The following is a 57,671-nucleotide window of genomic DNA, read 5'->3' on the forward strand; positions in this document are numbered from 1 at the left end:
GAGAGACGGGATTACCGGAATATATATGAATGGTAACTCGCTCCCCATCCATAGTTCCAGGGTGAATAAGTCGACTGCCGGAAAGATTGACATAGATCTTACAGGCGGTTCGCTGAAACCGGGAACGCACCAATTTCTAATCAAAGCCGATTGGTATGAAGATGTTGGAGTAGCAATCATTATAGAATCTTGATTATAATAAGCATAGTTGTAATGATAGAGATACTTATTTCACTGGAGTTGTTCCAACTTGAAAAAAAGAGGTCGGCAAATCGGTGCGGATGGAGAAAAAAGCAGAGAACTGCTTTTGAAGATCGCAGCAAAACAATTTTCATTATTAGGATTCCATGATACGAAAATCAGCGCAATCGTAAAAGAAGCCAATGTCACACAGCCTACATTTTATCTGTATTTCAAAAGCAAAGATGCAATTTTTCAAGAATTGATCGATTTGTTCAAAGTTGAATTGTTTACTAGAGTTGCACAAAGCAGACTCCCTTCCGGAATTGATAGGTCAGGCCTGCTGCAACGAATCACCCGTAATATTGCTTTGGTGTTTCAGATATTTCAAGAAAATGAACATGTTGCCCGGATCGGTTTTTTTCTCTCGGCGGATGCTATTAAAATAAAGGAACAAATGGCGAAGCGGATTGAAGAAAATCTTGCCGTAGAGGTGGAAAATGGTTACTTTGATTCTACTATCGATATTAACCTTGTTGCCACGGCAATCGTGGGTGTTATTGAACACCTTACATTAACAAAATTATGGGCGGGCTTAAAGACGCCGGAAGAGCTCTCCAAAGAAGTAACCAGACTCTTCTTGTACGGATTAATAAGGGAGAACAAGATTAACGGAAATGAACCGGACCCTGTTCTTGAATAATCGGATGCAAAAGACGCAAAGGAGTAGGATTCCTTTGCGTCTTTATTATTGCTTTGGACTGTACAGGTACTTTTAAGCTTCTTATAAAAGTTACTTCTTTACCAGCGAGACACAGCACTCCACATGACTGGTCTGCGGAAACATATCGACCGGCTGCACCCATTCAACCTCGTAGCCGCCGTCCGTTAATACTTTGCAGTCCTTGGCCAGCGTGGAAGGGTTGCAAGACACGTAGACGAACCTCTTCGGCTTCGTGCGGAGCACCGCTTCAAGGAAGCGTGGGTCCAGACCGGTGCGCGGCGGATCGGCGACGATGACGTCCGGGGCGTAGCCGGCCTTTGCCCAGCGCGGAAGCAGCTCTTCCGCCTGGCCCTGGTAGAAGGTCGTATTCGTGCGCCCGTTGCGCGCAGCATTCTCCTTCGCATCCTCCACGGCCTCGGGGATGGACTCGATCCCGCGGATCTCGCGTGCATAAGGGGCGAGCCACAGGCCGATCGTTCCTGTACCGCAGTAGGCGTCGACCACCGTCTCCCGGCCGGTCAGCTTGGCGGCGGCGCGCACCGATTCGTAAAGCTTCACCGTCTGGATCGGATTAAGCTGGAAGAAAGCGCGCGGTGACAAGGTGAAATCCAGGTCGCCGAGCGACTCCTGGATACTGTCCTCGCCCCACAGGATGAACGTCTTATTGCCGAACACGAGCGACGTGTTCTTCGGATTGACGTTCATCGCAATGCTTGTCAGCTCGGGCATCGCGAGCCTGAGCTCCTTGACAAGCTGCTCGCGATGCGGCAGCTTGTCGCTTGATGTGACCAGCGTCACCTGCAGCTGACCGGACTGGAATCCCCAGCGGACGACGATGGTCCGCACCAGTCCCTGGTTGCTCTTCTCCCGGTACACCGGGATTTGGAGCCGCTGCAGGACATTCCTTGTCCGGTCCACCGCTTCGTTGACCTTAGGATGCTGGATCGGGCAGCCCGTAATATCGATGAGCCGGTGCGAATCCATGGCGTACAATCCGGCGATCATGCCTTCCTGCTGCATGCCCAATTGGAGCTGGGCCTTGTTGCGGTAGTCCCAAGGATGATCCATGCCGAGAATCGGCTTCATCCGGAGATCCTGAAACCCGGCATACCGGGAGAAGGCTTCGCGGACAATATCCTCTTTGGCAGCCATTTGTCCTTCATAGGAGAGATGCTGAATCTGGCATCCGCCGCAGATTCCGAATACCGGACAAGGGGCGTCAACCCGATGGGGGGAACGCTTCTCGATGTGCGTGATTTTGGCGGTGATATATTTTGGCTCCGCACGGATAACCTCGGCCTTGATGACTTCGTCCGGCAAAGCTCCCTGGATGAATACTGCTTTGCGGCGGTAGTAGCCTACCCCTTCGCCGTTAATGCCAAGCCGCTTGATCGTTACGACGATTATATCGCCGGCCCGAAGCTCCTCCGCCGTTTGCCGGTTGGAGATCCGGGAATTGGGCTTGGAATGATATGACTTTTCGTTCTTGGATTTTTTCATACTATGATAAATTCTCCATTTTGTTAGTTTTGTCCGACTTAACTATACCACGCAAACCGGACGAGCACCATGATTCCTGCGCCCGGACTGGCCGTCAGACGGATGTCAGCATCATCTCAGCCACAGAAATATAAGGAGCAGCACAAGCGCACCGGACAGATTAATCCATCCGAAGAGTGAAGAATACGTCGCTTCCTTATTCTTGTGTTCGGTTTTGTAAATCCTGCGGTCCACTGTCAGCAACAACATTCCCGACAAAAAGAACATGATGCCGTCGAACCCGATAACCCGAATCATGGATGTTCCCCCCTAATTTTTTAATCCGACGCGGCGTATTTTCATATGAAGCCGAACCTCGACAGGAATGTCGGAATAGATTTTCTCCCAATCCCGTTTTTCGTGGACATGTTGATTCCAGTAAGCCGATTGACGTGCACGGACGATTTCCCCGATGCCGAGAATATCCGAATGTTTGGTCTGGGTATCCCGGATCAGCTTATTAACGATTTTAATGCCATCTTCGGCGAAGATTTTCTCAACAAGATCAAGCTTGTCGGGCGAATCAATCTCCGAAGCCGACCCGAAATGTTCCGAGATCATACCTTCCAATTTAATATTCAGATAAGCTTTGGGAATTCCGTTTTGGATTTCAACCTTCATGTTCGTATGCCGCTCCTGGGTTTTTACCATTACGAAGCCCATCTCCGGGACTTTGACCAAAACGGAGTACCCGCCGGGGTCCATTCCTTTGGCCGCCATGAATCCGCCGATTTCGATAGGGCTGGTTGTTCCGACTAGCCGGCCTTCGCTGAAATAAGCCATTCCCTTGATCAATATATTTTCTTTGCCGCGGATTGAAATGTAGGGGAGATAGCCGTCTTGTCCCCATTTGGATTCCGCAGTCCAAAATACACCCAAATAATCCAAAGGGAATTTGCCGGTCTTCACGGACTTCTCAACCATAGACAGCAGGTAAAGGGTAGGAACGCGCTCCAGAGGCGGGGCAACGTCCATGATTTTTGAGGCTTCCACATCGGATACGAGGAGCCAGGTCCGGCGTCGGACTTCGGGATTGCGCCGGAGATAATCGTTAAGATCATCGAGTCCCTGTTTTGCGATCGCTTCGCTGATGACGATAACGCGTAAATGGATCAAATATCTGGGGTCTGCGATTTGCTGCTGCAAATTGTTCAGTGCATCGTCCAGACTGTGTCCGACCACTTGAACGACCCAAACTGAATTTTGGGTGCCTTCCCCGCTGGTAGCGCTGCTCGGGCCGAGCGGAACCCGGCCGGGAACGGCAATTTGCGCAGTAATGCGGATCATCTTGTTCGGCAGCTCCCCCTTTTCATGGGTCACATTGGTTTCCTTTTCCATGATTTCGGGTGGAGCCTCGTCGATCGCCAACCCGAGAACCAGCGCCCTGTCTTCGATCTCCAGACTGTCCCAGCATCCCGTCAAGAGGACTCCACAGCAAACGAAAAGCAGGCTAAACAGTCCTGTTTTGACAATATTATTCATGGGTCACGCCTCCTTTTCGGCGAAGGAGTGAAATGATAAGCAGCAGAAGAGGATAACAGGTCAGAAATAGTAAACCGCTAAATTCCAAGCTCTGGACGATATTTCGCTCCCGGAATACGTCTTGCGGCAGCAGGGAAATTCCCAGCAAGACAGGTAGCAAAAACGAAGAGGTAAGGCGCTGATCGGCAAATCGAAACAATTTGCTGAACGCAAAAGAAGCCAGGTAGTAGCTGGAATATAGCGTGGTGTACACGGTAACGAACCAGATGATGATAAATATGGCGTCAAATCGTTCCAGCACCCCTCCTCCTAGGGAAATGGAACGGGACAGTTCAAGCGTGGGATAGAGCAACAGCTTAGTCTCTTCGGAACCATAGATGCCGAGGACCGAGAATACCATGAGAATATAGAGTCCGCCGCTGATGAATATCCCGTAAGTCCCCGATTTCAGGGCGGATTCGGGCTTTTTCATATAAGGAATTAGGATGGTGACGATAAAAGACCCAAGAAACAAGGAAGCCGCTTGAAAGAGGCCGGGGTTAAACTTCATCGGGGCATTACCGAGCAACGGCTGCAGACTCAGTAAATCGATTCTTTGCAAAGAAATCAGCATGAGCAGCAGGTACGGAAAAAAGATAAAAGGAAAGTAGAAGATATGGATAAAACTGAACTTGACGATGTCGCGCCGGCAGGAAAATGCGGTCGTCAATAAAATCAGGATGATGCTTACCTCTATCGGTGTTTTACGGAAGACAACGGTTGAGAGGACATCTCCGAATTGACGGGAAGAGAGGGCGGATGAAACTGCAAAGAAGAGGAACAGGAGCAGGTTTGCCGCTTTGGCAGGCCATCTTCCGATGATCAATTGACCGTATTCAAAAATGCTCTGCCCTTTGAAGCGAAGCCCTAATAAAATGATCAGCCACAGCGGGACCAGTGCGGCCGCGATACCGCACAAAGTCATTAGCGGGGCGCCGCTCCCCGCGGCTTCGGCCATCGACCTGGGAAAGCTAAGCACGCCTACCCCGAATGTTGTACTAGCGACGACGATTGCGGTTTGGGTCGTTGAGATTTTCTGGTTCCTGTTCATTGGAATTCCCCTTTGACTGGAATATGCCATCGATGTAGGACTGTGTCTTCCCGTAAGGCGCCCGGGTGGCATCGATCGGGTGAAGATGGGAGGGCCGCCGGTTCATCCACCATAACGGTGCTCTGAACAGTGTGTCGGTTAGCCGCTCTCTCATGCCGGTAATCAGAGATAAGAGATACGGCCTTCCGAATGATTCCAGGTAGAGTAAATGATTTATGATAAAAACGGCACCGATCATGACGCCGTATAAGCCGAATAGCCCCGCCAAAAAGATCAGTGGAAAGCGGAGCATCCGGAGGGCGATAGCTACGTTATAAGCTGGCGTGGCGAACGAGCCGATCGTGGTCAGCGCAACGATTACGACAGTGATGGGGCTGGCGAGACCGGCAGATACGGCGGCTTGGCCGACGACGAGTACGCCGACGATAGACAAAGCCCCGCCGATCATCTGCGGAAGGCGAATCGTTGCTTCACGCAAAATCTCCATGGAAACTTCCATAATAAACACTTCAAGGACGGCCGGAAAAGGAACGCCGGCCCGGCCGCCCGATATCGCCACGGCAAAATCGGTGGGCAATAGCTCGGGGTTGTACGAAATTACGGAAACGTACAGTGAAGGAAAGAACAAGGAAAACAACAGGGCGATCAGCCTTATGAACCGGACGAGGCTTCCGATGATGAATCGTTCGGAGTAGTCGTCGATGGTCTGGAAGAATTGATCGAGCAGGGCCGGAATGATCAAAGCGAAGGAGGATCCGTCAACCATAATGACGACGCGGCCTTCCAGCAAGGCGGCGACGGTTTTATCGGGCCGCTCCGTATTCTGGATTTGCGGAAACGGCGAAATCGGCTGATCCTCGATAAACTGCTCGATGTAACCGGCATCGATGATCCCGTCGAAATTGATTTTGGAAATCCGAAGCATCACCTCCGACACGAGCTCCGGATCCGTGATGCCTTGAATATAACAGACGGCCACACGGGATTGGGTTCGCTGCCCGACCGGCCCGGTTTCGATCTTGAGGTCCGGAGTTTGCAGCCGGTACCGGATCAGCGCCAGGTTAGTGTCGAGCAGTTCGATGAATCCCTCGCGTGCGCCGCGGATTACTTGTTCGGTCTGGGGCTGTTCGATGCCCCGTTTTTCAATCTGGCGCATGGCAAAGGCTATCGACTGTTCGCATTGGTCCAGAAGCAGCACCACGTAGCCGGAAGAGACCAAATCGAAGAGCCGGGATATTTCGGAGCATTTTTGGCCATCGCTGATATAGATCGTTTCATTCCAGAGCCGGTCGAGCAGATGCTCCCTTAATGGCTCTTCATCATCTTTAACTTCGGGTTCCTGCCATTGCATAAGCGGCTTTAGTACGTTCTCCCGAATGCCGTTCTGGTCGGTCATCGAGGACAGGAAAACAAGAGCCGCCTTGAATCGGTTAGCAATGAGAAAATTACGCACGCTAAGGTCGCCATTGACGCCGATCGCTTGTTCAATCTTGGCCAGATTATCGTCAAGCGAGGGGCTCAAAGGAAGGGAGAAGCCCCGACTAGCGGCGGCTTCCCCGGAACCGGAAGAGCTCTTCTCTTGATCTTTATAAGCCCGATAGGTCTCGCTCCACTTTTTCACGGCGTATTCCTCCAATAAAATAAGGACCCTCTCTTAAGGGGTTAAAGTATATAATAGTAAGTGTGGATAAGAGGCGGGCACTTTATGTACCCGGTGTGCAATTTGGCTGTATTAAACCGCAAAAGTTGCCCATTGTTTCAGGGCCCGGTACAATAAATTGCAACACTTGAGAGTTTAGAATATCTATAAGATATAAGGAGTTTAGTTCAATGAATGCTCAAACCACCCGTCTGGAACAAGCGCAGCAGCTGCTGCAAAAATATTACGGGTATCCCGATTTCCGTGAAGGACAGCGAAAAATCGTCGCCAGCATGCTGGATGGAGCCGATACGCTTGGCATTATGCCCACAGGCGGAGGCAAGTCGATTTGTTACCAGATCCCGGCGCTGCTGCAGCCCGGGCTGACGCTGGTCGTCTCCCCGTTGATCTCGTTGATGAAAGACCAGGTGGATGCGCTCATCGCAATGGGGATTCCGGCCGCTTATATTAACAGCACCTTGTCCGGTAAAGAGGTGAACGACCGCATCCGCGCCGCTAAGCGAGGCGATTTGAAGCTGCTCTATGTCGCGCCGGAACGGCTGGAACTGGATTGGTTCCGTGAAGAGATGAGCGGGCTTGAAATTTCCTGTGTGGCCGTCGATGAGGCCCACTGCGTCTCGCAGTGGGGACATGATTTCCGGACGAGCTATCTCGCCGTCTCACCCTTTGTGAACGGACTGCCGCGCCGCCCGATTCTGGCGGCCTTTACGGCGACCGCGACGCCGGAAGTCAAAGAGGATATGATCCGCCTGCTCCGGCTAAACGATCCGTCCGTTTTTGTAACCGGCCTGGGCCGGGATAATCTGGCCATGTCGGTGCTGCGGGGCGAAAACAAGCGTGAATTCATTATGAATTACGCGGAAACGCACGGGCATCAACCCGGCATCATCTATGCCGCGACCCGAAAAGAGGTCGACGATCTGTACGGACGTTTACGGGAAAACGGCATACCGGCAGGGCGCTATCATGCCGGCATGTCCGACCGTGAACGGGAGGAGAGCCAGGAAGCGTTCCTCTATGACGATATCCGGGTGATGGTTGCGACCAACGCTTTCGGAATGGGGATCGATAAATCGAATGTGCGTTACGTGATCCATTTCAACATGCCCAAAAATATGGAGGCATATGTTCAGGAAGCGGGCCGGGCCGGGCGGGACGGCGAACCGAGCGAGTGCATTCTGCTGTTCAGCCCGCAGGACATCATGACGCAAAAATTCCTGATCGAGCAGAACCCTCAGGATGAAGACCGCAAGCGCAATGAGTACCGGAAGCTTCAGCAGATGATAGAGTACTGCTATTCCACGAGTTGCCTGCGCTGGGGAATGCTCGATTATTTTGGCGAAGCCCATAACCGGGAAGCCTGCGGCATTTGCAGCTCCTGCCGGGACGAGCGTGAACTTGTCGACATGACCGTGGATGCACAGATCGTATTCTCGTGCATTCACCGGATGAGGGAGCGCTTCGGCGTTTCCCTGGTGTCTTCGGTGCTTAAGGGCTCCCAGAACAAAAAGGTGCTCCAATACGGCTTTGACGGCCTGCCGACTTACGGCATGATGCGCCGCAGAACCGAGAAGGAAATCTCCGAGCTGATCAACGTGTTTATCGCGGAAGGATATCTTGCCCTGTCCGAAGGGCAATATCCGGTTGTCCGCCTGCAGCCGTTGGCGGGAGATGTTCTGCGAGGCCAGCATCAGGTCATGATGCGTGCGCCGGAGCCGGCCGCAGCCAATGCGGCATCCCGCACAAGAGGTTCCCGCCGGCGGGGCGCCGCTTACGACGATGGTCCTTCAGCGGTTAATGAAACGGTATTCGAGCAATTGCGGCTGATCCGGCGTGATTTGGCCGAGAAGGACCGGGTTCCCTCGTACATTATTTTCAACGATGCGACCTTGCGCGAAATGAGCATGATCTGCCCGACAAGCGAGGCCGAAATGCTGCGGATTAAAGGTGTTGGGGAAGTCAAATACCGCAAATACGGCTTGCCGTTCCTCGAGTTTTTTCAAAATATGGAATAGGGTTGTGAACGATGAAAGTTATTTTAGCTACATTAAACGCGAAATATATCCACACTTCACTGGCGATTCGACTGCTCAAAGCCTATAGCGGCGGTGAGTTCGATATCGATTTGGCAGAGTATACGATCAAGGATCCGGTGTTGAACATCGTATCCGATTTATATATGAAGCGGCCGGACGTGATCGGCTTTTCCTGTTATATCTGGAACATCGAAGAGACGATCAAGGTTATCGATATGCTGAAAAAGGTGCTGCCCGATACGGCGATCGTGTTGGGCGGGCCCGAGGTTTCCTATGACACGGCATATTGGATGGAGCGGGTGAAAAGTATTGATTATATCGTGATGGGCGACGGTGAAGAGACGTTCCATCACCTGCTGCAGGAGCTGTCAGGAGAACGCAAATTCCATTATGTATTCGGTGCGGCTTACCGGAAAGACGGAGAAGTTAGGGTTAATCCGGCCCGTCCGAAATCCGATCTAGACACATTGCCGTCGCCGCACCGGTTTCCGGAAGATATTCCGGATCTGGGCAAACGGATCGTCTACTTTGAGACAAGCCGGGGCTGTCCGTTCAATTGCCAGTTCTGCCTGTCCAGCATTGAGGTGGGCGTGCGTTATTACGATATTGAACGGGTAAAATCAGATATTCTGTATCTGATCGAACACGGTGCCAAAACGATCAAATTTCTGGATCGGACCTTCAACATCAACCGCAGCTACGCTATGGAAATGTTCGAGTTCCTGATCAACAATCACGGCGGCTGCGTATTCCAGTTTGAAATCACGGCCGATATCATGCGGCCCGAGGTATTGGATTACTTGGCGGAGAACGCTCCGCCGGGCATCTTCCGGTTCGAAATTGGGGTCCAGTCGACAAACGATAACACCAATGAACTCGTTAAGCGACGTCAAAACTTTACCAAGCTGACGAGGACCGTCATGAAAATCAAGAACAGCGGAAAAATTGATCAGCATCTCGACCTGATCGCCGGGCTGCCCGAGGAGGATTACGCTTCCTTCCGTAAAACATTCAACGACGTATTTGCCATGCGTCCTGAGGAATTGCAGCTCGGGTTCCTGAAAATGCTGCGCGGTACGGGGCTTAGGAATGACGCCGCCAAGTACAATTACACTTATATGGATCATGCCCCTTATGAAATTCTGGGCAACGATATTATGCCTTTCTCCGATATCGTCCGGCTGAAGCGTTTGGAGGATGTGCTGGAGAAATATTGGAACGACCACCGGATGGACAATACGATGGAGTATTTGATTACCCGGGAGTTCGAATCGCCATTCGATTTCTTTCAGGAATTGGGAGATTTCTGGGAAGGACAGGGATGGCAGCGAATCGGCCATCAGCTGGAGGATTTGTTTACCCGGCTCTATGAGTTTCTGGAATGGCGCGGTATGAAGCAGCCGGAGATCGTGCTCGGTCTGATGAAGCTGGACTATTTCCTGGGTCACAAGTACAAGCCACGCAAAATCTGGTGGGAAGACCGGATCGACAAACCGCGGCGGACCGCTTATTTCAAGGCTTTAACCGAGCGTCCGGCCGAAGTGTCTCCGGCGTTTGCCGCGCTTGATCTCGGCGAGCGGGAATTGCAAAAATGCGCTGTTCTGGACGAGCTTCCTTTTTCGCTTACGGATGTATTGGAAGGCAAAACGGACTTCGAAGAACGACAGGAAGGCACGCTGTTAGTTGTGTTGTACCAGCAGGATGATGCCGGTCATCAGAAGCCGGTCTACTATACGATGCCGGTTACTTCGGCTCTAGCGTAAGGAGAATAGTTTCTCTATTTTGCCGTCGTCTGATCCTGTTACATCATTCAGGTTAAAGCGGGGAATGGCTTAATATCAGGCGCAACCGGCGCAGGCATAAGCCTATGTATTGGAATGGCCCAGTCAATCGACTGGGTTTGGAATAGAATAGGGTGTACTCTAAACCAAAGGAGGAATCCCTGTGAGTGGTGTAGTTGGTGGAAACGTTGGATGCGGCGGTGGAGGTTACCCAGGCGGTATTTTTACTTCAACAGGTGCCATTCTGGTACTGTTCATTTTGCTCGTGATCATCTCCAGAGCATTCGTATTGTAAGATAAATTTCTGATTTCCCGCTTAGCCTTCGGGCTTGGCGGGACTTTCTATTTATGGAAACATAAAATTTCTCCTTGATGTGGGTAATTTTTCCTTAGATGTCCCCGGAATAATGACAGGGTACTGAATTCCATAGTAATATATTAGATGTAACGAAAATGTCATACGTTGTAAATAAATCAATATACAACAATGTCGGGAGAGGATTGAAGATGTCGGATCAGGAACAACAGCGGACCCAGTCGTCGAACGATCAAATCGATGTCGCGGAATTGCTGAACGCTTTAATGGCTATGAAAAAAGGGAATTTCTCTTTCCGCTTGCCCTACGACCGGACGGGCATCTCAGGCAAAGTGGCAGACACGTTTAATGAAATTATGGACATGCAGGAAAGCCTGGTGGGAGAAATCCGCACTGTGGCCGAAGTGGTGGGCAAGGAAGGCAAGCTTACCCGCAGATTTAATCATAAAAATACCGGCGGATCTTGGGAGCTTGTCGTTGAATCGCTCAATGGACTTGTCAGCGATTTAGTGCAGCCTACCGCCGAAGTTGCCCGTGTAATCAATGCGGTTGCACAGGGGGACTTGACGCAGAAGGTAGAGGTTGAATTCGAAGGAAGGCCTCTGACCGGGGAATACTTAAGAACCGCGAATAACATTAATATGATGGTCAACCAGCTTAGCACCTTTGCATCCGAAGTGACCAGGGTTGCCCGGGAAGTGGGTACCGAAGGCAAACTCGGCGGTCAAGCCGATGTTAAGGGCGTATCCGGGACTTGGAAGGACCTGACGGACAGCGTAAACAATATGGCTGCGAACTTGACCAACCAGGTGCGGAATATCGCCGCTGTGACGACGGCGGTCGCGACCGGCGATTTAACGAAACAAATTACCGTTAATGCGAAGGGCGAAATTCTGGAGTTGAAAGACACCATTAACACGATGGTCGACCAGTTATCGATGTTTGCCTCGGAAGTAACCCGGGTGGCCCGCGAGGTCGGCACCGAAGGCAAGCTGGGCGGTCAGGCTGATGTGAAAGGTGTATCGGGCACCTGGAAGGATTTGACGGACAGCGTTAATGATATGGCTTCCAATTTGACCGATCAGGTGCGGAATATCGCCGTCGTCACGACCGCGGTCGCGAACGGGGATCTATCGAAGAAGATCACTGCAAACGTGCAGGGCGAAATTCTCGAGCTTAAAAATACAATTAATACGATGGTGGATCAATTGTCGACCTTTGCGTCCGAGGTAACGCGGATGGCGAGAGAGGTCGGTACGGAAGGCATTCTCGGCGGACAGGCCGAGGTTACCGGTGTGGCCGGTACATGGCGCGATTTGACGGAGAGCGTAAACTACATGGCGTCCAACCTGACGAATCAGGTCCGAAATATTGCGGAGGTTACGACCGCGGTAGCCAAAGGGGATTTGTCCAAGCATATTACGGTAAATGCGAAGGGCGAAATTCTGGAGCTGAAGAATACGATCAACATCATGGTGGATCAATTGTCCATCTTTGCGTCCGAGGTTACGCGGGTGGCCCGCGAGGTAGGTACGCTGGGGATGCTCGGCGGACAAGCCCAGGTTCGCGGCGTGGCAGGTACATGGCGCGATTTGACGGAGAGCGTAAACTACATGGCGTCCAACTTGACGAACCAGGTCCGAAATATTGCCGTTGTTACAACCGCCGTTGCGAACGGGGATCTCTCCAAGAAAATTACTGCGGATGTGCAGGGCGAAATTCTGGAGCTCAAAAATACGATCAACACGATGGTCGATCAGCTGTCTACCTTTGCATCCGAGGTTACGCGGGTGGCGCTGGAAGTCGGTACCGAAGGTAAACTCGGCGGACAAGCCGAGGTGAAAGGCGTCGGAGGTACCTGGAAGGATTTGACCGAGGGCGTGAATAACATGGCCCGAAATCTGACCGATCAGGTTCGCGGTATCGCCGAAGTAACGACTGCGGTAGCCAAAGGGGATTTGTCCAAAAAAATCACCGTAGATGCCAAAGGCGAAATCCTGGAACTGAAAAATACGATGAATACGATGGTGGACCAGCTAAGCCTGTTCGCGTCCGAGGTGACGCGCGTTGCGCGCGAGGTCGGCACGGAAGGAAAGCTGGGCGCTCAGGCGGATGTGAAGGACGTATCCGGTACTTGGAAAGACCTTACCGATACGGTAAATACGATGACCAGCAATCTGACGATTCAGATGCGCAATATCGCCGGCGTTACAACGGCGGTCGCCAACGGGGATCTATCGAAGCAGATCACCGTCGATGTAAAGGGCGAACTGCTTGAACTCAAGAATACGATCAATACGATGGTGGATCAGCTTAATTCGTTTGCGTCCGAGGTTACGCGCGTTGCGCGGGAGGTCGGCACCGACGGCAAGCTTGGCGGCCAGGCTCAAGTTCGCGGAGTCGGCGGCATCTGGAAGGATCTGACCGACAACGTTAATATTATGGCGGCCAACCTGACCGACCAGGTACGGGGCATCGCGAAGGTGGTCACGGCCGTCGCAAACGGGAACCTGAAGCAGAAGCTCACGGTGGAAGCTAAGGGTGAGATTGCGGAACTGACCGATACGATTAACAATATGATCGACACGCTCGCTACTTTTGCGGATCAAGTAACTACAGTGGCCCGTGAAGTCGGCGCGGAAGGCAAGCTGGGCGGACAAGCCAATGTACCGGGAGCGGCCGGTACATGGCGCGATTTGACGTACAACGTAAACTACATGGCCAGTACGCTTACCTCTCAGGTTCGTGCGATCACGACTGTCGCTACCGCCGTAACCAAAGGGGATTTGTCGCGAAGCATTGATGTGGCGGCAGCGGGTGAAGTTGCCGAACTGAAGGATAACGTAAACGAGATGATCCGCAACCTGAAGGAAACGACCCGGATTAATACGGAGCAGGATTGGCTGAAGACGAATCTGGCCAAATTCTCCAGATTGCTGCAGGGTCAACGGGATTTGTATGCCGTATGCCGCATGATTCTGTCCGAACTTGCTCCTCTGGTTTCGATGCAGCACGGAGTTATGTATATCAACGAGCCGGTGAACGGCGAAGCTACATTAGTGTTATTCGCCAGCTATGCTTATCAGCAGCGGAAGCATTTATCGAATCAGTTCCGGACCGGGGAAGGCCTCGTAGGCCAGTGTCTGATCGAGAAGCAGCGAATCCTGCTGACCAATGTTCCCGAAGATTATGTCATGATTTCCTCCGGCCTCGGCGAATCGGCACCGCTTAATATCGTGCTGCTGCCGATTATTTTTGAAGATCAGGTGCTCGCTGTACTGGAGCTTGCTTCGTTCCGTCGCTTCACCGATATCGATCTCGATTTCCTTGATCAGTTGACGGAATCGATCGGGATCGTAATCAATACGATGCAGGCCAACCGCCGGACGGAGGAGCTGCTGATGCAGTCCCAGTCCCTGACGGAAGAACTGCAAAACCAGCAGATGGAGTTGCAGGAAACGAATGAAGAGCTGGAGGAAAAGGCGAAACTGCTCGTTCTTCAAAAAGCGGAAGTGGAGAGCAAAAACAACGAAGTCGAAATTGCCAGAAGGATCCTTGAGGAAAAAGCGGAACAGCTCGCTCTTACCTCGCGTTACAAATCCGAATTTTTGGCCAATATGTCGCATGAACTTCGGACTCCGCTGAACTCGCTGCTGCTACTTGCCGAGCAACTCTCCGAGAATCCCGATCAGAATCTGACGGACCATCAGGTGAAATTCGCGGAGACGATTCAGGATGCAGGGATAGAGCTGCTTGAACTGATCAATGACATTCTCGATTTGTCCAAAATCGAGTCCGGTACAGTAACCGCCGATTATAACGAATTCAAGATGAAGGATATCACCGAAGGGCTTGAACGAACCTTCGGCCTTATGGCCGATGACAAGAAGCTGGACTTCTTGATCAAGCTGGATCCAAGCCTTCCGGATAAAATGGTAACGGATCCGAAAAGGTTGCAGCAGGTTCTGAAAAACCTGTTGTCCAATGCCTTCAAGTTTACGGAAGAAGGACAGGTCGTCCTTCATATCCATAAGGCCGTTGATGGCTGGAGTGCCGGCAACGAGCGACTCAACCGGGCCAAAGAAGTGGTTTGCTTCTCGGTTAGCGATACGGGTATCGGAATTCCCATTGAAAAGCAGGGGATCATATTTGAAGCTTTCCAACAGGCCGACGGAAGCACGAGCCGGGAATACGGAGGCACGGGCCTGGGACTTGCTATCTCGCGCGAGATTGCGACTTTGTTAGGCGGAGAAATTACCTTGTACAGCGTGGTGAATAAAGGCAGCGTCTTTAATCTGTACCTGCCCTTGTATACCGATGTTCCCGGTCATGAGCCGGAGGAAGAATCGGGCCAGGAGACGCCGGTTCAGCCGCCGAAATACGTACCGGAAGTCATCGATGTAACTCCTCGCGAATCCAAACGGGGAAGCACGCCGAGGGAAGAGAAGGTCATCCAGGACGACCGGGATTCCATCGAGCCGGGGGACAGTGTATTTTTGATCGTGGAAGACGATGTTAAATTCAACGTGATTTTGCTTGATATTTTGCATAAAAAAGGAATCAAGGTGATCATTACGACCCGGGGCAACGGGGCATTGGAGCTTGCTCAGAAATACCGTCCGGATGCCATTACCCTTGATCTACGTCTAAAGGATATGGACGGCTGGCTGGTTATCGACCAGTTGAAGAATGATCTGAGTGTCCGGCATATTCCGATTTGCGTTATCACGGTGGAAGAGGACGAAATTCCGCTGCGTCAGAAAGGCGTGTATGAGTATTTAGGGAAGCCTGTAACCAATGAAGAGCTGGAGTCGAAACTGGATCAACTGAAACAGTTCTCGGCACGGGAGAAGCATCGTCTGCTTATCGTCATGAGCGACAACGACCGCCGCGATGAATCGGTGCAGCTTCTTGCCAACAACGATTTGGAGATCATTACTGCAGATACAGGCCGCAAAGCTTTGAATCAACTCAAAAATCACAGCTTTGACGTCATTCTGATCGACAATGATTTGAGCAATACGGACGTGCTTGGCCTGGTTCATGAAATTCATAAGAATATGCAAAATAAATCCGTTCCGATTATTCTGAACCGCAATCGGAAGTGGACTCAGGAGCAAGAGAGTCAGCTTGAGGATCTTATGAAATCGTCCGTGATCAAAGAAGTCAAAACGCCGATTCAAATGATGGACGAATCCAGCTTATTCTTGCACCGCAAGGCTGAGAACCTGCCGGCTGAGTCGCGGGAGAAGCTGGTGAAACTGCATGAATCCGACGAGATGATCACGTCCAAGCAGGTGCTCGTCGTAGATGATGATATTCGGAATATTTTTGCACTGACAACGATTCTGGAACGTCATAACATGAAGGTAATCCCTGCGGAGAACGGGCAGGAGGCGATCCAGATTCTGGAGCAAACGCCATCCATTGAAATCGTACTGATGGATATTATGATGCCGATTATGGACGGGTACGAAACGACCCGGGCGATCCGTCAGAAGCCGGAGTTTCAAAATCTGCCGATTATCGCATTAACGGCTAAAGCGATGAGCGGGGACCGTGAGGCTTGTCTGGAGGCGGGAGCTTCCGATTATATTACGAAGCCTGTGAACAGCGCACAGCTGCTTTCCTTGATCCGGAGCTGGCTTGACCATCCGATCGAAGGGGAACCTGAAGCGGATAATAAGTAGAAGTTAAAAGGGACCGCCCAAGCCAGATGGCTTTGGAGCGGTCCCTTTTCGTTATAATATTTTTGAGGGAGGCAGTTTAACCCGTATGCCGGATCAGCCAATCCGCGGTATCGCGGCTCACCTCATCCCGGTTGCTTTCGTTGAGCATTTCATGCCTTCCTCCCGGGTACAGCCGGACTTCAACATTCTGAAGCCCTAACTGTTCATAGAGAGCAACAAGTCTGCGGACGCCTTTTCCTTGAAGGCCTACGGGGTCCTGTTCGCCCCCGAAAATATAAACCGGCTTATCCTTTGGAATTTTGGCCATCCGGTCAGGACGGTGGATTTCACGCAGCAGGCCGAATAGCCCGTCGAAAAATCCGGCGCTGCAAACAAAACCGCAGAGCGGATTTTCTATGTATTTATCCACTTCCCGTTCATCCCTGGACAGCCAGTCGAATGGCGTGCGCATCGGCATGAAATTTTTGTTGAAGCTGCCGAAGGACAAAGCGTTCATGAGCAGGCTGGGATGATCAGGACCCTGAAGCTTTGACTGCAAAATCGCCAGGTTTTGGCCGAAGGAAAGGAGACCTCTCGGACCGTTGGTTCCGGTCAGAATAAACCCCTTGTATCTATCCGGTCCGGTATACATCGTTTTCTGCGTCAAAAAAGATCCCATGCTGTGTCCCAGCAGAAAAAGAGGAAGGCTGGCATGCCTTTCTAGAATAATTTCGCCCAGAGCAATCATATCGCGGACCATGCCGTTCAGGCCGTCTTTGCCGGGCCAGCCAAGCTCATCCGGCCCGGCGGCGGTTCGACCATGACCCCTGTGGTCATTGGCGTAAACCACGAAGCCGTCGCTCGTCAAAACCTCCGCAAACCGTTTATATCGCTCGGCCGTCTCGCTCATGCCGTGGGCGATTTGCAGCACTCCCCGCAGAGGGAGCGACGGGTCGGAGGGAGACCATTCATAGACAAACACCTCGTGCCCGGCATCATTTTCAAATTTGAAAGTTTGTTCCCGCATGCTCCAGCACTTCCTTCTTGGATATTTGGAAATCTCTTTCGCGTTAAGCCAAATGCGCCGGCTCGAAAAACTCGATCACTTCTCCGTCCGGTCCGTTAAAAAAGAAGAACCGGTTCCCGTTCGGTAAGGAACGGATTTCGGGATCAAGGCCCGATAGACCGAGCTTCGCGATCCGCTCATACTCATATTGTATGCCGCTGGCCGTAAATGCTATATGGTGTACTTTACCCTCACGCGGCAGATCTTCACCATCGCGGATATAAACCAGTTCAAGTTCTACGGATTCCTGACCCGGGAAGGTCAAGAAGGCCAGGCGGAGCGGCTCGTCAACCTCCCCTACGGTGTATAGATGCTTAAGTCCGATCACCCGGACATAAAATTCAATGGAATCTTCAAGCGCTGTTACGCGGATGCCCACATGCTCCATCTTTTTAACTGGCATCGTTATCCCCTTCTTTACTTTGTTTTTTTTCGACTGCAATGAGATATGGCGACGCCGGCTTCTGCGGCTGCCGGTATAACATGGCTTGTCCTGCCGATTGCGGAAGTGCTGCCGCCCAGGCTTCCACAGCCGCCGCTTCCTCGTCGCCTCCGGGGTGGCCCGGATACAGAACAACGGTGAGCAGGCCGCGCGGCTTCAGAAGCCTTACAGCTGCGTTAAGCGCCTTTAAGGTGCTTTCCGTATGCGTAATTACTGCAGGGTCTGCCCCCTGTGCGGGTAAATACCCTAGGTTGAACATGACTGCGCCTAGCTTGCCCCGGACTTCCGGTGGCAGTGCCGTTTCCATGTCCGCATGGCTGCTCTCCAGCAGCGTCACGGGTGAGAGCGGGGCGCTTGCTTCCTTATCCAGTCTGGCTTGCGTCAATGCAAGAGCCTCGGCCTGGATGTCAAAAGAGAATACGCTCCCGCGCGGACCGCAAGCTTTGGCAAGGAAGAGGGTATCGGCACCCGTGCCTGCCGTAGCGTCTACTGCACTATCGCCAGGCTGCAATCGCTCGCCTGCCAGTTTGTGGGCAAAGCTTAGTACAGAGAGAAAGCCCATTTGTTATCCCCTCCAATATTTACCTTGCCAGGTGTCTCGTTGTTTAAGCTCATCATCGATCGCGTTCAGCACTTCCCATTTCTTGAGACTCCACATGGGACCGATTAACAGGTCGCGGGGAGCATCGCCGGTTAGGCGGTGGACGATCATTTCGGGCGGCAGAAATTCCAGCGTGTCTACGATGAGCTTCACATATTCGTCCTTTTCCAGGAAGCGCAGGAGGCCGGCATCATACTGCTTGACCATCGGCGTTTTGCGCATCAGGTGAAGTAGATGAATCTTGATGCCTTGCACATCCATTTTAGCGACGGCCCGGCCGGTTTCCAGCATCATTTCGTGGCTTTCCTGGGGCAGTCCGTAAATAATATGGGTGCAGACGCGGATGTTCCGCTTGCGCAGCTTCTCTACGGCTTCCAGATAACATTGGGTGTCGTGAGCGCGATTTATTAATGTGGAGGTGGATTCATGGATGGTTTGAAGTCCCATTTCCACCCACAGATATGTGCGTTCATTAAGCTCGGCCAAATAGTCGACGACATCGTCGGGGAGACAGTCAGGCCGCGTTGCGATCGAGAGACCGACTACGCCTGGTTGCTCCAGAATGGCTTCATAATATTCACGCAGCTCTTCCACAGGCGCGTACGTATTCGTATAAGCCTGAAAATAACCGATATATTTGGCGTTGGGCCATTTCAGATGCTGTCTGTCCCGGATCGTGTTAAACTGCGTGACGAGATCGTCCCTGCGGCTTCCGGCAAAATCGCCGGAGCCTCGCGCACTGCAAAATGTGCATCCTCCTTTAGCGATCGAACCGTCCCGGTTCGGGCAGGTGAAGCCTGCGTCGAGCATCACTTTAAATACTTTTTCCCCGAACTGTTGCCGCATCTCTGTGTTCCAGGTATGAAATCGTTTGTCACCCCAAATAGCGGGTGTTTCTGATAGTGTTGTAGTCATCTTTACTCCCTTATCCTCGCTCTGCATGAGATTGTTATTAATTGTCACAAAATAAGTTTTTGTGTCGTATAAAGTGGTCCAAACCCTATGGTTAAGCGGGTTCACATGATTCATTGTATCAAAAATCAAGTAAAAAGGGGAATTTGCCTAGGGGTGTTTTCTTGCGATGAATTACAGATTATGTTATTTTAAGTGTAACTGACATACGTTTGGACCCCAATTCCAAAATATATCGAAAAAGGAATCTCGCGTACCGTCTCCCCGGCGGTGCGAAGTGATTCCTTTTTCATTTGTACATGAAAGAGTACTTTATCTCTTTACTTTTAGTTCGAACTTCGGCAAAATGTTTCAGTAATGGAGTAATGAGTTTGCATATACATGAAAGCGGAGGAATGACATGCGTTTACGCGGTAGAAAAGGAATCCGGGAGAATTTGGAGCACCAGCAAGACCTGGTCGTGCTGGATCCCCGGGAATATAAAGGAAAATGGTCGCAGATCTTCGGAAACGACCGTCCACTTCATATCGAGCTTGGCATGGGTAAGGGACAATTCATTAGCGGAATGAGCTTTAAACATCCGGATTGCAATTTTGTGGGGATGGATATGTATGATGAATTGATCCGCCGGGCAAGCGAAAAGGTACGAAATATCTGGTCCGGACACGACGGAGAGAATCCGGCAAACGTCCGGCTTGCCTTAGGCAACATCGAATCCATCGAGGAGTTCTTTGCTCCGGGCGAAGTCGAACGGATTTATTTGAATTTTAGCGATCCTTGGCCGAAAAAGAAGCATGGGCGCAGAAGACTGACACACCCGCGCTTTTTGGATAAGTATCGGACGCTGCTGAATGAAGAAGGAGAGATTCATTTCAAAACCGATTCGCGGGAGCTGTTTGAATTCTCCCTGAATTCTTTTGCCGCGACCGGATTGCAGATGGATCAAATTTCGCTAAATTTGCACGGTGAAGGTATTAACGAGAACCATGTCATGACGGAATACGAGAGCAAATTCGTGGGACAAGGGATGCCCATTTATCGTTGCGAAGTCAAGGTTGGCGAGTCGGCCCTGCGCCGTTACCACGAACATAAAATGGATCAATTTTAACAATGGACAAACAGGCCTCCGGATTATTCCGGAGGCCTGTTTGTCTTTATAAACGGGGAAGGTTGCAATTTTAAGACGTCACCTTATTGCGTTCTATAAGATCCATAATGGCTTGCGCACTTTGCAGCGGATAATAACTGGCGATATGTTCGAGCACTTCTTCACGGTTTCGCACGACTTCGTCATAATTGTTAGTCAGCCGTTTGATCCATTTGGTAATGTCATCCAGCGAGCTGATCGGGGTACCCCATCCTTGCGAGGTGAAATACTGCGAATTTTCTTCCTCTTGCCCCGGAAGCGGCTTGTGGAACAGCATCGGAATTCCCTTGGCCAACCCTTCGGTGCAGGTCATGCCCCCGGGTTTGGTAATGAGGAGATCGGAAGCCTCCATCAGCTTGTCGATTTCCCTGGTAAATCCGAGCAGGTGGATATGCTCATGGATATAACGAGGATCCTTCTTCATCTTCTCCAGCGACTTGGTGTTGCTGCCGAAGCAAAAGATGATTTGGATTTGGTCCCGGTATGAGGCTAGGTGCGAATTGACCGCCTCATCTTTCATAAAGCCCCAACCGCCCCCCATAACAAGCACCGTCGGCATGTTTTTTAGGTTGAATTGGGCCCGGATATCATCTTTCCCGTGGCGTTCCCAGAAATTCGGATGCACCGGAATGCCGGTAATCCGGATCTTCTCTTCTTCGACTCCCCGCTCAAGCAGCTTCTGCTTAACTTGCTCGGTGGATACGAGATAGCTGTTTACTTCCCGGCTGACCCACGTCCCATGCGCATCATAATCGGTAATCACGGTGCAGAGCGGGACGTCCAGGAGCTCGAGCCTCTTGATCCGCGATATAATGGCGCTCGGAATCGGGTGAGTACAGACGATAACGTCGGGATGGAGCTGCCGGATTACTTGAATCGTACGGGTATAAAATATCCGATGGAGAGCAAGCGTCGTCAATCGGTTTAATGATTTCTTATAATTGCTTCGATACATCATTCGAACAAGCCGTGGCTGGGTGGATACCGTTTTCTTATAGGCGGTAATAATGATCGGCGCCACTCTAGGATTTAAGAAACTGCCCAGTTCCAGGACTTTAGTCTGCACATGTGGTGCCACTTTGCGTAAACTGCTGGAGAGCGCATACGCCGCCTGTGTATGTCCGGCTCCAAACCCCTCAGATAAAAGCAAGACTCTTTGTTTTTGCACTTTAGTTTCACCTTTTCCTGCAAGGTTTTTCTACCATTTACAATATCCCCTTTACGCCCATAATGCAACCGTTCCAAGGGCGACGGAAGATCCGATTACGGCCCCTGCAAGCACGTCGGAAGGATAGTGTAAACCCAAATAAATGCGGGATATCGCGACGATCAGAGCCAGCGGGCCGAGAATGAACGCAAGGGCCGGCTGCACTGCCATAAAGGTCATAGTCACCGAAAAAATGGCAGTCGTGTGTCCGGAAGGAAAAGAGTGGTCCGTGAGCGGATTCCGAAACGTATTGGTTCCGGGAAGGGTCAAATACGGACGGACCCTTGGATATGTTTTTTTAGCCAAAGCGACCGGAATATGGCTGATCGCCAGGGCGACACAGGCTTGAAGGCCTACTTTGTTCCATGGCGCCGGGGCGACGATCCAAATAAAAAGAGTAGATAAAATAGTAAACCAGGCGCCCCCCAAATGAGTGAGATGGTACAGCCAGAAATTAAGAAAGCTTCGGTGCAAGCGTCCGTTGATTCCTACAAAAAGTCGTTGATCCAGTTGTATTAATTTTTGAAGCAATCGGTTCATAAAGATCCCTCCGCGCTTGGTCTGCCGCAAGATACGGCCTAAATTTGCCGTTAAGAGGTTGTTCAAAAAGTCATCTTTCCACGACGAAGCAGATCGTGAAGCGGATTCGACGTCGAATCTTGAATTCAGCCGGGCCTTCCGTTGCTCACGTACCCTTGTACGCTCCGCTACTCAGTCCCTAACTTCATCCAACCTTCTTGGTCCTGAAAACCTGACTTTTTGAACTCGCACGTTAAAGTAAAAAGTGCAATGCAGTAATGGCATTTTCAGGTAAGTCTCATCATATTTTGATTCCGTGGCCTTTTTCAAGATCAGGGGACTTTGTGAGTTAATATACCCTTTTTTTGAATTCTTGTGAATCTCGCTTCTGGATATTGATTCAAATGATAGCAAAAAAGTTTAAAGGAAAATGAGTTATTGAGTAAACTTTTTTTGTTTTTTTTCGTTTGTGTATTAACGACTGATTTTATATAGAGTTAACAATTTGAAAAAAAGGGGGACTAAAGAAATAAAAAGCGTCAAAATTGATGAAAATAAGAACTAACCGCAATGATTGCTGGTTGCGGCGGTGCTTTGCGCGAATATAGGGTTACTTCCGTCGGATTTTGCTCTACGCAGGGTTTACAGCGGTTTGACAAATGATACAAAGTCATGGAAAATCGAAAAAGCGTTGAAAATGAAAAGAGATTTTCAGAATTCACACAGCATGTCACAAAGGGTCATAAAAAACAAAACTCCGTAAGATCTAAAAAAACTAAAAAAATCAAAGGGAGTTAAAAGGGGGTACTAGAGATCATGATGGACGCCATTTTAATATCGCTGCAGGTCGTGCTTGCGGTGATCGGGGTGTACCAGTTCGGTTTATCGCTGTTTGGCATGTACAAGAAAAAGAAAAAAGAAAGCCATGCTCCATCCAAGTCCTTTGCGGTATTGGTAGCGGCACATAACGAGGAAAAAGTCGTCGGTGCCCTGATGGAAAATCTGAAGCATCTGAACTATCCGAAAGAGCTTTACGACGTATTCGTCATTTGCGACAACTGTACCGACAGTACGGCGGATATTGTCCGGAGTCACGGAATGAACGCTTGTGTCCGTACCAATACGAATTTGCGCGGCAAAGGCTACGCGATCGAATGGATGCTCAAGCAATTGTGGAAAATGCCACGGCAATATGATGCCGTCGTAATGTTTGACGCCGACAACTTGGCGCATCCCGATTTTCTGAGCGAAATGAACAATGACCTCTGCTCCGGCGCCCGGGTCATTCAGGGATACATTGACACCAAGAACCCGGAAGACTCCTGGATTACAGCTTCTTACGGGATCTCCTATTGGTATTGTAACCGTCTGTGGCAGTTGTCCCGCCACAATTTGAATATGGCTAACTTCCTCGGCGGTACGGGGATGTGTTTTGAAACCGAGCTGCTGAAAGAAATCGGCTGGGGAGCAACGAGCCTCGTGGAAGACTTGGAGTTCACGATGCGTTGTGTGGAACGCGGGGTTTACCCGGTATTCAATTACGATGCCAAGCTGTTTGACGAAAAGCCGCTCACCTTCAAAGCGTCCGCGCGTCAGCGTTTACGTTGGATGCAAGGACACTTTACGGTAGCCCGCAGATATTTCTTCCCGCTTTTGTGGAAGAGCATCAAGGAACGTAACCTGGTTAAGCTTGATATGGCTATTTACGGAGCTAACGTATATATCGTGTTGCTGACTTTTCTGTTGACGGCTTTTATTTGGGCGGACCAGTCCTTGTTCGGCGGACCGAACTTTGAAACGCTGTACGCCAAGTTCCCGCTGTGGATCTCGTTCGTGGCGATTGCAGCTAACGTATTCATTTTCTTGGCTGCTATGATTCTCGAAAAGGTCAAGTTCAAGAAGGTGTACGCTTATCTGGTGCTGTTCCCGATTTACCTGATTTCCTGGTGGCCGATTACTTTCTACGCGTTCTTTACCCAGAACAACAAACAGTGGAGTCATACGCAGCATACACGGGTAGTACGTCTAGAAGAAGTCCAAAAAGGATAAGTTTACTCAAAAACCGGACTTTGATCACGAAGTGTTGCTTTGGAGCGGATTCGACTTCGAATCTTGAATTCAGCCGAGCCTTCCGGTGCTCACGTAGGTTACCCTACGCTCCGCTCCTCAGTCTCAGCTTCATCCAACCTTCTCGGTGCTGAAAGCCCAATTTTTGAGCTTTGATTGGAATGGGAAACTCAAAAAAATCGAACTTTGAAGATTATAGAATTATTAGTTTTCAGCGGAGCTGAACAATTCTATAATCGCAAGAAAAACTCCGCTAAACGCGGTCTGGCTTCCGAGAATTCCATCGATAAAGTTTTTCTTATCACGAAGCATAGCTGTGGAGCGGATTCGGCATCGAATCTTGAATTCAGCAGAGCCTTCCGGTGCTGAAAGCCTGATTTTTGAGCCTTGATTGGAACGGGTAACTCAAAAACCGGATTTTTGATCAAGACTCGAATCAAAGTCTTGACACGGCCTGACGGCATGTGTTAAAGTGTTTGAGTGTTGCAATGAATAGTATTTGGATTGCAAGCAGAGGCCATGGCTTCTCACCTGTCCGACGATTACGTTGGCTGGTTTTGATCCGATGATTTGTGAATGGTATGTTCATGAAGAATTGATCAATTTGGGATGCGGGCGGTAACCTGCATCCCTTTTTATTTTGCAATATCCGTCTTAAGACAAGAAAATCCTTGGAGGTGGAGAGTTATCAGTAAAGAACATTTGATCAATGATGAGATACGGGCCAAAGAAGTGCGTTTGGTAGGTGCGGAAGGCGAACAAATTGGTATCACGCCGATTCGCGAAGCGCTGCAAATGGCAATCGACTTGAATCTGGATCTGGTTAACGTGGCACCGACGGCCAAACCTCCGGTATGCCGGATTATGGACTACGGCAAGTTCCGTTATGAGCAACAGAAGAAAGAGAAGGAAGCCCGTAAGAATCAAAAGATAGTGGACATCAAGGAAGTATGGTTCCGCTCCAACATTGAGGAACACGACTTTCAGACGAAGCTTCGCAATGTGATCAAATTTTTGAAAGACGGCGACAAGGTAAAATGCTCGGTTCGTTTCCGCGGCCGTGAAATTGCCCATGCCGACATCGGAAAGAAAATTCTCGATCGCGTCAAAGAAGAGGTCGTTGAACTTTCGACGGTGGAACGTCTTCCAAAATTGGAAGGCCGCAGCATGATCATGATTTTGGCACCTAAAAACTAAACGCGGCTTCGTGATTTCGCCAAAGGCGAACTTCGCAAGCAAGCAACTCACAAATTTTGAGGGGGAAGTACAATGCCTAAAATGAAAACACACAGCAGTCTTAAAGACCGCTTCAAAATTACCGGTACCGGTAAAGTAAGACGTTACAAAGCGAATCGCAATCACTTGCTGTCCCATAGATCCAAACGCGCAAAACGTGTATTGGCGAACAGCCCTGTGGCATACTCCGGTGACGTTAGCCGTTTGAAACAACAACTTGCAAACCTGAAGTAATTATTAACACAACTTATTGGGAGGTTTATTGATATGGCAAGAGTAAAAGGCGGATTCGTGGTTCGTCGTCGTCATAAAAAAGTATTGAAATTGGCAAAGGGTTATTTTGGTTCGAAACACCGCATCTTCAAAACAGCTAACGAGCAGGTTATGAAATCCCTGCTGTACGCATACCGTGACCGTCGCACGAAAAAACGCGACTTCCGCAGACTGTGGATCGTTCGTATCAATGCGGCTGCTCGCATGAACGGTTTGTCTTACAGCAAATTGATGCACGGTTTGAAGTTGGCTGAAGTGAACATCAACCGTAAAATGTTGGCCGACTTGGCCGTAAACGACATTAACGCGTTCAACTCTTTGGCTACTGTAGCTAAAGAAAAAATCAACGCTTAATAAATACGGTACAAACAGCCGTCGTCCTGGTTGGAATTTAACCGGGAACGACGGCTGTTTTCATTTTATAGAGTCAACCGTCTTTTTACTGGGTTATTCTGTGTGTGTGGAGAACCCTGATATTGGGAAAGATGAAGGGTAAAGAAAAGGAAAGCAAATCTTCAACACTCCCAAATTGACACATAGCGAACGTTGGATGTGAATTGTGTCGAAGGTAAGCGCTTCATTTCACAAAAAGGCGAAACTTATTTAACCTATGGTCATTAAAGGTATGGATTTTAGGCGGTTTTAAATGTATAATCGTCCTGTACAGAGGTCAAAAATGGTCACAATATTTTAAGGGGGATTAATCGTCAATGAAGTCAATGAACAAAACCTTCAAATTTTCTTTAGTCATGGTACTTGCTGTGATGATGATTTTGGCGGGATGCGGCAACAACAAGAACAATGCAGCAAACAACGGTGGCTCGTCCAACAAAGGAACAGAAGCCAGCAATGGTGGTAACAACGGCGGAAGTAAAGCATCCGACATCAAGGTCGGTCTTGTTACGGACATTGGCGGCGTAAACGACAAATCCTTTAACGAATCCGCATGGGAAGCTCTTGAAGCCCTGAACAAGGAACAAGGCATCCAACACAAGTATTTGCAAAGCAGCAGCAGCTCGGACTACATCCCTAACCTGAACCAGTTTGTGCAAGGCGGTTATGACCTGACTTGGGCAATCGGTTTTGATTTGGGCGATGCGTTGAAGCAAGTGGCTGACGCCAACAAGGACGTTAAACTGGCGATCATCGACAGCGTTGTCGACGCGCCTAACGTTGAATCCGTTACTTTTGCCGAGAACGAAGGTTCGTTCCTGGTTGGGGTAGTTGCAGGCCTGACTACAAAAACGAATAAAATCGGATTTATCGGCGGTGCTGAAAGCCCGGTTATCAAACGTTTTGAAGTTGGTTTCAAAGCCGGCGTAGAAGCAGTTAATCCGGATGCTGAAGTGAAAATCACTTATGCAGGCGCTTATGATAAGCCGGACATCGGTAAATCGCTTGCCAGCCAGTTGTATGACAACGGCGCGGATATTATTTTCCCTGCTGCAGGACAAACTGGTAACGGCGTATTTAACGAAGCCACTGCACGTAACAATGCAGGCGGAGCTACAAAATTGTGGGTTATTGGCGTGGATAAGGACCAATCGCTTGAGTTTGGTGATGAAGTAACTTTGACATCGATGATCAAACGGGTTGATGTAGCGGTGAAGAACGTAACTCAACAAGTTATTGACGGAACTTTCAAAGGCGGCGAAATTACGAACCTGACTCTGAAAGACGACGGCGTAGGCATTGCCGACACTTCCTCGAAGAATGTCAGCAAAGAAGTTCTTGATAAAGTGGAAGAGTACAAACAAAAAATTATCAATGGTGAAATCACAGTTCCGGCAGAATAATAAATCTATTCTTTACGGCGGTTTCGGCCGGATAGTAAAATAAAGCATAAGCAGGCAAGGCCAGTGTTGTATGAACTGGCCTTGTTGTTTGCGTAAATCCCAGAATGGTGAGGGTGATTTCATGAGCACCGCGGCTCCCGTAGTCGAGTTGAAGCAAATCACGAAGCGTTTTCCCGGTATAGTAGCCAACGATTCAATCAGCCTGACCTTGCGCAAAGGGGAAATTCATGCGCTTCTAGGGGAAAATGGGGCAGGCAAGTCTACTTTGATGAATATTTTGTTCGGGCTTTATCAGCCGGACGAGGGTTCCATTGAGATCGACGGGAAGCCGGTAACGATCGATAATCCGAACAAGGCGATAAAATTAGGAATAGGCATGGTTCATCAGCATTTCAAGCTGGTTCAGCCTTTCACGGTCACTGAGAATATTATTCTTGGTATGGAACCGACGAAAGGGCTTAATATCGACTATAAATCGGCGTCCGCCGAAGTGGCGAAATTGTCGGAGCAGTATGGTCTTCACGTTAATCCAAACTCCAAAATTCAAGATATTTCGGTCGGAATGCAGCAACGCGTGGAAATTATGAAGACCTTGTTCCGCGGCGCGGATATTCTTATATTTGACGAGCCGACGGCCGTGTTGACCCCGCAGGAAATCGTGGAATTAATGGCGATTATGCGGCGGTTGGTTGCGGAAGGAAAGTCAATCATCCTGATTACTCACAAATTAAAAGAAATTATGGAAATTTCCGACCGTGTAACGATTATTCGGCGCGGCAAAGTGATCGATACTGTGGATACCGACAATACCAATCCGAACGAACTGGCTGAGAAAATGGTCGGCCGCGGCGTTACGTTCAAAATTGAGAAAGACGCTCCGGTTATCGGACAACCTGTCTTGCAGTTAAATCAGGTGAAGATGAACGATAAACAAGGGGTCTCCGTTTTGAATGGATTGGACCTGGAAGTCAAAGCGGGAGAAATCGTCGGGATCGCAGGCGTGGACGGCAATGGACAATCCGAGCTGATCGAGGCCATTACAGGGCTTCGTAAAATTGACTCGGGCTCGATTAAACTGTCAGGCAAAGAGATCGCGAACCTGCCGGCGCGCAAAATTATCGAGAGCGGCCTGTCTCATATCCCGGAAGACCGTCACAAGCATGGGCTTGTGCTGGATTTTTCCATCAGTGAGAATATGGTGTTGGAGACGTATTACAAATCTCCTTTCAGCAAAAACGGGTTTCTAGATCGCCGGGTTGTTGATAAAAATGCCGAGAAACTGGTACAGGATTTCGACGTTCGTACACCAAGCATAGAGACCAAAGCCCGCTCCCTGTCGGGCGGGAATCAGCAAAAGGCAATTATTGCGCGGGAAATAGATAAAAATCCGGATCTGTTGATCGCCGCCCAACCGACACGCGGACTGGACGTAGGCGCTATCGAATTCGTCCATAAACAACTGATCGGTCAACGGGATCAAGGGAAAGCCGTATTGCTTATTTCGTTTGAGCTGGATGAAATTATGAATGTATCCGACCGGATTGCCGTCATTTATGAAGGCAGAATTGTCGGCGAGGTGCTTCCTCAGAATACGAATGACCAAGAGCTGGGTCTGATGATGGCGGGCTTCATGGAAAAGGGAGGACAATCGGATGAGTAGATTGCGCAGAATCTTTACCCTGGACAGCCTGATCGTACCGCTCGTGGCTATTCTCCTCGGCTTGATCGTCGGAGCGGTCGTCATGTTATTGGGCGGATACAATCCGTTCGAAGCATATAGTGCCCTAATCAAACGGGTTGTGGGTAATCCGTATGACTTTGGGGAGACGATCCGGCAGATCACGCCTTTGATCTTTACCGGGCTTGCCGTGGCTTTTGCCTTCCGTTCCGGGATGTTTAACATCGGTGCCGACGGACAGGTTCTCATCGGGATGACAAGCGCTACGGCCGTATCGCTGTCCATGTCGGGCGTGTCGTCGTCAATTGTCGTGCCCGTGTCCGTAATTGCCGGGGGAGTTGCCGGAGGCTTATGGGCAGCGATCGCCGGATACTTGAAAGCAAAACGGGGCATCAACGAAGTTATAACGACGATCATGTTAAACTGGACTGCCCTTTATTTATCCAACTATGTAATCCGTCATTTCTTCCTTCTTAAAGGGCAGAACCGTTCGGAAGACATCGGAGCTTCGGCTGCGCTGACGTTCCTATCCGGCATATTCAACAATGCCCGGGTACATTGGGGGATCGTGATCGCCCTGTTGGCTGCTTTGTTCTTCTACGTATATCTCTGGAAAACAAAACAAGGCTATGAAATGCGTGCGGTTGGCTTTAACCAGAATGCGGCTGAGTATGCCGGAATGAACGTGGGGCGCAACGTCGTGAAAGCCATGTTCATCAGCGGGGTGTTCGCCGGCTTGGCGGGAGCCTTCGAAGTGCTTGGCGTATTTCATTATCAGTCGGTTTTTGCGGCTTCTCCCGGATACGGCTTCGATGGAATCGCGGTGGCGCTTCTCGGTATGAACCATCCGTTCGGGGTCGTCCTGGCTGCTATCCTGTACGGCGTATTGACTTACGGATCGGCAGGAATGAGCTTTGCAGCGGGCGTTCCGCCAGAGCTGATCAAGATCATTATCGGTTCCATTATTTTCTTCATTGCCGCGCAAGGCATCGTCCGCTTTGTGCTGAAGCCATTCTACCTCAAGCGCAAGAAAGAGAAGGTGTTGTAATATGGACGTTCTTACGCTGCTAGGTCAACTGCTCAATTCAACCCTTGTATTTTCGACCGCGCTGATTTTTACGGCTCTGGGCGGGATTTTCTCGGAGCGTTCCGGCGTGGTGAACATCGGCCTGGAAGGTTTGATGATCTTCGGTGCGTTCGCGGCCGGGGTAGGGACTTACTACGCCCAGGAAGCAGGTCTAGGAGGCATGGCCCCATGGATCGGTGTTTTCGCCGCTATTCTGGTCGGTATTCTGGGCTCGCTTATTCATGCCGTCGCTTCGATTACGTTTAAGGCAGACCAGACGATCAGCGGTATCGTAATCAACTTTTTGGCGGCGGGCTTAACCGTCTATATCGTCAAAATGCTGTTTAACGGTTCTGCGGAAACGCCGTTGATTAAGGTTTTCCACAAAATTGAGATTCCGTTCTTACGTGATATTCCGGTCATCGGTGAAGGATTTTTCAATTCGTATCCAACGACGTATCTGGCGCTGATTCTTGTTGGTGTCGCTTATTATGTGCTGTTTAAAACGCCATTTGGTCTTCGCTTGCGCTCTGTCGGCGAATATCCGGGCGCTGCAGATACACTGGGTGTCAACGTATCGAGAATGCGTTATATCGGCGTAATGATCAGCGGCGCGCTTGCCGGCATCGGTGGTGCAACGATTACGCTGACTACAACAAGTACCTTTGCCCACAATACGATTTCCGGGCAAGGCTTTATCGCGATCGCTGCTATGATCTTCGGGAAATGGAATCCGGTGGGAGCTTTTGGGGCGGCTATGTTCTTCGGCTTCTCCCAAGCGATCCGGAACTACGTTCAATTGTTCGAGTGGTCGAGAAGCATTCCACAGGAATTCATTTTTATGATTCCTTATGTATTGACGATCATTGTGCTGGTCAGCGCGGTCGGCCGTTCTTCGGCTCCATCCGCATTGGGAGCACCTTATGATCCATCAAAAAGATAATATTTCAAAAAGCCCTGCAGGCAAACACCCTGCAGGGCTTTTTGAAATATTTGCCGTGGTTTCAAGAGGGGGGGCAGGCCTATTTTGGATAGTTCAAGGGCGATGGCGCAAGCCGAGACAGCCGAAAATGAATATGGTGACTTGAACGCGAAATAGCCGAATCGTAAGATCCCCACTGGATCGTAAATAAACCCGGCTATTTGATTACATTTTGAGGAGGGTTACCATGGGAAGAACGGTGACGAAGAAGGAAGCCGAAAAATGGCTGGGTAAAAGTATTGTCGCCTACAAAAAAGATGGCAGCATGGTTACCGGTAAATTGGTTAAAATAAGCGGCAACCGTCTGATTGTGGCTCAGAATTCACGCAAAAAGGTAAAAACCAAAGCGATTATTCCGCTCGTGTTGTTTGACCTGCTTGCGATCGGATCGGCTCCTTACGGCTACGGCGGTTATGGTTATGGCGGCTACGGCGGATACGGAGGCTATGGTCCTTACGGTCCTTACGGATACCCTTACGGGGGATTCTGGTAATACATCAATAGCGAATCTGCAGTTTCTTTTCGAGTTCAAAACATTGGGACAATGGGACATAGCGGACCGTATGGTAACCGAGATTGCGATAGAATACGTGGGCACGGGTATTGTCCCGATCCACCATGACTTTGGCTCGTTTGCAACCCCGCGATCCGGCGAAATTTTCCGCCTGGGCCATCAAGGTCTTGCCATGGCGGTTACGCCGGTGCGCGGGTGCAACAGCCATCATGTCGATATATAATAGCTCGCCGTGCACCATAAAGTGGATGAACGCCACCGGGTCGGCTTCATAGTTGGGCGAAACCACCAGCGTTACCCCGCGGGTAAGCCGCTTTGGAATATCTTTAATGACCGTCTTTAATTCATTGGGGGGCAGGTGGGAATAGGGGACAAGCTCCTTATGAATCAGGTCGTTGATCACGGGGTCATCTTGTTTGGGCCTTCTGTAGCGTATCATTTCACTCGTAATCCTCCTCACTGTGAGTACCGGATCGGACTCACCACATGCATAAAAGTGGGCGTTATCTTTTATCATATGACAGGAGGGGGCGGAAGCGTTCCGACGGAAATAAGAAGCCGATGAAATCAAGGGTGGACGGGATCGGAGGCAGAATTGCAGGGTCTATTCCCGGACCAACAAAATCCGGATTCGGGAGAGAGTTTCTAAACTGTCTTTCAAAAGGGTATTGACTCTGGATGTAAACTAATCATATAATGTGTCTAAACATTTTAACGATTATATCAATCGGCGATGAAGAGGACGAAGGTTTAAGGGCTCTTTGCTCAGAGAGTGGATGGATTTGCTGAGACCATCCGCCATTACCCCTTAAATGCGAGCTCACCTCGGAGCTATTTTCCTGAAAAACTGCAAGCGTTCCTAGGCACCGTTTGCTATGAGTCTATTAGGGAGAATCGTCAGGTCTGCGTTAGAGACCACGGGTAGAAGCGTCACTGCTTGTACTCGTCAAGGCTCGGTGCTGTGAAGAACTGGGTGAAAATGGGTGGTACCACGGAAGCTAAACCTTTCGTCCCTCGGAATAGGAGACTATTCCGGCGGACGGAAGGTTTTTTTGTTATAACAAGGCAAATAAATTTTAGAAATACCTAAGTTTTGGAAGGAGGATGACTGATGAGCGCGCAAATTCCTGCAGTGCGGTCTACAGAACAATTACGTGAGAAATGGATGAAACCGGAAGTCATAACCGGTTCGGAAATCTTGCTTCGCAGTTTGCTTTTGGAAGGTGTCGAATGCGTCTTCGGGTACCCGGGGGGCGCTGTGCTATATATTTACGATGCGCTGTACGGATTCACTGATTTCCATCACCTGCTGACAAGACATGAGCAGGGAGCGATTCATGCAGCAGACGGTTATGCTCGTGCAAGCGGCAAAGTCGGTGTCTGCATCGCAACTTCCGGTCCGGGAGCTACCAATACCGTGACGGGAATCGCGACAGCCTATATGGATTCGGTTCCGCTCGTCGTCATTACCGGGAACGTAGTCTCCAGCCTGATCGGAACGGACGCTTTCCAAGAAGCCGACATCACCGGCATCACGATGCCGATCACAAAACATAGTTATCTGGTCAGAGACGTAGAGGACCTGCCGCGCGTGATCCATGAGGCATTCCACATTGCCAATACCGGACGCAAAGGGCCGGTACTGATCGACATTCCTAAGGATGTCTCGGCCAATAAAACATTGTTTGAGCCTTCGCAAACCATCAATCTTCGGGGGTATCATCCAACTGTCGTTCCGAATCGGCTGCAGCTCGACAAGCTGGCCTCGGCGATCAAGGAAGCGGAACGTCCGGTCATCCTGGCTGGCGGCGGGGTTGTATATTCCGGTGGACACGAGGCATTGCTCGAATTCGTCAATCGGACCGAAATCCCGATCACGACGACTCTGCTGGGACTTGGAGCATTTCCAAGCGGACATGAGCTTTGGATGGGAATGCCTGGGATGCACGGAACTTATACCGCGAACCAGTCCATACAGCAATCCGATCTCTTGATCAACATCGGAGCAAGATTCGATGACCGGGTAACCGGACGCCTCGACGGCTTCGCTCCAAAGGCGAAGATCGTGCACATCGATATCGATCCTGCGGAAATCGGCAAGAACGTTAAGACGGACATCCCGATTGTCGGGGATGTGAAGACGGTTCTCGAATTGCTGAACCCATTGGTCGGCCGCGCGGACAAAGCGGACGAATGGAGAGCGCAAATCAATCAGTCTAAACAGGATAAACCGTTCAAGTATAAAGATTCCGATACTGTACTTAAACCACAGTGGGTTATCGAACTTCTGAACGACACGACTAATGGAGAAGCGATCGTAACTACGGACGTTGGACAGCATCAAATGTGGGCGGCCCAGTATTACAAGTTCAACCAGCCGCGTTCCTGGATCACTTCCGGGGGACTCGGAACGATGGGCTTCGGATTCCCTTCCGCCATCGGTGCTCAAATGGCGCATCCCGAACGGCTTGTTATTTCCATCAACGGTGACGGCGGCATGCAAATGTGCGCTCAGGAGCTGGCGATTTGCGCAATTAACAAGATTCCTGTTAAAGTCGTTGTAATCAACAATCAGGTGCTTGGGATGGTTCGCCAGTGGCAGGAACTGATCTACGAGAACCGCTACAGCCATATTGACTTGGCAGGCAGCCCGGACTTCGTGAAGCTGGCCGAAGCTTACGGCGTCAAAGGCTTGCGTGCGACGAACAAAGAGGAAGCCAAGAAGGTATGGCAGGAAGCTATGGAGACGCCGGGACCGGTATTGGTGGAATTCGTGGTCGACAAAGGCGAGAACGTATATCCGATGGTTACTCAAGGTTCCACCATTGATCAAATGTTGATGGGGGACGATGAACAATGATGACAAGCCATACAATTGCCGTTTTAGTGAATGACCAGCCTGGTGTTTTGCAGCGCGTGTCCGGCCTTTTCGGCCGGCGCGGCTTCAACATCGAGAGCATTACGGTTGGCCAGTCGGAGGAAGAAGGATTGTCCCGGATGGTCATTGTGACCCAAGGCGACGACAAAACATTGGAACAAATCGAGAAGCAATTGTACAAACTGATCGATGTTATCAAAGTCGTGAACCTCAGTTCCAAACCGATGGTTGGCCGGGAATTAGCTTTGATCAAAGTGAAATCCGAACCGGCGGAACGTCCGGAAATTATGGGCGTAGTTGAAACCTTCCGCGCGGCGGTCGTCGACATCGGAACGAACAGCATGATCGTTCAGGTGGTCGGAGATACGGAAAAGATCGATGCCATGATCGAACTGCTGCATCCATACGGAATCCGGGAATTGTCCCGGACAGGGGTTACCGCGATGATTCGAGGCAACGCTTAATTTTCAGCACATAAGAAATTGCAGTTTTACTAATATTTCCGCCGGGTTTGGCGGGGGATTGAAAGGATCGCGAGGAAGCGGCGACAAAGACCGGTCCTTTGAATCACCCGTCAAACAGGCGGAGGTTCAAAATCATTGGGACATGCGTTATGCATACCCGCATACTATGGGAGGGCTTTAGAAATGGCAGTTACTTTGTACTATGAACAAGATGCAGAACTAAGCGTATTAAAAGGAAAAACAATCGCAATCATCGGTTACGGCAGCCAAGGCCACGCCCATGCGCAAAACTTGCGCGAGAGCGGACTTCAAGTCATCATCGGTCTTCGTGAAGGTAAATCCTTCAATAAAGCAAAGGAAGACGGATTCGAAGTTCTGCCTGTAGCGGAAGCTACAAAACGTGCGGATGTTGTTCAAATCCTGATGCCGGATGAAACTCAAGCGGCTGTTTACAACAGCGAAATCGCTCCAAACCTGAAAAAGGGAGCAGCTCTGTTGTTTGCTCACGGTTTTAACGTTCACTTCGGCCAAATCGTACCGTCCCCGGACACCGACGTTTTGCTCGTCGCTCCGAAATCGCCGGGCCACATGGTTCGCCGTACTTATGTCGAAGGCTTTGGCGTTCCAGGTCTGATCGCAATTCATCAAGATGCTACAGGCAAAGCTAAAGAAATCGGCCTTGCTTACGCGAAAGGTATCGGTTGTACTCGTGCAGGGGTTATAGAAACTTCGTTCCGCGAAGAAACCGAAACTGATTTGTTCGGTGAGCAAGCGGTATTGTGCGGTGGCGTTAGCGCCCTGATCAAAGCCGGATTCGAAACGCTGACAGAAGCGGGCTACGCTCCTGAAATGGCTTACTTCGAGTGCTTGCATGAACTGAAGCTGATCGTTGACCTGATCTATGAAGGCGGTTTGGCAACGATGCGCGATTCCATCTCCAACACAGCGGAATACGGCGACTATGTTACAGGTCCTCGCGTAGTTACAGAAGAAACGAAGAAAGCGATGAAAGAAGTGCTGTCCGATATCCAACAAGGCAAATTCGCACGCGACTTCATCCTGGAAAACCAATCGAACCGTGCCTTCCTGACGGCTACTCGCCGCAACGAAGCTAACCATCCGATCGAAGTGGTCGGCAAAGAGCTTCGCGGATTGATGCACTGGATCAAAAAGTAATAAATTTAGCACAAGAACATAGTAAAGGCTGCGGAGTCAAAGGACCCGCAGCCTTTTTTCGTTTTTTGCGTGAAAGAAAGTCCGGTTTTATGTTTAGTTTGGAGCGGAATCGTCCAACTTAACTTGGAGGCTCAGAATTTCTGAGGAATTCAGATAAGTAAAAAGGAGAAGACAACATGACCAAAACCGTAAAATCCGTAACCTCTCCCAAAAAGTTTATTATCGGGCACGACTTGCTGGAGACGATCTATGACTATATGAAGCATTTCGGCGACAGTGCCTATGTGATCTGCGACGAATTTATTTTGGAACGCGCCTCCAAGGAAGCGGGGCAATCCATTGCCGCAGGCGGGGGCAAATCCGTATTTGAGAAATTCAATTACGAATGCACCAAGGAAGAAATTCAGCGTCATCGCGATCTTCTCCATAAGGCGAGGGCCAATATCGTCGTTGGCATCGGCGGAGGGAAAACGCTGGATACGGCCAAAGCCACTGCTTATTACGAAAAGCTTCCGGTCGTTATTTTTCCGACCATTGCTTCTACGGATGCACCTTGCACGGCGCTGGCGGTAATTTACAAGCCTGACGGTTCTTTTGACGAATATTTGTTTCTGCCCAGCAATCCTGATGTGGTGTTGGCCGATACCGGCATCCTGGCTTCCGCGCCGGCCCGTTTCTTTGCGGCGGGCATCGGAGACGCTCTGGCCACGTATTTTGAAGCGAGAGCCTGCTACCGTTCGGTGGGAGATAATTTGGTTCTGATGAAGCCTTCGCTGACCGGTCTTGGAATCGCCAAACTTTGCTATGACACCCTGTTGGAGAATGCAGTCCAAGCAAAAATTGCCGTGGATAACCGGGTTGTAACCAAAGCGGTAGAAAACACGATTGAAGCGACGATTTATTTAAGCGGAGTGGGAGCTGAATCCGGCGGGTTGGCAGCTGCGCATGCCATTCATAACGGAATGACCGCCGTCAAATCGCTGCATCATGCCCAGCACGGGGAGAAGGTGACGTTCGGTCTGCTGGCTCAGCTCGTCTTGGAAAATGCGCCCCATGAAGAAATCGAAATGGTGATCTCACTGGTAAAACAGGTGGGACTTCCGTTGACATTGCAAGATCTCGGAGTTAAGAAGTTCGTTGAGGAAGAATGGCGTCAAGTGGCTGCGGATGCCTGTGCGGAAGGCGACACGATGGGAAATATGCCTTTTCCCGTAACGCCGGATGACGTTTACAATGCGATTGTTGCCGCCAATGCGCTTGCCGAAGCTTATGATGAGGAAATGTAACTGCCAATAAAAACTCCAGATCTTCAGTGTGTTGAAGCCGCTAACGATTAGCGGCTTTTTTTTAATTTCTAAAGCTACAGATCGCTTATAGTTAAAACCTATTAATCTAATAGATTCTATATCTTTGTTTTCTGGTCAAAGGTTATGATACAACTAGGTTAGGATCTTTACGAGTGAGCTACTGAGAGAAAGGGAGTTGTATTGATATGGCAGAAGTGAAAAAAATCGCGGTCATCGCCGGCGACGGAATCGGACCGGAAGTTGTTGCGGAAGCGGAAAAGGTATTGAAACGTACGGAGGAATTGTTCGGATACCGGTTTGAAACGGAGCATGCCTTGTTCGGGGGCATCGCCATCGATGAGAAAGGAACGCCGCTGCCGCAAGAAACGCTGGAAGTCTGTCAGAAGGCGGATGCAGTTCTGCTCGGAGCCGTCGGCGGTCCGAAATGGGACAATAATCCTAAGGAACTGCGCCCTGAAACCGGATTGCTCGGAATTCGCAAAGCGCTCGGCCTGTTCTCCAATCTTCGCCCGGCCGTTGTATTTGATTGCTTGAAGGATGCTTCGACATTGAAACCGGAAGTGTTGGAAGGGACGGACCTCATGGTCGTTCGCGAACTTACCGGCGGCATCTACTTCGGCGAGAAATTCCGCCGCGAAACAGAGAATGGACAGGAAGCGGTCGATACTTGCGCCTACAATGTCAACGAAGTGGAACGCATCGTTCGCCAAGCGTTTGAAATTGCCCAGAAACGCCGCAAGAAGCTTGCTTCGGTTGACAAGGCCAATGTATTGGAAACCTCCCGTTTATGGCGCGAGGTCGTAATCAAAGTCGCTCCTGAATATCCGGATGTCGAGCTGGAGCATGTATTGGTCGACAACTGCGCAATGCAGCTGCTTCGCCGTCCTTCGAGCTTCGACGTAATCGTTACGGAAAATATGTTCGGCGACATTTTGAGCGACGAAGCAGCGATGCTTACCGGATCGATCGGCATGCTGTCCTCGGCATCGCTTGGCGAAGGAAGCTTCGGCTTGTACGAGCCGGTACACGGCTCTGCGCCTGATATCGCGGGTCAAAACCTGGCCAATCCGATCGCAACAATCCTCTCGGTAGCCCTGATGTTCCGCATGACGTTCGGGTATGCCGATGCGGCTGATGCGATTGAGCGCGCTGTTTCGGACGTACTGAATGCCGGTCACCGTACGGGCGATATCGCGGTTGACAAGAGTAAAGCGATTGGCACGAAAGCCATGGGTGACCTGATCGTAGCAACAATGAAGAAATAATATATCGTTTATAAATGATGAATTGTTCAAGATAAAACCTTAATTATAATAATTATAATTAAGAAGTGGTTATAATATTGACTTTGATTTTATCGAATGATACCATTTGAAATGTAGTCTCGAACTGAAAATGAATGATGTGTATACAGAAACTTATCAGTTTCTTACATATTTCAAAAGGAGGCCTTTTCAAATGGCAGAACGTTTGGTTGGAAGACCTGCACCGGATTTTGATATGGCGATCGTAACCGGTGACGGTAAGGAATTCGGACGCAAGAAATTGTCCGATTATCAAGGTAAATGGTTGGTATTCTTCTTCTATCCATTGGATTTCACATTTGTTTGTCCTACAGAAATCACGGCGCTTAGCGAAGCTTACTCCCAATTCCAGGACCTGGATACTGAAATCTTGGGTGTCAGCGTTGACTCCGAGCACAGCCACAAGGCATGGATCAATACTCCGAAAGACAGCAATGGCTTGGGTCAATTGAACTTCCCATTGGCTTCGGATATTACCAAGAGCGTTGCCCGCGATTACGGCGTTTTGATCGAAGAGGAAGGCGTAGCTCTCCGCGGACTGTTCATTATCGATCCGGATGGCGAGCTTAAATATCAAGTGGTAAACCACAATGATGTAGGCCGCAGCGTAGAAGAAACTCTGCGTGTGCTTCAAGCCCTCCAATCCGGTGGTTTGTGCCCGATGAACTGGAAACCAGGGGACAAGAATCTCTTTGCGTAATATCCAGTAAATAGCTGTTCAGGCCCCCTGTAGACGCAAGCCGTTTGCAGGGGGCTTTTTGCCCGCATCTCCGGAGCATACAGACTGGACGCATTTTAGTACAAGTTTGAGCTTATCCTATTTAATGAACGAGCAGCAATTTGTTGGAGGAATTTACAAGCTGGATCTCGAATAATTATATGCAATCGACTTTTCAAGGAATCCAGGTCTTACAAAACCTGTATGGGAAAGGGTGATGGGGAATGAGTTTTTGCTGCGGTGCAAGCATGATAGGAACGAAAGGGACTTTAAAGCATTACCGGACCCAGGTTCATAACGTTCCCCTGCTATTTTGCCCGGTGTGCCATCGGGTGGAAGTTCACTATAAAGTGGAAAACGAGTATGAGGTATTGGCCGAATATGCGCATGGCGACGGACTGTCGGAGATCGATTTCCAGGATTTCGTGATGGAAGACGAGGAATCCATCTTCGGCAATTGCGTGAACCGTGAGGATGAGGATCCGCTGGATGTTGTTCAGAGTCAGATCGACATGTCGCTGGACTTACTGACGGTAGCAAAGCAGATCGGCGATACGAAATGGGAAAATGAACTCAAAAAGCGGCTGGCCGTCATGAGCCGGCGTAGAGCGAGATTGCTGCAAAAGAATAGCAGAGAGATGAAATAGCTCCCCACCGGGGGGCTATTACTTTTTTATAGAGTTGTGCTTTTGCGAGAGTATCCCCTTTTTTTCGACAGTATCTCTGATTGACGATATTTGGAAGTCTTTACTATGATTGAAATAGGCCGTTTTCGTGCCCGTCAATCGTCATCGATTTATTATATAAATAGGACAAGCTCATGGAATAGGAAACAAGATGGAGAGGTGAAGTCTCATATCAGATCTGGGTGATATGGGCTTTCCGCATAGTGATCGTTAGTTGTCGTCAGAGGCTGAAAGATCATTCGGAGAAAAAGGGGGAACCGACTTGTTGAGCGAATTCCAGGAGACATTGCTCCAGTCCGTTAAAGCGTATCAATCAACCGAGTCTGTTAAGAATAAGTACGAAAACGTACTGCAACATCTTGACAGTGGTATTATGCTGTTTGACAGCGATGGTGTTTTGACTTTTATTAATGTGCAAATGGCCAGGCTGCTGGAAATTCCGCGTCATTCTCTGATCGGTTGTAATTTGCTCCAGTTGCTTCGACACCCGCATTTAAGCAAGTTCAAGAAAAGAAAAATTTTACGGCTTTATAGGGAGACGATCTTTTACCGCAAAAAGAATCATGAACTGATCGATGAATACGGCAGGTACTGGTTGACCACAGTTACATACGGAGACCAAATGGAAGGCGATTATTTGTTCAGCATCAAGGATGTTTCCGAATTCAAGCAGATCGAACAAACGGCATACCAGAACGACAAACTGGCGATGTTGGGGAAGATTTCGGCCGCGATCGCACATGAAATCCGTAATCCGCTCACGGCGATCCGGGGGTTCATACAATTACTCAGGCCTCATCTGGTCCAGTTAGGAAGGGATGAATACGCCCGCATAATTTTAAATGAGATTGATCGGGCTAACGATATTATTTATGAATTTTTAAATTCCTCGAAGCCCTCGGCCCCGCAAAAAGTAGCGATAAGCATCGCATCCCTTTTAAAAGAGGTCATTCTTCTGACCGAGAGCGAGGCGCTCATGATGGGTTGCGAAATTAAATTAAAAGAGGCTGAGGCGGGTCTAAAGGTATCGATTGATGTAAAACAGATCAAGCAGGTGCTTCTCAACATGATCAAAAATGCGATGGATGCGATCGAAGAAGTCGGCGGGGAGCATGCCGGCATGATTGAGATAGAGGCCGTGCCGGACGGGAAATATGTCAATATTTCAATCCGGGATAACGGGAACGGAATGGAGAAGGCGATGCTGAGCCGCTTGTTTGACCCGTTCTTTACGACTAAGGAAAAAGGGACTGGCCTGGGATTATCGGTCAGTTACCGAATTATTAGAAATCACAGGGGGAATATTTACGTCGATAGTATGAAGGGCACGGGAACCGTATTCGTGATCTCCCTTCCGCTAGTTCAATAGTTATATTAAGAAAGGGGCTGCCTTGGCGTGAAATCACGTCAGGGCAGCCCCTTTATTCATTATGCAAACGAGTAAGCAGGATGCTTATTTCGATTTAGGAGTCGATGGCGGTGCCGGAGAATCACTGCAGACCGCGGAACAAGATTTCCGCTGGGAGCAGGACGAGCAGGCCCCTTTTTTGCTTTTGCGGATTCCGCGGTATAGAGCAAACGCCGCATAAGAGAAAACAATCGTGATAATAACAATATCAGCCATTGAACAGACTCCTTTCATTACTTTCTTTATCAATAAATGCAGCAATTATGTTAGTCCGATCCATTTTCCGCCTTGATAAATGATTACAGCCACCGTATACGCGAGGACCAAGGAATAACCGACAGAGAACAACGTCCATTTCCATGACGCCGTCTCTTTGCGCAACACGCCTACCGTAGCCAGACAAGGTGTGTAAAGAAGGACGAAAGCCATGAAACTGTAAGCTTGTAGCGGTGTAAAAGCCAGTGAAATCTGTTCCTGAAGGCCAGCCATATCAGGCACATGATAGATGATATTCATCGTGGAAACGACGACCTCTTTCGCCATAAACCCGGTAACCAATGCGGCGCCCGACTGCCAGGTTCCAAAGCCCAATGGCTCCAGCAAGGCTGCGAACAGACCGCCGATGGAAGCCAGGAAGCTGTCATCCATTTCTGCCGCGATTCCTCCCGGGCCGAGATAGGTCAATAGCCAGATAAGGACAGAGCCTCCTAGAATAAAGGTTCCGGCTTTACGCAGGAAGCCTTTTCCCTTTTCCCAGGTGCTCCGGAATAACGTTACCGTCTGTGGCATTCGGTATGGAGGTAGCTCGACCATAAAGAAGGATTTGCTGTCCTTGAACAGGAACAGGGAAAACAGCTTGGCAAGAACCAGTGTAAGCACAATACCCATCACGTAAAGTGATAAAACGATCAAAGCCTGTGAATTTGCGAAAAAGATGCCGGCAAACAACGCATAAACGGGAAGGCGTGCGGAGCAGGACATCAACGGGACCAAAAGCATGGTCAGCATTCGTTCCTTCGGCTGTTCAATGCTTCTTGAAGCCATGACCGCCGGAACATTGCAGCCAAATCCGATAATAAAAGGAATTAGCGCTTTACCGTTTAAACCGACCATTTCCATTAATTTATCCATCATTACAGTAATCCGGGCCATGTATCCTGAATCCTCGATAAACGAGATAATCAGAAACATAATGAATATTTGCGGCATAAATACGAGAACCCCGCCCACCCCGCCGATGATGCCGTCAATAATAAGGGCGTGTGTAAAACCGGAGGCACCCACTGCTGTTAGCCCCTGCTCAACAAGAGTGCTTAACGGTCCGGAAATGAAGGCGTCGAGCAGATCTGAGAGCGGGTTGCCAAGCCAATCGAAGGTCAGCTCGAAGGTGAGTAGCATGAAGGCCAGAAAGATCGGAATTCCCCATACCGGATGGGCTGCGAAGGTATCAATCTTTTCCGTTAAAGTATGCGGTTTCCGGTTCGACTGATCGACTGCGGATGCGCAGATGTCCTGAATTATCTCCGTACGCACGGAACGGATGTAATCCTGTAGGGATGACGTATCTTCTTTCATGCGGAGCTGTTTCAGCGCATCTTCCTTAATTGCCCGAATGCGGGACAGAGTCGCTTCTGTAAGAGCTAAAGAGTTCATCACTGCGGGGTTATCTTCAAGTATTTGCAGTGCAATCCAACGAGGGGATAAGCCTGAGAAAGTCAGCTCCGAATTTACTTCCCGGGAAATACCGAGAATGGCTTCTTCGATAACGGTTCCGTAATGTATCGTAAAACAGGGCGATAAATCCTTTTCTTCTGTTTTGTTCATGCATGACAGCAACTCTTTGCTTCCGGCTCCGGTTCGGGCTATCAGTGGCACAATCTCAGTATGAAGACGTTCCGATAGATAGGCCGTGTCGATAGCTAGCCCGCGGGCTTTCGCTACATCGATCATGTTCAAGCCGATAATGACGGGTTTACCGTATTCAAGCAGTTGAATCGTAAGATATAGATTCCGCTCAAGTTGGGAGGCATCGACGATATTGATGAGCAGGGAAGGGGAGTCCATGACCAGATATTCAGCGGCCACGCCTTCATCCCGGGATAGAGGATGGAGTGAGTATATGCCAGGGAGATCGGTAAGAGGGCCGCTCTTGTCTTTGAGCTGTCCGATTTTCTTCTCTACGGTCACGCCGGACCAGTTGCCCACATACTCGTATGAACTTGTAAGCGTATTGAACAGAGATGTTTTACCCGTGTTGGGGTTTCCGATTAATGCAGCTCCGCTCATGATACCGACACCTCAATCTTCGCCGCTTCCTTCTGACGGATCCCCAATAGCTGTCCGTCGCATTCGAGCAGGATAGGTCCACCCCATAAGCAGCAACGCTTGACGGTGATATTCGAACCTTCGGCTACGCCCAGGTCGGCAAGGCGCCGCTTAAGAATGGGGTCTATGTTGCCGAATCTGCAGATGGACCCCGAATTGCCGGGTTGTAAGCTTGTTAAACAGCTTTGGCATGGTATCATCGGTCATTTTTCGCTCCTTTTTTAGGATGTTAAAAAAATCATTTATGTTTACGTATATATGTCTTCATTCAATCATTGAGAATCACTCTCAATTGGATTCAATTCAATATATCATGGCAGGAAAAGTCGAACTGTGATAAATATCATACCTAAAAATGATTCTTCATCTTTACTTTTTGATTTCGATTCAAGTAAGATGGAAAGTAAAACAGACAGGGAAAGGGATCGGTAGGGATGAAGGAAAATCAAAGCAAGATTGTCGACTGTACGATACGCGACGGAGGTTTAGTCAATAACTGGGATTTCAGTGTGGAGTTCGTGCAGAAATTGTACGCCGGCCTGAATGAGGCGGGTGTGGATTATATGGAAATCGGCTACAAGAACTCGCCCAAGCTTTTAAAGGGAGCCGATCAAGCGGGTCCTTGGCGGTTTTTGAACGATGATTTTCTCAAGAAGGTCATTCCTCAAAAAGGAAATACCAAGCTGTCCGCTTTGGTGGATATCGGCCGTGTGGATGAGAATGATATTTTGCCGCGGAGCGAAAGTCTGCTGGATCTGATCCGGGTCGCTTGCTATGTCAAGGATGTGGACAAGGCCCTGAAACTGGTTCAGGTTTTCCATGATCGGGGTTATGAAACTACTCTTAATATCATGGCGTTGTCCAACGTGATGGAGAACGAGCTGCTTGAAGCCTTTGAAATGATTAAAGAAAGCGTTGTTGACGTTGTATATATTGTAGATTCGTATGGAAGTCTCGATTATAAAGATATGGATTACCTTGTTAATAAATTCAAAACTCATTTGCCGAATAAGCGCCTGGGCGTGCACACGCACAACAACATGCAACTTGCATTCTCCAATACGCTCGTTGCCGCCGATCTGGGAGTTGAATTCCTGGATGCGTCGGTATACGGCATGGGAAGAGCAGCAGGAAATTGCCCGACAGAGCTTTTGGTAACCCATCTGAAGAATACCAATTACAAGCTGCGGCCGATGCTCGAAGTGTTGGAGCAATTGCTTATTCCGCTTCGCGAGAAAGAGGAATGGGGCTATCTCATTCCGTACATGATTACCGGATCATTGGACGAGCATCCTCGTTCTGCCATGGCTCTCCGGGCTTCGGAGGATAAAGACAAGGCGGTTGACTTCTACGATAAATTAACGACGCCAGAAGTCAGCTTCGATAACAAAAAATAATAGATTCAGGGTAAAAGTTCGGCCCATTTTGTGCCGGACTTTTACCTGTTATGGCATTCTTTCAAAACACCGTTTCGTGAATTTTGAACAAAATTTATGAATATTCATGCGCTTTTTACAAGGTTTTAATTTCGCCGGCAGGAAAAGGTCGGTTTTTGTTGAATTGTACTACAAGGAAGCTTTACAGATAATTACCTCCGGGGGTTGAACACGAATGGGAATCAGGACAGAGGAGAGGGCAACAATCATCCAGGGAGGACTCGGTTTGGCGGTGATGCTCGGTGTCGTTATGTTTGCCGCCGGGAGTGGAAACCGTTCAAATGCCGCGGAATCGCTGCAAACTTTGCAGCTTGTAGCAGGTTTGGTCTGCGGTGCCGTTTCTTTCGCGATTTTTACCCAAGGGTGGATTTTGTTCACGGATAAGTTGTCAAAACAGCGGCTTTACTCTGCGGTGTTATTCTCCATCCTGGGAATACTGAGCTTTCTCAATGCCGCAGGAACGAGCGGGATCAAGCTGTTCGGTCTGGAGACCGGACTGCGCTTGTCAAATGCATTTTTAATCATTTCGCATCTTTTGTGTGCGGCGGGAATGTTGATCATATTTTCAACGTCAGACCGGCAGGTTTCAGGCCAACATAAAATATTCGTGTTTTCGGGTACCGCTCTTGTTGCAGCGGCCGGAATTGTCTCATTATATACATATCAGAACCATCTGCCTGCGGGTTTGCTTGAGTTTCAGAATATCACAGTCAAAATGGTTTTAATGTCTGCGATATTGGCGTTATATGCCACAGGCATTTTCTCCATTCTTTATCGTCACCGTAAAGAGCGCCCTAGAGCGGCTCTGACAGTGATTCGCGCCTTGATGTTCATGATGATGGGCTTCACCCTGCTGATGACAGGCATTCCGGGGGATTCCAGACTGGCCCATGTCCTGGGCAGCTGGTATATCGTAATTTCTTATTATTTCGTGCTTAAGGGCGTTTATCATTTGACGATTGATGAACCGTTTCGGGGCCAGCGGGCGATCGAAGCGAAGATGAAGTATATGGCTTATCACGATGATCTTACAGGTCTTCCTAATCTCAGACGTATGAAGGAATTTCTTGGATCGCTGTTGACGTCCCACGGGAAGGATGAGCCGGTGAGAACGGGCGTGGCGGTTATTAATATTGATCGTTTCAAGGCAATAAACGATTCTTTGGGCTATAGCGCGGGAGACAAGCTCCTGATGGAAGTGGGAGAGCGCTTGAGCGGACTATGCCTTCAAGGAGAAAAGGTGTTCCGGATGGGGGAAGATGAGTTTGCCGTTATTTTTCCCGGTCCCAAAGAGGTAACCGAACTGGAGTCGCGTGCTGAACAGCTGCTTGTGTCGGTGGATCCATCCATTTTGATCGATGAGACCGAGTACCACATCTCGTTAAGTATGGGGCTTTCGATTTATCCCGAAGACGGTGATTCCGTAGATCAGCTGATTCAATACGCGGATATGGCGGTTCACCATGCGAAAGAGCATGATCAGATATTCATCCGGTATACGGAAGCTATGAAGAAGCGTACCCAATCCAGAGTGGAATTGGAGAACGATATGCGAAAAGCGCTGGAACGGGACGAATTCTTTCTGGAGTATCAGCCTCAATTCAGTCTGCTCACCGGAAAGATGGTCGGCATGGAAGCGCTGGTCCGCTGGAATCATCCCAAACGGGGATTGCTTCCGCCCAATGACTTCATTCCGTTGGCCGAAGATTCCGGTCTGATCGTACCTCTAGGCGAATGGGTGCTGAAAACGGCTTGCGAGCATAACAGGAAATGGCAGTTGGATGGATATGAGCCGGTTTGCGTTTCGGTGAATTTATCCATGCGCCAGTTCCGTCAGTATAATTTGGCAGACAAGGTGGATGCGATCTTGAGAGAGGTTGGCCTGGATGCCAAATATTTGGAACTGGAGGTCACGGAGAGCATGACCTTCGATATCGATACGGCCTTGAACCAGCTCCAAAGTCTGAAGCGTTTGGGAGTACATATTAGCATCGACGACTTCGGAACAGGCTACAGCTCGCTTAATTATTTGAAAAGCCTGCCGATTGACCGTTTGAAAATCGACCGCTCTTTTGTAAAAGAGGTTATGCTGGATGGAAATGATGCCGCGATCGTTTCCACCATTACGACGATGGCGCATCATTTGAAACTGAAGGTCACCGCGGAAGGTGTGGAAAGCGAAGAACAGCTTGAATTTCTTAAACGTCAAAACTGCCACGAAGGCCAAGGGTACTTGTTTAGCAAACCCGTCCCGGCCCGAGTGCTTGAAAGTCAGTTCCTTAGCCGGCTTGCCGGCTAAGGATTTTTCTTTCTATTTCTTCATGCCATAGGAAGGTCATCAAAAAAGGTGTTGCAACGTAAAGGAAAAAGTGATATATTATATTTTGTCTTCACGAGCGATATTTTTCTAAAGTGAAGCTTCGGGACGTAGCTCAGCTTGGTAGAGCACCTGGTTTGGGACCAGGGGGTCGCATGTTCAAATCGTGTCGTCCCGACCATGATTATTTAGACTCAGCGGGTCTGATTTTCATACATACGCGGGTGTAGTTCAATGGTAGAACTCCAGCCTTCCAAGCTGGTAGCGTGGGTTCGATTCCCATCACCCGCTCCATACATAAATAACGACAAAGTTGCCGGATGGCAGCTTTTTTTGTTGTCTTACACGCAAATTCTGGAAGTTTGAATATGTAGTCAGTGGTTAATTATCTTCTGAACCCAATTCACATTCAGGAGGTAATCGATATGACACAAAAAATAGTTGGTGTATTTTCTTCAGATCAGGATGCTTCTAATGCGATTCGGGATTTACAAGCTTTAGGATATGATACGAATGATATTTCCGTTATCGGAAGAAACAAGGACGACATCAATTCTATTCATGATGAGACTGGAACGAAGGCACCGGAAGGAATTGCTTCCGGGGCTGCGACAGGCGGAGTGCTGGGCGGCGTAGCCGGATTGCTGGCGGGCCTCGGTGCACTGGCTATTCCAGGGATCGGCCCGATCATCGCAGCCGGTCCGATCGCAGCCACGCTGACGGGGGCGGCTGTAGGAGCCGGAGCCGGCGGTCTGGTAGGCGGCCTGGTTGGTCTGGGCATTCCTGAGGATGAAGCGGAAGAATACAACAGCTTCGTCAAGCATGGCCGCATCCTGGTGATGGTGGATGCGTCGGATGCTCAGGAAGGACAGGTTTACAACGTATTCCGGGAGCATCATTCCCTGAATGCCCATAACTACCGCAACGGATATGATCAGAATGACGGGATCAACCGCAGCGTGGATGAGTCAAAAATGCGGGAAACCCGTGAACCCGCGGGTGCCTTCTATCAGGAATTGGCGACGCTTGACCGTCCAGAGGGGCAAGTAAGGGATCAAGACATTGATGATCGTACGATGCGTCTGCACGAGGAACGGCTTGATATTTCAAAGACACGGGAAACTACCGGTGAAGTAAATCTGCGCAAAGAAGTAATCGAAGAGCAGAAGACGATCAACGTGCCTGTAAGCCGTGAGGAAGTAGTCGTTGAGAAAAAGGTGATTCATGACGACGCTACAGGCGAGCCTGTAGGCCGTGATGAAACGATTCGCATTCCGGTCTCGGAGGAGCGGGTGGAGGTCAACAAACGCCCGGTCGTGACCGGTGAGGTGGAGATTCATAAACGGGAAGTTCAAGATACGGAGCAGGTGCAGGATATCTTGAAGAAGGAAGAAGCCCGATTGGATCAGACCGGGAACCCTAGAGTTCGGGGAGACGAAAAGCTCGACCGCTAATTACCCGGGTGAAGGTGGCAATTCAGTTTAAAATAATCATTAAAAAGGACAGCCTAAGGGCTGTCCTTTTATCATTATCACAGGCTGGCGGGCTCACATGTTTATTTGCTTCCGTCCGGGATAATATTTTTAACCCGTCCCACCTGGCCGTCTTGAAGCCGCACCTTAATCCCATGGGGATGATTCGGCGAGTTGGTCAAAATGTCTTTAACGATGCCGCGTGTAAGCCGGCCGGTGGATTGGTCTTTTTTTAGTACGATGTCGACGGTCAGGCCCGGGGCAATATTATTGCGTACAGTTCCATTCATTCGGGTAAATCTCCTCGGTGTTGGATTTATAGGGCATGTTCAAAAGTTATCCTTTAGGATACCATAAGCTGACCCGGAATCCAACGGAACAAGGACTATGCGGGAGGAGACAAGACATCGGCTTGCCAATGTCCGGAACTTTGCATATAATATCAGGTAAGTCAAAAAGTAAATGCGATGATGGAGAAGAGTAAGCAGAAGCCTCCTTACAGGGAAGAGACGTCAGTGATTGAGAACGTCTCTACGGAATCAGGCTGCTGAAGTTCGCTCCGGAGCAGTTCCTTGAACCCCGCTCAGACCGGAAACGGTGGTAGCCGGCGGTGCAGTAGAGGATACCGGCTGCGGCCCGTTATGCCGATAAAGTGAGAGTCTTACTCCCAGGATGCCTAGTTTTATTCTGAAGCTTGCGCCGGGCGGTAACGGAGACTCTAACAAGGGTGGTACCACGGTCTTTTCGTCCCTTTCGGGAGAAGAGGCCTTTTTTGTTTTCAGAAACAAGTACGATTTATAAAGCTTAAGGGGGATTTGTCGATGAAAGAACGTTTGGAGGCACTCAAACAAGAAGCGATGGAGCAGCTTGGCAAAACGGCCGATGCTATTCATCTCAACGACCTGCGGGTCAAATATCTGGGTAAAAAGGGTGCCCTCACCGAGATTTTGCGCGGTATGGGCGGGCTTAGCGCCGAGGAACGGCCAGTGATCGGCCAGGTGGCCAATGAAGTGCGCGGAGTGATCGAAGCGCTGATCGAAGAGAAGCAGAACGATTTCCAGCGGAAAGAAACCGAGGGCCGGCTTGCAGCCGAGAAGGTGGATGTTACCTTGCCGGGACGCCCGCTTAAGCAGGGGGCCGTACATCCGTTGAATCAGGTCATTCAGGAAATCGAGGATATTTTTATCGGGATGGGATACCGGATTGCGGAAGGTCCTGAGGTAGAGACGGACTATTACAATTTCGAGGCGCTGAATTTACCGAAGAACCACCCTGCACGCGATATGCAGGATTCCTTCTACTTGACCGAAGACTTGCTGATGCGTACCCAGACTTCTCCGGTACAGGTTCGTACGATGGAAGCCATGAAAGGGGAAGTTCCGATCAAGGTCATTTGTCCGGGACGCGTATTCCGCCGCGATGACGACGATGCGACCCATTCCTTCCAGTTCCATCAAATCGAAGGCCTGGTGGTTGGCAAAAGAATTCGTATGAGCGATCTCAAGGGAACGCTGCTGGAATTCACCCGCAAGATGTTCGGAGCGAACACCCAGATCCGCCTTCGTCCAAGCTTCTTTCCGTTCACCGAGCCGAGCGTCGAGGTTGACGTTACATGCGTGAAATGCGGAGGACAAGGTTGCCGGGTCTGCAAGAACTCCGGATGGCTGGAGATTCTGGGCAGCGGGATGGTTCATCCGCGCGTGCTGGAAATGAGCGGATACGATCCTGAACAATATAGCGGCTTCGCGTTCGGAATGGGTGTGGAACGGATCGCGATGCTGAAATACGGTGTCGACGACATCCGTCACTTCTACAATAACGATCTGCGTTTCCTGCAGCAGTTTGCCAGAGTATAGGCCACGGAAAAGGAAGGGGAAATGACATGAAAGTATCAACCGAATGGTTATCACAATATGTTTCACTGGATAATGTGGATATTCCGCAGCTTGCCGAGATGATTACGCGCTCCGGCATAGAAATCGACTCGGTCGAGAATCGGAATAAAGGTGTTACTAAAGTAGTAGTAGGTTACGTGAAAAGCAAGGAGAAGCATCCGGATGCCGATAAATTGAACGTTTGCATCGTCGATGCCGGCGAAGCAGAAGAGCTGCAAATCGTTTGCGGCGCAAAGAACGTGGACGCCGGACAAAAGGTGCCTGTAGCTCTTGTCGGTGCTAAGCTTCCGGGCGGGCTTGAAATCAAGAAGGCGAAGCTCCGCGGCGTCGCATCGCAAGGCATGATTTGCTCGGCCAAAGAACTTGGCTTGAATGATAAGTTGCTGCCGAAGGAACAACAGGAGGGCATTCTGGTACTGCCTGAAAACAGCGAGATCGGCACGCCGATCACCAGCCTGCTGCACCTGGACGATCAGGTACTGGATTTCGACTTGACGCCGAACCGCTCGGATTGTCTCAGCATGCTCGGGGCCGCTTATGAGGTTGGCGCGATTTTGGGCCGGGACGTGAAGCTTCCTCAGCCGGAGAACGATCTGATCGAAGTAACTGAGCCGGTAAGCGATCGGATTTCCGTGAGTATTAAATCCCCGGATCTTTGCAGCCGTTATGCGGTCCGGTATATTTCGGGCGTTAAGATCGGCGTTTCGCCGCTCTGGATGCAAAGCCGTCTGATGGCGGCGGGTGTCCGGCCGATTAATAATATCGTGGACATTACGAATTATGTGATGCTGGAGTACGGGCAACCGCTCCATGCTTTTGATGCCGACAAGATCGCCGGGAACGCCATCGGCGTACGCGCAGCCAAGGAAGGCGAAATTCTAGTCACTTTGGACGGCCAGGAACGCAAGCTTGATGCGGGTTCGCTGTTGATCGTAGACGGAGAAGACCGGCCGGTAGGCCTGGCTGGAGTAATGGGCGGACTGGATTCCGAAGTGACGGAAACCACCGCGAACATCGTGCTGGAATCGGCCAAGTTTGACGGCGGCTCCGTACGCAAAACATCCCGTCAGCTCGGTCTCCGGTCCGAAGCGTCACTGCGGTTCGAGAAGGAAGTGGATCCGGCAAGAGTGCTTCCGGCACTGGACCGCGCGGCAGCGCTGATGGTCGAAATCGCCGGCGGCAAAGTGTTGGAAGGTGTAGTTCAGTCCGTTACGGCGGAAGCGCAAGACCATACGATTACTTTATCGCTGGATAAAATGAACGCATATCTGGGCACGGACATTTCGTCGCTCGAAACGAAAGCTCTGTTGATTCGTTTGCACTTCGAATGCGGTGATCTGGATGGGAATGCACTGGAAGTTCGCGTCCCAAGCCGCCGCGGGGATATTACCCGCGACGTGGATTTGATCGAAGAGATTGCCCGTTTGTACGGTTATGACAATATTCCGGTTACGATGATCGAAGGTCCGTCGACGGCGGGAGGCTATACGAAGGCACAGGCACTGCGGCGGGCGCTGCGCGGTCTGCTAGTCCATGGCGGATGGCAGGAAACGATGGGCTATTCGTTTATCCGGGAAGGAGCCGGCGGCAAATTCCCTGCGCCGGGCGAAGGCGGACATGAAGTGAAACTGGCGATGCCGATGAGCGAAGACCGCAGCGTACTGCGCGGCAGCCTTTTGCCGGGTCTGATCGATATGGCTCAGTATAACCGAAACCGTAAGCACGACGATCTCGCCTTGTTCGAAATCGGTACGGTGTTCCACGGCAAGGATGAGCATATGAAGGAGCAGCCGCGGGAATTGCCTGTGCTCGGCTTGTTGCTTACCGGCAGCAGAGGCGTCAAACGCTGGAATACTTCGGCCGAGAAGGTGGATTTCTTCGACCTTAAGGGCGCATTGGAAAGCGTATTTGAATATCTCGGCGTGAACGGCCGCGTTTCCTACGAAGCAGACGCTCCTAAAGGCTTCCATCCGGGACGCTCGGCGTCCGTCTACCTGGAGGTGCCGGAAGGCCGCCAGCGGATCGGAACGCTCGGCCAGCTGCATCCGGAATTGCAGCGCGAGATGGATCTTGACGATACGTATGCAGCAGAGCTAATGCTTGAGCCGCTTTATCAATATGCGTGTGATACTGTAGCTTACCGTGATCTTCCGCGGTTCCCGGCGATGCAGCGGGATATCGCAGTCGTCGTGGATGTAAACGTCGAGGCGGAAGCCTTGATGTCTTCGATCCGGAAATCTGCCGGTGAACTGCTTGAATCGGTGGAAGTATTTGATGTATTTACGGGAGCCAAGCTGGGAGAGGGCAAGAAGAGCGTAGCTTTGTCCCTTGTATACCGTCACAAAGAGCGGACGTTGACCGATGAGGAAGTTTCCGAAGTACATGAATCGGTCGTTGCGGCGCTGGAGCAAACTTTTGCTGCTGAATTGAGAAAATAGCAGGAATTGAACCGAGTCACATCGAATCTTTCTTTAGTAACGATTCGATGTGACTTTCGTGCAAATACAGACATCTATGATCAAACTCGGACCGAAGGAGGCACTTGGCTGTGAATACCCCAAACCGTATTAGTGTAAATGTCGATATATATGGGACTTCTTATAAAATTGTGGGCAGTAATGCCGAATACATGAAGCAGGTTGCCCGCCGTGTTGATGAGCATATGCGTTCAATCTCCAAAATGTATTCCCATCTGGATACGCCGCGCCTCGCGGTGTTGGCTGCTGTACGTATGGCTGAAGAAGCCCTGAGAACGGAGCAGCTTCAGAGCGAACTGAAACAGGTTCAGCAGGAAAACGGTGAACTGAAGCAGGAAATCTCGGTGATGCAGGCGCTCCATACGAAGCAGGAGAATGACCACAAAGGGCTACAGGAAGAGCACCACCAACTGAAGAGCGACAAGAAGCTGCTCGCGGAGCAGGTGGCGCAAGGCGAAAGCTCGCTGAAAGAGCGCGACGAGGAATGCCGCAAGCTGAATGTCAGAATTCAGGAGCTTGAGCGGCAGCTTGGTGAACAGCGTGGAAGCAATACACAATTGCAGACGAAATTGCGGACTGTTGAACAGGAGAATCGCAAAGAGAAGGAAGAACTCGAGAAGCTGGCTGAACAACTTAAGTCATCCCGGCAAAGGGAGCAAACCGCTCAAACCGCTCAGCAGCGGGCGAAGGAGGAGGCGGCGAAGGCCGAGCAGCAGGCGAAGCTGGCACAGCAATCGCTTCAGGCCGCCGACGCGGAAGCCAAGAAACAGGTTCGTCTTCTTCAGGAGGCAAAGGAGCGGGAAGACAAGCTGCGTGCGGAGCTTGCCGCCGCCTTACAAAATGAGAACTCGTGGCATAAGCTGGCGGATCGGCGAAACGAAGAGTTAAGCAGGCTGGAGATTAGCCAGTTGGAAGCCGTAAGCCGGACGGAGAAGCTTGAGGAACAGCTTAACGCGGTAAGCGGCGAGTTGGAATCCGCCAAGTCGAGATTTGCTGCAGAGAAGGACAAATCTGCAAAACTGGCAGATGAATTGGATAAGCTCCGGGCCAGACTGGAGCAGGTGGAACGCGAGCGGGAATCCGCGCGGCTTACGGCGCAATCTGCCGGTGAAGACAAGCAGCGTCTGGAGGCACAGACCTTCAAGCTGGAGGAACGGCTTCAGGAATTGGAGCGGGAGATGCAGGAATATGCGGCACTGGCCGAGGAGCAGGATGAATCCCGTCAGGCGGCTGAGCGTCGTGAACGCGAATGGAGAGAGCAGCTTGCGTCGGCCGAGCAGGAATTGAATTCTTGGCGCGAAACCGAGGCGGAACTGCAGCGTCAGCTTGCCGAATGGCAGCAGGAATGCGCAAGCGGAGGGGAGCAGGTGTTGAACCTGTCGACCGATTATCGTGAGCTTGAGCAGGAAAAGGACCGAATGGCCGAACAGCTGCGCCAAATCTCCGACAACTATGAGATCGTATCCCACGAATATCGCTTGCTTCAGGCGGAGCGGGAAGTGGAGCGGGAGAATGTACAGGCTAAGGAAGAAGAGTACAAGCGGTTAAAAGAAGATTATGCCAAGCTGCAGACCGAGTATAACGAATGGATTGAACTGATCGAGCAGGATCAGAATTAATTTTAGCTTCGTTGTGATCCGGTTTATGTTCGTGGAAACGGAAGAGCCCCCGGCGTTCCCGCCGGGGGCTCTTGATGGTTACCGTTTATTCTACGATGATTTTGGAGACCATGGCGCTATGGCCGGATCCGCACATGATCGAGCAGGCTAGTTCAAATTCCCCTGTTTCCTTCGGAATAATTACCGCGGAATCTTTCTTGCCGCTAAGCTGCAGCTTTAAACCGGGCACGAGCATGCCGTGATTGCCTTCCGCATTTTTGAAGATAACCTTGACAGGCACGTCCTTCTTTAAATGATACTCGGCCTGATCAAATTTATAATTTGTAGCTTCGATCACCAGTTCCGCTTCCGGTTCGACATTGCTTACTTCAGAGCTGCTGCCAGATCCCGAGCCGCTTCCGCAAGCTGCCAAAATCAACAAGAGAACAGAACAAGCCATAAATGCAATCGTTTTTTTCACATTTATCCCTCGCAATATAAAAATATTTATGACAATTTCAAGAATATTATATCGCAGTTGGATAAAGACGATGTAAGCAAGGTTTGAAGAATTGGTGAACTTCTTCCATATAATTGCATGTTGAAATGTTAGATTCCTCTCTATAAATAGAACGATCCGCCCGGAAGGATAACTCCGGGCGGATTGCTGAGGTTGGATCTATATGCTGCTGGAATCGGATCGAAGGAAATGGTTAATCCTTAGCTGCTTCGAATGGCGTGGATACCGGGATGAACAGATCGATGATCCCGATTACCAGTGCGGCCAGCAGGGCTCCGATCATGGAAACGGAAACCCCGGATACGATAAACTGAGCCAGCCAGATCACCAGAGCGCTGGTGATGAAGCCGACGATGCCGCGCCCGAACGGGGTAACTCTTTTCCCGAAGATGCCTTCAATAGCCCAACCCAGTAAAGCGATGACTAGCGCAAGCATCAATGCGCTGCCGAAGCCGCCGATACTGAATTGCGGAACGAGCCATCCGACAACGAGCAATACTAGGGCTGAGACAATAAAACGTACAACATGTCCCAGAAAATGCATGGCACTTGGCCTCCTTTTTTTGCGAAAATGCGTGTCATAATCCCCACTTATCTTGTTCCGCACAGGTCCTTTTTATGTGCGAATGCTTGAAATGGCGAAAAATGAACGCTTTCGCTATAATGAAATCATAGCCCGAGGGGAGTTGTGAAAGTTCTTGGACGAGAAAATTTTAAAAACGATGGAATATCGAAAAATTATAGAGCAATTGGCGAAATATACGCAGACGCCGCTGGGAAGAGCCGAAGCTGAAGCGCTGTCTCCGGATTCCAACCTTGAGAAAGTTAAACGGCTGCTGCAAGGAACGGAAGAAGCCTTTACCGTCGACAGGTTAAAAGGATATCCGTCATTCGGCGGTATTGTCGACATAACGCCGGCCGTCAAGCGGGCGCGAATCGGCGGTACGCTGAATCCGCATGAGCTGTTCGGTATTGCGACTACGTTGGAAGGCGGGCGCAGAATCAAGCGATTCCTGGCTTCCATGCATGAAGACCAGCCGATCCCGCTCCTGTTCACGCTTAGCGATGCCATTAGCGAGCAGAAGCCGCTGGAGGAGGCCATCAAGCGGTGCATTGACGAGAGCGCCGAGGTGCTCGACTCCGCCAGCGCCGAGCTGTCGCAGATCCGCCGGGAACTGCGCGGCGGTGAGGTACGCATTCGCGAAAAGCTGGATGCGATGATCCGTTCCTCCAGCATATCGAAGATGCTGCAGGACCAATTGATCACGATCCGCGGCGACCGGTTTGTTATTCCGGTTAAAGCGGAATACAGATCCCACTTCGGCGGGATTGTACACGATCAGTCCGGGTCCGGCGCGACGCTGTTCATTGAGCCCGAATCCATCGTGGCGATGAATAACAAGCTGCGGGAAACCCGGCTTCGGGAAGAACGGGAAATCGAAGTGATTCTGCAGAAGCTGACGGCTCTGGTCGGTGAACAGGCGGAGCTGCTGTTTTATGACAGCGATGTGCTTGCACAGCTTGATTTTCTGTTTGCCAAAGCACGCTTGGCCCGGGAAATGAAGGCTACGCTGCCGCGCATGAACGATCGCGGATTTATGAAGCTGAAGAAGGGACGTCATCCGCTTATCCCGGCGAACCAGGTTGTCCCGATCGATGTGGAATTGGGCAACCAATATTCGACGATTATCGTTACCGGCCCGAATA

At 50.1% G+C, this 57,671-nt stretch carries 49 protein-coding genes, 2 tRNA genes and 1 other annotated feature (1 of these 52 cut by a window edge); of the genes, 33 read left to right on the plus strand and 18 right to left on the minus strand.

The features are described 5' to 3' along the window. Both KB559_RS11660 and KB559_RS11665 read left to right on the plus strand, forming a co-directional pair. Positions 1–193 (plus strand): hemoblobin-interacting domain-containing protein (locus KB559_RS11660; protein WP_211022012.1); only part of this gene is annotated, 193 nt, incomplete at its 5' end. A 57-nt stretch (positions 194–250) separates the two neighbouring features. Further along, positions 251–883: a TetR/AcrR family transcriptional regulator gene (locus KB559_RS11665; protein WP_211022014.1), complete on the plus strand. Its 633-nt coding sequence runs from the start codon at positions 251–253 to the stop codon at positions 881–883. 90 nt (positions 884–973) lie between these two features. Here the strand turns inward: KB559_RS11665 and rlmD are convergent, their stop codons facing one another. From rlmD to KB559_RS11690, 5 genes are all read right to left on the minus strand, one after another. Continuing rightward, positions 974–2,404, minus strand: a complete 1,431-nt coding sequence (gene rlmD, locus KB559_RS11670) for a 23S rRNA (uracil(1939)-C(5))-methyltransferase RlmD (RefSeq protein ID WP_211022016.1) — start codon at positions 2,402–2,404, stop codon at positions 974–976. A 111-nt stretch (positions 2,405–2,515) separates the two neighbouring features. Continuing rightward, positions 2,516–2,701 carry a CLC_0170 family protein gene (locus KB559_RS11675; RefSeq protein ID WP_211022018.1) on the minus strand — a complete coding sequence of 62 codons (186 nt, stop codon included), beginning with the start codon at positions 2,699–2,701 and terminating at the stop codon, positions 2,516–2,518. A 12-nt stretch (positions 2,702–2,713) separates the two neighbouring features. After that, entirely contained in the window at positions 2,714–3,925 is a 1,212-nt protein-coding gene (locus KB559_RS11680) for a Ger(x)C family spore germination protein (protein WP_211022020.1), read from the minus strand. After that, positions 3,918–5,015, minus strand: coding sequence for a GerAB/ArcD/ProY family transporter (locus tag KB559_RS11685; RefSeq protein WP_211022022.1), 1,098 nt, complete (start codon positions 5,013–5,015; stop codon positions 3,918–3,920). Before KB559_RS11685 ends, KB559_RS11680 begins: the two co-directional genes overlap by 8 nt. Continuing rightward, on the minus strand, positions 4,963–6,636 hold the full coding sequence (locus KB559_RS11690; RefSeq protein WP_348772911.1) for a spore germination protein: 1,674 nt from the start codon (positions 6,634–6,636) through the stop codon (positions 4,963–4,965). The genes KB559_RS11685 and KB559_RS11690 overlap by 53 nt, the downstream gene beginning before the upstream one ends. Before the next feature lie 209 nt (positions 6,637–6,845). Here KB559_RS11690 and recQ point away from each other — a divergent pair, with 209 nt between their 5' ends. The 4 genes from recQ (at position 6,846) to KB559_RS11705 (ending at position 16,498) form a co-directional block, all read left to right on the plus strand. After that, positions 6,846–8,690 (plus strand): DNA helicase RecQ, encoded by a 1,845-nt coding sequence (gene recQ, locus KB559_RS11695; protein ID WP_211022024.1) that lies wholly within the window; start codon positions 6,846–6,848, stop codon positions 8,688–8,690. An 11-nt stretch (positions 8,691–8,701) separates the two neighbouring features. Then, complete coding sequence (locus KB559_RS11700) at positions 8,702–10,474, plus strand: B12-binding domain-containing radical SAM protein (RefSeq protein ID WP_211022026.1); 1,773 nt, start codon at positions 8,702–8,704, stop codon at positions 10,472–10,474. A 181-nt stretch (positions 10,475–10,655) separates the two neighbouring features. Further along, positions 10,656–10,787, plus strand: a complete 132-nt coding sequence (locus KB559_RS25380) for a hypothetical protein (protein WP_280520396.1) — start codon at positions 10,656–10,658, stop codon at positions 10,785–10,787. A 212-nt stretch (positions 10,788–10,999) separates the two neighbouring features. Then, positions 11,000–16,498 carry a HAMP domain-containing protein gene (locus KB559_RS11705; protein WP_211022028.1) on the plus strand — a complete coding sequence of 1,833 codons (5,499 nt, stop codon included), beginning with the start codon at positions 11,000–11,002 and terminating at the stop codon, positions 16,496–16,498. A 76-nt stretch (positions 16,499–16,574) separates the two neighbouring features. On the opposite strand, the gene KB559_RS11710 is transcribed toward KB559_RS11705, so the two are convergent. Genes KB559_RS11710 through mnmL form a run of 4 tightly spaced genes read right to left on the minus strand, consistent with a single transcriptional unit; the run spans position 16,575 to position 19,501 of the window. After that, positions 16,575–17,504, minus strand: a complete 930-nt coding sequence (locus tag KB559_RS11710; RefSeq protein ID WP_211022030.1) for an alpha/beta fold hydrolase — start codon at positions 17,502–17,504, stop codon at positions 16,575–16,577. Between the two features lie 43 nt (positions 17,505–17,547). Next, the gene (locus tag KB559_RS11715) at positions 17,548–17,946 is read right to left on the minus strand and encodes a VOC family protein (RefSeq protein ID WP_211022032.1); all 399 of its coding nucleotides are present in this window, start codon (positions 17,944–17,946) and stop codon (positions 17,548–17,550) included. Then, on the minus strand, positions 17,936–18,547 hold the full coding sequence (gene mnmM, locus KB559_RS11720; RefSeq protein WP_211022034.1) for a tRNA 5-(aminomethyl)-2-thiouridylate-methyltransferase MnmM: 612 nt from the start codon (positions 18,545–18,547) through the stop codon (positions 17,936–17,938). Before mnmM ends, KB559_RS11715 begins: the two co-directional genes overlap by 11 nt. A gap of 3 nt (positions 18,548–18,550) precedes the next feature. Next, positions 18,551–19,501 carry a tRNA modification radical SAM protein MnmL/YtqA gene (gene mnmL, locus KB559_RS11725; RefSeq protein WP_211022036.1) on the minus strand — a complete coding sequence of 317 codons (951 nt, stop codon included), beginning with the start codon at positions 19,499–19,501 and terminating at the stop codon, positions 18,551–18,553. A 397-nt stretch (positions 19,502–19,898) separates the two neighbouring features. Here mnmL and trmB point away from each other — a divergent pair, with 397 nt between their 5' ends. After that, positions 19,899–20,606 (plus strand): tRNA (guanosine(46)-N7)-methyltransferase TrmB, encoded by a 708-nt coding sequence (trmB, locus tag KB559_RS11730; RefSeq protein WP_211022038.1) that lies wholly within the window; start codon positions 19,899–19,901, stop codon positions 20,604–20,606. A gap of 70 nt (positions 20,607–20,676) precedes the next feature. Here trmB and KB559_RS11735 read toward each other — a convergent pair whose 3' ends face one another. Both KB559_RS11735 and KB559_RS11740 read right to left on the minus strand, forming a co-directional pair. Continuing rightward, the gene (locus KB559_RS11735) at positions 20,677–21,813 is read right to left on the minus strand and encodes an MGDG synthase family glycosyltransferase (RefSeq protein ID WP_211022040.1); all 1,137 of its coding nucleotides are present in this window, start codon (positions 21,811–21,813) and stop codon (positions 20,677–20,679) included. Positions 21,814–21,864: 51 nt separating this feature from the next. Then, positions 21,865–22,392, minus strand: coding sequence for a phosphatase PAP2 family protein (locus tag KB559_RS11740; RefSeq protein WP_211022042.1), 528 nt, complete (start codon positions 22,390–22,392; stop codon positions 21,865–21,867). 795 nt (positions 22,393–23,187) lie between these two features. Between KB559_RS11740 and KB559_RS11745 the strand changes: the two genes are divergently transcribed. The 9 genes from KB559_RS11745 to KB559_RS11785 all read left to right on the plus strand — a co-directional run bounded on the left by KB559_RS11745 (position 23,188) and on the right by KB559_RS11785 (position 31,962). Then, positions 23,188–24,420, plus strand: a complete 1,233-nt coding sequence (locus KB559_RS11745; protein ID WP_211022044.1) for a glycosyltransferase family 2 protein — start codon at positions 23,188–23,190, stop codon at positions 24,418–24,420. Positions 24,421–25,140: 720 nt separating this feature from the next. Continuing rightward, positions 25,141–25,635, plus strand: a complete 495-nt coding sequence (infC, locus tag KB559_RS11750) for a translation initiation factor IF-3 (protein ID WP_211022046.1) — start codon at positions 25,141–25,143, stop codon at positions 25,633–25,635. A gap of 72 nt (positions 25,636–25,707) precedes the next feature. Continuing rightward, positions 25,708–25,908 carry a 50S ribosomal protein L35 gene (gene rpmI, locus KB559_RS11755; protein WP_211022049.1) on the plus strand — a complete coding sequence of 67 codons (201 nt, stop codon included), beginning with the start codon at positions 25,708–25,710 and terminating at the stop codon, positions 25,906–25,908. Positions 25,909–25,941: 33 nt separating this feature from the next. Beyond that, on the plus strand, positions 25,942–26,301 hold the full coding sequence (gene rplT / locus KB559_RS11760; protein ID WP_108464861.1) for a 50S ribosomal protein L20: 360 nt from the start codon (positions 25,942–25,944) through the stop codon (positions 26,299–26,301). Positions 26,302–26,666: 365 nt separating this feature from the next. Continuing rightward, the gene (locus KB559_RS11765) at positions 26,667–27,743 is read left to right on the plus strand and encodes a BMP family lipoprotein (protein WP_211022192.1); all 1,077 of its coding nucleotides are present in this window, start codon (positions 26,667–26,669) and stop codon (positions 27,741–27,743) included. A 121-nt stretch (positions 27,744–27,864) separates the two neighbouring features. Further along, positions 27,865–29,403, plus strand: a complete 1,539-nt coding sequence (locus KB559_RS11770) for an ABC transporter ATP-binding protein (protein WP_211022051.1) — start codon at positions 27,865–27,867, stop codon at positions 29,401–29,403. Further along, the gene (locus KB559_RS11775; RefSeq protein WP_211022052.1) at positions 29,396–30,469 is read left to right on the plus strand and encodes an ABC transporter permease; all 1,074 of its coding nucleotides are present in this window, start codon (positions 29,396–29,398) and stop codon (positions 30,467–30,469) included. The genes KB559_RS11770 and KB559_RS11775 overlap by 8 nt, the downstream gene beginning before the upstream one ends. Before the next feature lies 1 nt (position 30,470). Then, a complete protein-coding gene (locus tag KB559_RS11780) occupies positions 30,471–31,430 on the plus strand; it encodes an ABC transporter permease (protein WP_211022054.1) in 960 nt (319 codons plus the stop codon). Positions 31,431–31,656: 226 nt separating this feature from the next. Next, on the plus strand, positions 31,657–31,962 hold the full coding sequence (locus KB559_RS11785) for a hypothetical protein (RefSeq protein WP_211022056.1): 306 nt from the start codon (positions 31,657–31,659) through the stop codon (positions 31,960–31,962). Positions 31,963–31,966: 4 nt separating this feature from the next. On the opposite strand, the gene KB559_RS11790 is transcribed toward KB559_RS11785, so the two are convergent. Further along, positions 31,967–32,422 carry a GNAT family N-acetyltransferase gene (locus KB559_RS11790; RefSeq protein ID WP_211022058.1) on the minus strand — a complete coding sequence of 152 codons (456 nt, stop codon included), beginning with the start codon at positions 32,420–32,422 and terminating at the stop codon, positions 31,967–31,969. Between the two features lie 672 nt (positions 32,423–33,094). Between KB559_RS11790 and ilvB the strand changes: the two genes are divergently transcribed. From ilvB to KB559_RS11830, 8 genes are all read left to right on the plus strand, one after another. Beyond that, the gene (gene ilvB, locus KB559_RS11795) at positions 33,095–34,843 is read left to right on the plus strand and encodes a biosynthetic-type acetolactate synthase large subunit (RefSeq protein WP_211022060.1); all 1,749 of its coding nucleotides are present in this window, start codon (positions 33,095–33,097) and stop codon (positions 34,841–34,843) included. Next, positions 34,840–35,325 (plus strand): acetolactate synthase small subunit, encoded by a 486-nt coding sequence (gene ilvN / locus KB559_RS11800; RefSeq protein WP_211022062.1) that lies wholly within the window; start codon positions 34,840–34,842, stop codon positions 35,323–35,325. The genes ilvB and ilvN overlap by 4 nt, the downstream gene beginning before the upstream one ends. Before the next feature lie 183 nt (positions 35,326–35,508). Beyond that, entirely contained in the window at positions 35,509–36,501 is a 993-nt protein-coding gene (gene ilvC, locus KB559_RS11805) for a ketol-acid reductoisomerase (protein WP_211022065.1), read from the plus strand. 176 nt (positions 36,502–36,677) lie between these two features. Then, positions 36,678–37,787: a glycerol dehydrogenase gene (locus tag KB559_RS11810; protein ID WP_211022067.1), complete on the plus strand. Its 1,110-nt coding sequence runs from the start codon at positions 36,678–36,680 to the stop codon at positions 37,785–37,787. 206 nt (positions 37,788–37,993) lie between these two features. Beyond that, entirely contained in the window at positions 37,994–39,073 is a 1,080-nt protein-coding gene (gene leuB / locus KB559_RS11815) for a 3-isopropylmalate dehydrogenase (RefSeq protein WP_211022068.1), read from the plus strand. Between the two features lie 193 nt (positions 39,074–39,266). After that, a complete protein-coding gene (locus tag KB559_RS11820; RefSeq protein ID WP_211022070.1) occupies positions 39,267–39,812 on the plus strand; it encodes a peroxiredoxin in 546 nt (181 codons plus the stop codon). A gap of 242 nt (positions 39,813–40,054) precedes the next feature. After that, entirely contained in the window at positions 40,055–40,477 is a 423-nt protein-coding gene (locus KB559_RS11825) for a hypothetical protein (protein ID WP_211022072.1), read from the plus strand. Positions 40,478–40,778: 301 nt separating this feature from the next. Continuing rightward, a complete protein-coding gene (locus tag KB559_RS11830) occupies positions 40,779–41,885 on the plus strand; it encodes an ATP-binding protein (protein WP_211022074.1) in 1,107 nt (368 codons plus the stop codon). 84 nt (positions 41,886–41,969) lie between these two features. Here KB559_RS11830 and KB559_RS11835 read toward each other — a convergent pair whose 3' ends face one another. Genes KB559_RS11835 through KB559_RS11845 form a run of 3 tightly spaced genes read right to left on the minus strand, consistent with a single transcriptional unit; the run spans position 41,970 to position 44,449 of the window. Further along, positions 41,970–42,158: a FeoB-associated Cys-rich membrane protein gene (locus KB559_RS11835; RefSeq protein ID WP_348772912.1), complete on the minus strand. Its 189-nt coding sequence runs from the start codon at positions 42,156–42,158 to the stop codon at positions 41,970–41,972. Between the two features lie 27 nt (positions 42,159–42,185). Next, positions 42,186–44,210, minus strand: a complete 2,025-nt coding sequence (gene feoB, locus KB559_RS11840; protein ID WP_211022078.1) for a ferrous iron transport protein B — start codon at positions 44,208–44,210, stop codon at positions 42,186–42,188. Then, entirely contained in the window at positions 44,207–44,449 is a 243-nt protein-coding gene (locus KB559_RS11845) for a FeoA family protein (protein WP_211022080.1), read from the minus strand. The genes feoB and KB559_RS11845 overlap by 4 nt, the downstream gene beginning before the upstream one ends. 234 nt (positions 44,450–44,683) lie before the next feature. Here KB559_RS11845 and KB559_RS11850 point away from each other — a divergent pair, with 234 nt between their 5' ends. The 5 genes from KB559_RS11850 (at position 44,684) to KB559_RS11870 (ending at position 49,456) form a co-directional block, all read left to right on the plus strand. Next, the gene (locus KB559_RS11850; protein ID WP_211022082.1) at positions 44,684–45,646 is read left to right on the plus strand and encodes an aldolase catalytic domain-containing protein; all 963 of its coding nucleotides are present in this window, start codon (positions 44,684–44,686) and stop codon (positions 45,644–45,646) included. A gap of 214 nt (positions 45,647–45,860) precedes the next feature. Then, on the plus strand, positions 45,861–47,984 hold the full coding sequence (locus KB559_RS11855) for a putative bifunctional diguanylate cyclase/phosphodiesterase (protein WP_211022084.1): 2,124 nt from the start codon (positions 45,861–45,863) through the stop codon (positions 47,982–47,984). Positions 47,985–48,106: 122 nt separating this feature from the next. Then, positions 48,107–48,183: transfer RNA gene (locus tag KB559_RS11860), tRNA-Pro, on the plus strand. 39 nt (positions 48,184–48,222) lie between these two features. Continuing rightward, a tRNA-Gly gene (locus KB559_RS11865) sits at positions 48,223–48,296 on the plus strand. A gap of 131 nt (positions 48,297–48,427) precedes the next feature. Continuing rightward, entirely contained in the window at positions 48,428–49,456 is a 1,029-nt protein-coding gene (locus KB559_RS11870) for a YsnF/AvaK domain-containing protein (RefSeq protein WP_211022086.1), read from the plus strand. 101 nt (positions 49,457–49,557) lie between these two features. On the opposite strand, the gene KB559_RS11875 is transcribed toward KB559_RS11870, so the two are convergent. Continuing rightward, the gene (locus tag KB559_RS11875; RefSeq protein ID WP_211022088.1) at positions 49,558–49,764 is read right to left on the minus strand and encodes a YwbE family protein; all 207 of its coding nucleotides are present in this window, start codon (positions 49,762–49,764) and stop codon (positions 49,558–49,560) included. Positions 49,765–49,932: 168 nt separating this feature from the next. After that, positions 49,933–50,229, plus strand: a binding site (T-box leader). Positions 50,230–50,295: 66 nt separating this feature from the next. Between KB559_RS11875 and pheS the strand changes: the two genes are divergently transcribed. The 3 genes from pheS to KB559_RS11890 all read left to right on the plus strand — a co-directional run bounded on the left by pheS (position 50,296) and on the right by KB559_RS11890 (position 55,465). After that, positions 50,296–51,330, plus strand: a complete 1,035-nt coding sequence (gene pheS, locus KB559_RS11880; protein ID WP_211022090.1) for a phenylalanine--tRNA ligase subunit alpha — start codon at positions 50,296–50,298, stop codon at positions 51,328–51,330. A 26-nt stretch (positions 51,331–51,356) separates the two neighbouring features. After that, positions 51,357–53,807, plus strand: coding sequence for a phenylalanine--tRNA ligase subunit beta (gene pheT, locus KB559_RS11885; protein ID WP_211022091.1), 2,451 nt, complete (start codon positions 51,357–51,359; stop codon positions 53,805–53,807). A 110-nt stretch (positions 53,808–53,917) separates the two neighbouring features. Then, positions 53,918–55,465: a cell division protein ZapA gene (locus KB559_RS11890; protein WP_211022093.1), complete on the plus strand. Its 1,548-nt coding sequence runs from the start codon at positions 53,918–53,920 to the stop codon at positions 55,463–55,465. An 85-nt stretch (positions 55,466–55,550) separates the two neighbouring features. Here KB559_RS11890 and KB559_RS11895 read toward each other — a convergent pair whose 3' ends face one another. Together KB559_RS11895 and KB559_RS11900 are read right to left on the minus strand one after the other, a co-directional pair. Next, positions 55,551–55,925 carry a cupredoxin domain-containing protein gene (locus KB559_RS11895; RefSeq protein ID WP_211022095.1) on the minus strand — a complete coding sequence of 125 codons (375 nt, stop codon included), beginning with the start codon at positions 55,923–55,925 and terminating at the stop codon, positions 55,551–55,553. A 232-nt stretch (positions 55,926–56,157) separates the two neighbouring features. Then, complete coding sequence (locus tag KB559_RS11900; protein WP_211022097.1) at positions 56,158–56,508, minus strand: phage holin family protein; 351 nt, start codon at positions 56,506–56,508, stop codon at positions 56,158–56,160. Between the two features lie 154 nt (positions 56,509–56,662). Between KB559_RS11900 and KB559_RS11905 the strand changes: the two genes are divergently transcribed. Further along, positions 56,663–57,671 carry the 5' portion of an endonuclease MutS2 gene (locus tag KB559_RS11905; protein ID WP_211022099.1) on the plus strand. 1,355 nt of this gene lie beyond the right edge of the window, so 1,009 of the gene's 2,364 nt are visible here — the first part of the coding sequence; its start codon is at positions 56,663–56,665; its stop codon lies off the right edge, out of view.

Origin of the sequence: Paenibacillus sp. Marseille-P2973, from assembly GCF_018101095.1 — a bacterium.
GTDB classification, from domain to species: domain Bacteria; phylum Bacillota; class Bacilli; order Paenibacillales; family Paenibacillaceae; genus Fontibacillus; species Fontibacillus vini.

Bases quoted from the DNA above. Each gene is read 5' to 3' on its own strand.
- KB559_RS11710 (WP_211022030.1), bottom strand. From the start codon at position 17,504: ATGCGGGAACAAACTTTCAAATTTGAAAATGATGCCGGGCACGAGGTG.
- KB559_RS11820 (WP_211022070.1), top strand. From the start codon at position 39,267: ATGGCAGAACGTTTGGTTGGAAGACCTGCACCGGATTTTGATATGGCG.
- mnmM (WP_211022034.1), bottom strand. From the start codon at position 18,547: ATGGGCTTTCTCTCTGTACTAAGCTTTGCCCACAAACTGGCAGGCGAG.
- KB559_RS11790 (WP_211022058.1), bottom strand. From the start codon at position 32,422: ATGATACGCTACAGAAGGCCCAAACAAGATGACCCCGTGATCAACGAC.
- KB559_RS11705 (WP_211022028.1), top strand. From the start codon at position 11,000: ATGTCGGATCAGGAACAACAGCGGACCCAGTCGTCGAACGATCAAATC.
- rpmI (WP_211022049.1), top strand. From the start codon at position 25,708: ATGCCTAAAATGAAAACACACAGCAGTCTTAAAGACCGCTTCAAAATT.
- mnmL (WP_211022036.1), bottom strand. From the start codon at position 19,501: ATGACTACAACACTATCAGAAACACCCGCTATTTGGGGTGACAAACGA.
- trmB (WP_211022038.1), top strand. From the start codon at position 19,899: ATGCGTTTACGCGGTAGAAAAGGAATCCGGGAGAATTTGGAGCACCAG.
- KB559_RS11875 (WP_211022088.1), bottom strand. From the start codon at position 49,764: ATGAATGGAACTGTACGCAATAATATTGCCCCGGGCCTGACCGTCGAC.
- KB559_RS11715 (WP_211022032.1), bottom strand. From the start codon at position 17,946: ATGCCAGTTAAAAAGATGGAGCATGTGGGCATCCGCGTAACAGCGCTT.
- KB559_RS11740 (WP_211022042.1), bottom strand. From the start codon at position 22,392: ATGAACCGATTGCTTCAAAAATTAATACAACTGGATCAACGACTTTTT.
- ilvC (WP_211022065.1), top strand. From the start codon at position 35,509: ATGGCAGTTACTTTGTACTATGAACAAGATGCAGAACTAAGCGTATTA.
- KB559_RS11700 (WP_211022026.1), top strand. From the start codon at position 8,702: ATGAAAGTTATTTTAGCTACATTAAACGCGAAATATATCCACACTTCA.
- KB559_RS11675 (WP_211022018.1), bottom strand. From the start codon at position 2,701: ATGATTCGGGTTATCGGGTTCGACGGCATCATGTTCTTTTTGTCGGGA.
- recQ (WP_211022024.1), top strand. From the start codon at position 6,846: ATGAATGCTCAAACCACCCGTCTGGAACAAGCGCAGCAGCTGCTGCAA.
- KB559_RS11845 (WP_211022080.1), bottom strand. From the start codon at position 44,449: ATGATACCATGCCAAAGCTGTTTAACAAGCTTACAACCCGGCAATTCG.
- rplT (WP_108464861.1), top strand. From the start codon at position 25,942: ATGGCAAGAGTAAAAGGCGGATTCGTGGTTCGTCGTCGTCATAAAAAA.
- KB559_RS11685 (WP_211022022.1), bottom strand. From the start codon at position 5,015: ATGAACAGGAACCAGAAAATCTCAACGACCCAAACCGCAATCGTCGTC.
- KB559_RS11900 (WP_211022097.1), bottom strand. From the start codon at position 56,508: ATGCATTTTCTGGGACATGTTGTACGTTTTATTGTCTCAGCCCTAGTA.
- KB559_RS11770 (WP_211022051.1), top strand. From the start codon at position 27,865: ATGAGCACCGCGGCTCCCGTAGTCGAGTTGAAGCAAATCACGAAGCGT.
- leuB (WP_211022068.1), top strand. From the start codon at position 37,994: ATGGCAGAAGTGAAAAAAATCGCGGTCATCGCCGGCGACGGAATCGGA.
- pheT (WP_211022091.1), top strand. From the start codon at position 51,357: ATGAAAGTATCAACCGAATGGTTATCACAATATGTTTCACTGGATAAT.
- KB559_RS11850 (WP_211022082.1), top strand. From the start codon at position 44,684: ATGAAGGAAAATCAAAGCAAGATTGTCGACTGTACGATACGCGACGGA.
- KB559_RS11810 (WP_211022067.1), top strand. From the start codon at position 36,678: ATGACCAAAACCGTAAAATCCGTAACCTCTCCCAAAAAGTTTATTATC.
- KB559_RS11780 (WP_211022054.1), top strand. From the start codon at position 30,471: ATGGACGTTCTTACGCTGCTAGGTCAACTGCTCAATTCAACCCTTGTA.
- ilvB (WP_211022060.1), top strand. From the start codon at position 33,095: ATGAGCGCGCAAATTCCTGCAGTGCGGTCTACAGAACAATTACGTGAG.
- KB559_RS11775 (WP_211022052.1), top strand. From the start codon at position 29,396: ATGAGTAGATTGCGCAGAATCTTTACCCTGGACAGCCTGATCGTACCG.
- KB559_RS11765 (WP_211022192.1), top strand. From the start codon at position 26,667: ATGAACAAAACCTTCAAATTTTCTTTAGTCATGGTACTTGCTGTGATG.
- KB559_RS11745 (WP_211022044.1), top strand. From the start codon at position 23,188: ATGATGGACGCCATTTTAATATCGCTGCAGGTCGTGCTTGCGGTGATC.
- KB559_RS11870 (WP_211022086.1), top strand. From the start codon at position 48,428: ATGACACAAAAAATAGTTGGTGTATTTTCTTCAGATCAGGATGCTTCT.
- KB559_RS11855 (WP_211022084.1), top strand. From the start codon at position 45,861: ATGGGAATCAGGACAGAGGAGAGGGCAACAATCATCCAGGGAGGACTC.
- KB559_RS11785 (WP_211022056.1), top strand. From the start codon at position 31,657: ATGGGAAGAACGGTGACGAAGAAGGAAGCCGAAAAATGGCTGGGTAAA.
- KB559_RS11680 (WP_211022020.1), bottom strand. From the start codon at position 3,925: ATGAATAATATTGTCAAAACAGGACTGTTTAGCCTGCTTTTCGTTTGC.
- rlmD (WP_211022016.1), bottom strand. From the start codon at position 2,404: ATGAAAAAATCCAAGAACGAAAAGTCATATCATTCCAAGCCCAATTCC.
- KB559_RS11835 (WP_348772912.1), bottom strand. From the start codon at position 42,158: ATGAAAGGAGTCTGTTCAATGGCTGATATTGTTATTATCACGATTGTT.
- KB559_RS11825 (WP_211022072.1), top strand. From the start codon at position 40,055: ATGAGTTTTTGCTGCGGTGCAAGCATGATAGGAACGAAAGGGACTTTA.
- ilvN (WP_211022062.1), top strand. From the start codon at position 34,840: ATGATGACAAGCCATACAATTGCCGTTTTAGTGAATGACCAGCCTGGT.
- pheS (WP_211022090.1), top strand. From the start codon at position 50,296: ATGAAAGAACGTTTGGAGGCACTCAAACAAGAAGCGATGGAGCAGCTT.
- feoB (WP_211022078.1), bottom strand. From the start codon at position 44,210: ATGAGCGGAGCTGCATTAATCGGAAACCCCAACACGGGTAAAACATCT.